General features: G+C 66.2%; 51 protein-coding genes and 2 pseudogenes (2 of these 53 running past the window's edge). 23 read left to right on the top strand and 30 right to left on the bottom strand.

Translation table 11 applies throughout. The features are described from left to right. The 3 genes in view from JX552_RS22185 to JX552_RS22175 are tightly spaced (each overlapping or abutting the next) and all read left to right on the top strand, a layout consistent with a single transcriptional unit that may run on beyond the window. Window positions 1-337 carry the end of an alpha/beta hydrolase family protein gene (locus tag JX552_RS22185; RefSeq protein WP_205874025.1) on the top strand. It extends 809 nt beyond the left edge of the window, so the window shows 337 of its 1,146 coding nt (coding positions 810-1,146); its start codon lies off the left edge, out of view; its stop codon occupies window positions 335-337. After that, window positions 337-714 (top strand): nuclear transport factor 2 family protein, encoded by a 378-nt coding sequence (locus JX552_RS22180; RefSeq protein ID WP_205874024.1) that lies wholly within the window; start codon window positions 337-339, stop codon window positions 712-714. The genes JX552_RS22185 and JX552_RS22180 overlap by 1 nt, the downstream gene beginning before the upstream one ends. Then, entirely contained in the window at window positions 711-1,748 is a 1,038-nt protein-coding gene (locus JX552_RS22175; RefSeq protein ID WP_205874023.1) for a TIGR03857 family LLM class F420-dependent oxidoreductase, read from the top strand. The genes JX552_RS22180 and JX552_RS22175 overlap by 4 nt, the downstream gene beginning before the upstream one ends. 124 nt (window positions 1,749-1,872) lie before the next feature. On the opposite strand, the gene JX552_RS22170 is transcribed toward JX552_RS22175, so the two are convergent. Beyond that, entirely contained in the window at window positions 1,873-3,369 is a 1,497-nt protein-coding gene (locus JX552_RS22170) for an acyl-CoA carboxylase subunit beta (protein WP_205874022.1), read from the bottom strand. A 104-nt stretch (window positions 3,370-3,473) separates the two neighbouring features. Here JX552_RS22170 and JX552_RS22165 point away from each other — a divergent pair, with 104 nt between their 5' ends. The 5 genes from JX552_RS22165 (at window position 3,474) to JX552_RS22145 (ending at window position 7,866) form a co-directional block, all read left to right on the top strand. Then, window positions 3,474-4,493, top strand: coding sequence for an LLM class F420-dependent oxidoreductase (locus tag JX552_RS22165; protein WP_205874021.1), 1,020 nt, complete (start codon window positions 3,474-3,476; stop codon window positions 4,491-4,493). 11 nt (window positions 4,494-4,504) lie between these two features. Beyond that, window positions 4,505-5,725, top strand: coding sequence for a cytochrome P450 (locus JX552_RS22160; RefSeq protein ID WP_205878616.1), 1,221 nt, complete (start codon window positions 4,505-4,507; stop codon window positions 5,723-5,725). A gap of 12 nt (window positions 5,726-5,737) precedes the next feature. Continuing rightward, on the top strand, window positions 5,738-6,574 hold the full coding sequence (locus JX552_RS22155; protein ID WP_205874020.1) for an SDR family NAD(P)-dependent oxidoreductase: 837 nt from the start codon (window positions 5,738-5,740) through the stop codon (window positions 6,572-6,574). Window positions 6,575-6,637: 63 nt separating this feature from the next. Next, complete coding sequence (locus JX552_RS22150) at window positions 6,638-7,078, top strand: VOC family protein (protein ID WP_205874019.1); 441 nt, start codon at window positions 6,638-6,640, stop codon at window positions 7,076-7,078. Next, a complete protein-coding gene (locus tag JX552_RS22145; RefSeq protein ID WP_205874018.1) occupies window positions 7,075-7,866 on the top strand; it encodes an SDR family NAD(P)-dependent oxidoreductase in 792 nt (263 codons plus the stop codon). The genes JX552_RS22150 and JX552_RS22145 overlap by 4 nt, the downstream gene beginning before the upstream one ends. 71 nt (window positions 7,867-7,937) lie before the next feature. Here JX552_RS22145 and JX552_RS22140 read toward each other — a convergent pair whose 3' ends face one another. Then, window positions 7,938-9,092 (bottom strand): Zn-dependent alcohol dehydrogenase, encoded by a 1,155-nt coding sequence (locus JX552_RS22140; RefSeq protein ID WP_205874017.1) that lies wholly within the window; start codon window positions 9,090-9,092, stop codon window positions 7,938-7,940. Then, on the bottom strand, window positions 9,089-10,324 hold the full coding sequence (locus tag JX552_RS22135) for a cytochrome P450 (protein WP_205874016.1): 1,236 nt from the start codon (window positions 10,322-10,324) through the stop codon (window positions 9,089-9,091). Before JX552_RS22135 ends, JX552_RS22140 begins: the two co-directional genes overlap by 4 nt. Window positions 10,325-10,458: 134 nt before the next feature. On the opposite strand from JX552_RS22135, the gene JX552_RS22130 reads away from it, so the two are divergent. Genes JX552_RS22130 through JX552_RS22115 form a run of 4 tightly spaced genes read left to right on the top strand, consistent with a single transcriptional unit; the run spans window position 10,459 to window position 14,032 of the window. After that, window positions 10,459-10,818: a Rieske (2Fe-2S) protein gene (locus JX552_RS22130; protein ID WP_205874015.1), complete on the top strand. Its 360-nt coding sequence runs from the start codon at window positions 10,459-10,461 to the stop codon at window positions 10,816-10,818. Beyond that, window positions 10,815-11,864 (top strand): amidohydrolase family protein, encoded by a 1,050-nt coding sequence (locus JX552_RS22125; RefSeq protein WP_205874014.1) that lies wholly within the window; start codon window positions 10,815-10,817, stop codon window positions 11,862-11,864. The genes JX552_RS22130 and JX552_RS22125 overlap by 4 nt, the downstream gene beginning before the upstream one ends. Then, window positions 11,861-13,027, top strand: coding sequence for an amidohydrolase family protein (locus tag JX552_RS22120; protein WP_241010679.1), 1,167 nt, complete (start codon window positions 11,861-11,863; stop codon window positions 13,025-13,027). The genes JX552_RS22125 and JX552_RS22120 overlap by 4 nt, the downstream gene beginning before the upstream one ends. A gap of 27 nt (window positions 13,028-13,054) precedes the next feature. After that, window positions 13,055-14,032: an alpha/beta hydrolase gene (locus JX552_RS22115; protein WP_205874013.1), complete on the top strand. Its 978-nt coding sequence runs from the start codon at window positions 13,055-13,057 to the stop codon at window positions 14,030-14,032. 83 nt (window positions 14,033-14,115) lie between these two features. Here JX552_RS22115 and JX552_RS22110 read toward each other — a convergent pair whose 3' ends face one another. Both JX552_RS22110 and JX552_RS22105 read right to left on the bottom strand, forming a co-directional pair. After that, the gene (locus tag JX552_RS22110) at window positions 14,116-14,739 is read right to left on the bottom strand and encodes a hypothetical protein (RefSeq protein WP_431196005.1); all 624 of its coding nucleotides are present in this window, start codon (window positions 14,737-14,739) and stop codon (window positions 14,116-14,118) included. Between the two features lie 155 nt (window positions 14,740-14,894). Then, window positions 14,895-15,749, bottom strand: a complete 855-nt coding sequence (locus JX552_RS22105) for a hypothetical protein (RefSeq protein ID WP_205874012.1) — start codon at window positions 15,747-15,749, stop codon at window positions 14,895-14,897. Window positions 15,750-15,933: 184 nt separating this feature from the next. On the opposite strand from JX552_RS22105, the gene JX552_RS22100 reads away from it, so the two are divergent. Further along, window positions 15,934-17,055 (top strand): acyl-CoA dehydrogenase family protein, encoded by a 1,122-nt coding sequence (locus tag JX552_RS22100; RefSeq protein WP_205874011.1) that lies wholly within the window; start codon window positions 15,934-15,936, stop codon window positions 17,053-17,055. Next, window positions 17,052-18,287 (top strand): acyl-CoA dehydrogenase family protein, encoded by a 1,236-nt coding sequence (locus JX552_RS22095; RefSeq protein ID WP_205874010.1) that lies wholly within the window; start codon window positions 17,052-17,054, stop codon window positions 18,285-18,287. Before JX552_RS22100 ends, JX552_RS22095 begins: the two co-directional genes overlap by 4 nt. 8 nt (window positions 18,288-18,295) lie before the next feature. Here JX552_RS22095 and JX552_RS22090 read toward each other — a convergent pair whose 3' ends face one another. The 4 genes from JX552_RS22090 to JX552_RS22075 all read right to left on the bottom strand — a co-directional run bounded on the left by JX552_RS22090 (window position 18,296) and on the right by JX552_RS22075 (window position 23,324). Then, window positions 18,296-20,260, bottom strand: a complete 1,965-nt coding sequence (locus JX552_RS22090) for a SpoIIE family protein phosphatase (RefSeq protein WP_205874009.1) — start codon at window positions 20,258-20,260, stop codon at window positions 18,296-18,298. A 140-nt stretch (window positions 20,261-20,400) separates the two neighbouring features. Beyond that, complete coding sequence (locus JX552_RS22085; protein WP_205874008.1) at window positions 20,401-20,826, bottom strand: anti-sigma factor antagonist; 426 nt, start codon at window positions 20,824-20,826, stop codon at window positions 20,401-20,403. Window positions 20,827-21,007: 181 nt separating this feature from the next. Further along, window positions 21,008-22,213 carry an amidohydrolase family protein gene (locus tag JX552_RS22080; RefSeq protein WP_205878614.1) on the bottom strand — a complete coding sequence of 402 codons (1,206 nt, stop codon included), beginning with the start codon at window positions 22,211-22,213 and terminating at the stop codon, window positions 21,008-21,010. Between the two features lie 70 nt (window positions 22,214-22,283). Further along, window positions 22,284-23,324: a hotdog fold thioesterase gene (locus JX552_RS22075; RefSeq protein ID WP_205874007.1), complete on the bottom strand. Its 1,041-nt coding sequence runs from the start codon at window positions 23,322-23,324 to the stop codon at window positions 22,284-22,286. Between the two features lie 713 nt (window positions 23,325-24,037). Here JX552_RS22075 and JX552_RS22070 point away from each other — a divergent pair. The 3 genes from JX552_RS22070 (at window position 24,038) to JX552_RS22060 (ending at window position 26,942) form a co-directional block, all read left to right on the top strand. After that, window positions 24,038-24,877: a hypothetical protein gene (locus JX552_RS22070; protein WP_205874006.1), complete on the top strand. Its 840-nt coding sequence runs from the start codon at window positions 24,038-24,040 to the stop codon at window positions 24,875-24,877. Between the two features lie 108 nt (window positions 24,878-24,985). Next, entirely contained in the window at window positions 24,986-25,423 is a 438-nt protein-coding gene (locus JX552_RS22065; protein ID WP_205874005.1) for a hypothetical protein, read from the top strand. 34 nt (window positions 25,424-25,457) lie between these two features. Next, complete coding sequence (locus JX552_RS22060; RefSeq protein ID WP_205874004.1) at window positions 25,458-26,942, top strand: hypothetical protein; 1,485 nt, start codon at window positions 25,458-25,460, stop codon at window positions 26,940-26,942. A gap of 3 nt (window positions 26,943-26,945) precedes the next feature. On the opposite strand, the gene JX552_RS22055 is transcribed toward JX552_RS22060, so the two are convergent. From JX552_RS22055 to JX552_RS22010, 12 genes and pseudogenes are all read right to left on the bottom strand, one after another. Then, complete coding sequence (locus JX552_RS22055) at window positions 26,946-27,713, bottom strand: ESX secretion-associated protein EspG (RefSeq protein WP_205874003.1); 768 nt, start codon at window positions 27,711-27,713, stop codon at window positions 26,946-26,948. Further along, on the bottom strand, window positions 27,710-29,134 hold the full coding sequence (locus JX552_RS22050; RefSeq protein ID WP_205874002.1) for a hypothetical protein: 1,425 nt from the start codon (window positions 29,132-29,134) through the stop codon (window positions 27,710-27,712). The genes JX552_RS22055 and JX552_RS22050 overlap by 4 nt, the downstream gene beginning before the upstream one ends. A gap of 39 nt (window positions 29,135-29,173) precedes the next feature. Next, window positions 29,174-29,536 carry a hypothetical protein gene (locus JX552_RS22045; RefSeq protein ID WP_205874001.1) on the bottom strand — a complete coding sequence of 121 codons (363 nt, stop codon included), beginning with the start codon at window positions 29,534-29,536 and terminating at the stop codon, window positions 29,174-29,176. Window positions 29,537-29,708: 172 nt separating this feature from the next. Continuing rightward, entirely contained in the window at window positions 29,709-30,167 is a 459-nt protein-coding gene (locus JX552_RS22040) for a hypothetical protein (RefSeq protein WP_205874000.1), read from the bottom strand. Beyond that, complete coding sequence (locus tag JX552_RS32660; protein WP_241010678.1) at window positions 30,164-31,732, bottom strand: hypothetical protein; 1,569 nt, start codon at window positions 31,730-31,732, stop codon at window positions 30,164-30,166. Before JX552_RS32660 ends, JX552_RS22040 begins: the two co-directional genes overlap by 4 nt. A gap of 17 nt (window positions 31,733-31,749) precedes the next feature. After that, complete coding sequence (locus tag JX552_RS22030; protein ID WP_205873999.1) at window positions 31,750-32,013, bottom strand: hypothetical protein; 264 nt, start codon at window positions 32,011-32,013, stop codon at window positions 31,750-31,752. Then, window positions 32,010-33,929, bottom strand: a pseudogene (locus tag JX552_RS34420) (alpha/beta hydrolase); the annotation flags it as partial. The gene JX552_RS22030 and the pseudogene JX552_RS34420, both read right to left, overlap by 4 nt. Window positions 33,930-34,489: 560 nt before the next feature. Further along, a complete protein-coding gene (locus JX552_RS34415; RefSeq protein ID WP_488663606.1) occupies window positions 34,490-34,924 on the bottom strand; it encodes a hypothetical protein in 435 nt (144 codons plus the stop codon). A gap of 211 nt (window positions 34,925-35,135) precedes the next feature. Beyond that, window positions 35,136-37,667: pseudogene (locus JX552_RS34410) on the bottom strand (toxin glutamine deamidase domain-containing protein); the annotation flags it as partial. 75 nt (window positions 37,668-37,742) lie between these two features. Further along, on the bottom strand, window positions 37,743-38,036 hold the full coding sequence (locus tag JX552_RS22020; RefSeq protein WP_205873997.1) for a hypothetical protein: 294 nt from the start codon (window positions 38,034-38,036) through the stop codon (window positions 37,743-37,745). Between the two features lie 42 nt (window positions 38,037-38,078). Continuing rightward, on the bottom strand, window positions 38,079-38,600 hold the full coding sequence (locus tag JX552_RS22015; protein WP_205873996.1) for a YbaB/EbfC family nucleoid-associated protein: 522 nt from the start codon (window positions 38,598-38,600) through the stop codon (window positions 38,079-38,081). A gap of 83 nt (window positions 38,601-38,683) precedes the next feature. Then, window positions 38,684-39,001, bottom strand: a complete 318-nt coding sequence (locus tag JX552_RS22010; protein WP_205873995.1) for a WhiB family transcriptional regulator — start codon at window positions 38,999-39,001, stop codon at window positions 38,684-38,686. Window positions 39,002-39,346: 345 nt separating this feature from the next. On the opposite strand from JX552_RS22010, the gene JX552_RS22005 reads away from it, so the two are divergent. Continuing rightward, window positions 39,347-40,474 (top strand): FHA domain-containing protein, encoded by a 1,128-nt coding sequence (locus JX552_RS22005; RefSeq protein ID WP_205873994.1) that lies wholly within the window; start codon window positions 39,347-39,349, stop codon window positions 40,472-40,474. Here the strand turns inward: JX552_RS22005 and JX552_RS22000 are convergent. Together JX552_RS22000 and eccE are read right to left on the bottom strand one after the other, a co-directional pair. Further along, a complete protein-coding gene (locus JX552_RS22000; protein ID WP_205873993.1) occupies window positions 40,467-41,252 on the bottom strand; it encodes a DUF5336 domain-containing protein in 786 nt (261 codons plus the stop codon). The genes JX552_RS22005 and JX552_RS22000 overlap by 8 nt on opposite strands. Window positions 41,253-41,267: 15 nt before the next feature. Continuing rightward, a complete protein-coding gene (eccE, locus tag JX552_RS21995; RefSeq protein ID WP_205873992.1) occupies window positions 41,268-42,938 on the bottom strand; it encodes a type VII secretion protein EccE in 1,671 nt (556 codons plus the stop codon). Between the two features lie 174 nt (window positions 42,939-43,112). Here eccE and eccB point away from each other — a divergent pair, with 174 nt between their 5' ends. Further along, the gene (eccB, locus tag JX552_RS21990) at window positions 43,113-44,609 is read left to right on the top strand and encodes a type VII secretion protein EccB (protein WP_241010677.1); all 1,497 of its coding nucleotides are present in this window, start codon (window positions 43,113-43,115) and stop codon (window positions 44,607-44,609) included. A gap of 5 nt (window positions 44,610-44,614) precedes the next feature. Here the strand turns inward: eccB and JX552_RS33470 are convergent, their stop codons facing one another. From JX552_RS33470 to eccD (JX552_RS21965), 7 genes are all read right to left on the bottom strand, one after another. Continuing rightward, window positions 44,615-44,749 (bottom strand): hypothetical protein, encoded by a 135-nt coding sequence (locus tag JX552_RS33470; protein ID WP_277396004.1) that lies wholly within the window; start codon window positions 44,747-44,749, stop codon window positions 44,615-44,617. A gap of 2 nt (window positions 44,750-44,751) precedes the next feature. After that, on the bottom strand, window positions 44,752-45,237 hold the full coding sequence (locus tag JX552_RS21985) for a hypothetical protein (RefSeq protein ID WP_205873990.1): 486 nt from the start codon (window positions 45,235-45,237) through the stop codon (window positions 44,752-44,754). Next, the gene (locus JX552_RS21980; protein ID WP_205873989.1) at window positions 45,237-45,842 is read right to left on the bottom strand and encodes a hypothetical protein; all 606 of its coding nucleotides are present in this window, start codon (window positions 45,840-45,842) and stop codon (window positions 45,237-45,239) included. The genes JX552_RS21985 and JX552_RS21980 overlap by 1 nt, the downstream gene beginning before the upstream one ends. Window positions 45,843-46,031: 189 nt before the next feature. After that, the gene (locus JX552_RS21975) at window positions 46,032-46,421 is read right to left on the bottom strand and encodes a hypothetical protein (RefSeq protein WP_205873988.1); all 390 of its coding nucleotides are present in this window, start codon (window positions 46,419-46,421) and stop codon (window positions 46,032-46,034) included. A gap of 331 nt (window positions 46,422-46,752) precedes the next feature. Beyond that, window positions 46,753-47,439, bottom strand: a complete 687-nt coding sequence (locus JX552_RS21970; protein ID WP_205873987.1) for a hypothetical protein — start codon at window positions 47,437-47,439, stop codon at window positions 46,753-46,755. Between the two features lie 18 nt (window positions 47,440-47,457). After that, the gene (locus tag JX552_RS33465) at window positions 47,458-47,589 is read right to left on the bottom strand and encodes a hypothetical protein (RefSeq protein ID WP_277396003.1); all 132 of its coding nucleotides are present in this window, start codon (window positions 47,587-47,589) and stop codon (window positions 47,458-47,460) included. Window positions 47,590-47,696: 107 nt separating this feature from the next. Further along, complete coding sequence (eccD, locus tag JX552_RS21965; RefSeq protein ID WP_205873986.1) at window positions 47,697-49,184, bottom strand: type VII secretion integral membrane protein EccD; 1,488 nt, start codon at window positions 49,182-49,184, stop codon at window positions 47,697-47,699. Between the two features lie 102 nt (window positions 49,185-49,286). Here eccD (JX552_RS21965) and eccCa point away from each other — a divergent pair, with 102 nt between their 5' ends. The 4 genes from eccCa to JX552_RS33460 form a co-directional block, all read left to right on the top strand. Further along, window positions 49,287-53,300, top strand: a complete 4,014-nt coding sequence (eccCa, locus tag JX552_RS21960; RefSeq protein WP_205873985.1) for a type VII secretion protein EccCa — start codon at window positions 49,287-49,289, stop codon at window positions 53,298-53,300. After that, the gene (eccD, locus tag JX552_RS21955) at window positions 53,297-54,763 is read left to right on the top strand and encodes a type VII secretion integral membrane protein EccD (RefSeq protein WP_241010676.1); all 1,467 of its coding nucleotides are present in this window, start codon (window positions 53,297-53,299) and stop codon (window positions 54,761-54,763) included. The genes eccCa and eccD (JX552_RS21955) overlap by 4 nt, the downstream gene beginning before the upstream one ends. After that, complete coding sequence (gene mycP, locus JX552_RS21950; RefSeq protein WP_241010675.1) at window positions 54,763-56,148, top strand: type VII secretion-associated serine protease mycosin; 1,386 nt, start codon at window positions 54,763-54,765, stop codon at window positions 56,146-56,148. The genes eccD (JX552_RS21955) and mycP overlap by 1 nt, the downstream gene beginning before the upstream one ends. An 88-nt stretch (window positions 56,149-56,236) precedes the next feature. Next, a protein-coding gene (locus JX552_RS33460; RefSeq protein WP_277396002.1) for a nucleotide-binding protein crosses the window boundary here: on the top strand, window positions 56,237-57,671 show its 5' end (the start). It continues 1,658 nt past the right edge of the window; only the first 1,435 of its 3,093 coding nucleotides appear in the window; it begins with the start codon at window positions 56,237-56,239; its stop codon lies off the right edge, out of view.

Here is a 57,671-nt window from a genome sequence, read left to right as displayed (position 1 = left end):
CACGATGATCGCGCGGCACCTCGGACGCGCCGGCTCGTCACACCGCGAGTACCGGCGGCTTCTGCAGTCCGAAGTGGTCGCTGCGCTCACCACCGTGATCGATCCGCTGATGGCCGACCCCGCACCCCCGCCGCCGCGGCGGCTGATCGTCGCCGCGCGGCACGACAGGATGGCGATGCTGGAACCGGCGCTGGTGTTGCAGGAGAAGTGGGGCGGGCAGCTGCACTGGTACGGCGGCGGCCATGTTAGCCATGTGTTCTCCCGCCGCGTGCAGATGATCTCCGAGCGGTTCCTACGCGAGGTCAGAGACGACTTGTCGACGCGGACGGCCGATTGATGGGCGTGGTGCGTACCGCACGCGAGGTGGTGGAGCTCTACAACCTGGTGGTGTGGAACAAACGCGATCTGCAGCTCGCCGACGAGTTGTTCGCTGACAACGTCATTCGACATGGTGTCGGCGCGGCTCATACGTTGACCCACGATCAGGCGGTGCAACGTGTCGCCGACATGTGGCAGGTGTGTGAATCGCTGCGCTTCGACCTGAATATCGTCATTGCGGGCGATGACGGCGAGCACGTCGCCATCGTCTACGACTCGACCATCCTGGCCGATGGCGCCGAAACCAGTGTCGCCAGCATCGAGGTGTTCCGCGTGGTGCACGGCCGGATCACCGAGGTCTGGAATTGCGGATACCAACAAGGGGTTTGGAAGTGACGGAACGGGTGCTCGACGAACTGGGCTACTACCTGCTGGCGGGGGCGGGCGGTGAGGGGCCGGCTACGCTGATGGTCGAGGCGCGTCGCGGTGAGGAACTCGGTTTCGGCACGGCGTTTATCTCGGAACGCTGGAACGTCAAGGAGGCGTCGTCACTGGTGGGAGCGGCCTGCGCCGTCACCACCCGCATGCAGATCGCCACTGCGGCAACCAATCACAACACCCGTCATCCGCTGATCACCGGATCGTGGGCGACCACGATGCACCGGCTCTCCGGTGGCCGGTTCACGTTGGGCATCGGTCGGGGCATCGCCGCAATCTATGGTGCGTTCGGGATCCCGGCCGTGACGACCGCGCAGATGGAGGACTGGGCCCAAGTGATGCGCCGGTTGTGGCACGGCGAAGTGATCTTCAATCACGACGGGCCGATGGGGAAGTACCCCATCCTGTTTCTGGACCGGGACTTCGACGAAGACATCCGACTGGCGCTGGTGGCCTTCGGTCCCAAGACGCTGGCGCTGGGCGGGCGCGCATTCGACGACGTCATCCTGCACACCTACTTCACGCCGGAAACGTTGCAGCGCTGCGTGGCAACGGTGAAGACGGCGGCGGAAAAGGCGGGCCGCGACCCGGACAGTGTGCGGGTGTGGTCGTGCTTCGCGACCGTGGGTGACCACCTGCCCGAGCCGTTGCGCTTGAAAAAGACGGTCGCCCGGCTGGCCACCTACCTGCAGGGCTACGGCGACCTGATGGTGCAGACGAACAACTGGGACCCCGGGGTACTGCGACGGTTTCGGACGGACTCGGTGGTCACGTCCATCGCCGGGGGAATCGATCACAAAGCCACGCCGGACCAGATCGAGCACATCGCGACGCTGATCCCCGAGGAATGGCTGGAGCCGTCGGCGACGGGTTCGGCCCAACAGTGCGTCCAGCGGATACGCCGCGAGTTCGACTACGGGGCCGATGCGGTGATCTTGCACGGCGCCACACCCGACGAGCTCGAGCCGGTGGTCGCGGCTTACCGCGGCTAGTCGCCCCCTCGGGGCGGCGCGAGCGTGCACAAAATGCCGGGCCCGCCGGCGTGTCGCTGTACTTAGGTGCACGTTCGCGGCAGGCGGCAGGCGGCAGGCGGCAGGCGGCAGGCGGCAGGCGGCGCTAGGGGAGGATGACGGTGCGGGTCACCGGCTCCGCGGTCACCTGTCGGGCGGACAGTGCGCGCTGCAGCGAAGCCAGCAACGCATCCCGCGTCTCCCGCGGGTCGATGAGTTCGTCGAAGCCGAAGCCTTCGGCCGAGCGGAAGGACGCCTGCAACTCGGCGTCACGCAGCTTGGCCGTCAGGTCGTCGTCGGCATGCGAGGAGCGGCTGAGCGCGGCCGCGCTCATGGCGCCCATTGTGGCGCCCGGATAGGCGAAGGTGGCCGACTGATGGTCGAAGCCGAGCAACGACATCACCATGGAGCCGAAGCCGTAGGCCTTGCGCAGCGTCAGATGCAGCTTGATGGTGGTCGCTGCCGTCTGCGCGGCGAACATCCTCCCGCCGCTTCGTAATACGCCGCTGCGCTCGGAGCGGCTGCCGGGCAGCATCCCCGGGTTGTCGGCCAGAAACAGGATGGGCAGGTGGAAGGAGTCGGCGACCAGGATGAAGTGCGCGGCCTTGTCGGCGGCGTCGGCGTCGATCGACCCGGCCAGTACCTGCGGCTGGTTGGCGACGACGGCGATGGGGTGCCCGCCCAGGTGCGCCAGGGCGCAGATGATCGCCTTGCCGAACGACGGTTGAACTTCGAACCAGTCGGGGTGATCGAATACCACGTCGAGCACCGCGCGCATGTCGTACACGCGACGATTGTCGCGGGAGACAATGTTCAGCAACTCCGGCGTCGGCCGCGGTGCTGCCGCGTCGTCGGCGGGCAGACTGGCCGGGTATGACCAGGCGCTCGACGGGAAATACGACAGGTAGCGGCGGATCTCGTCGAGCACGGTTTCGTCGTCATCAGCGACGTTGTGGATCACCCCGCTCGGCAACGCGATGTCCGGGCCGCCCAGATTCTCCTTCGAAATATCTTCTCCGGTCGACTCTTTCACCACCGGCGGTCCAGCCGTGAAGATGGTGCCGTGCCGGCTCATGATGCGGAAGTCGCAGACCGGGGCAACCAGGGCGCCGTGTCCGGCCGAGGGCCCCAATACTGCGGCGACCGTCGGCACCCGACCTGAGCATTGCGTCTGGGCCAGCAGGTCAGTAGGCGTGCGCCCGTAGTGCCCACCGGTGGGCCGAAAACCCGCGCCGTCGAGCAGCATCACCAGCGGAACCCGATCACGCACAGCCAGTTCGGCGATCCGGTAACGCTTGGAATTGCCGCCCGGCCCGATGCTTCCGGCCAGCGTCGTGAAATCCTCGGCGCCCACCAGCACCGGCTTTCCTCGCACCAGACCCGAACCGGTGATAATCGCGTCCGCGGCGACGTCACCGCCGACGAGGGTGCCGATCTCCCGGAATGTGCCCGGGTCGAGCAGTCGCCCGATACGGGCCCGTGCGTCCAGTTTGCCTTTGCCGCGGTGCTTCTCGAGGCGCTCCGGCCCGCCCATGCCGCGCGAGTGCCGACGGCGACGGTCAAGATCGTCGAGGGTCTCCTGCCAGTCCTGGGAGTTGGCCATGCGTGGTCCTCACTCGCTGCCGGGCGGTCGGTGGCTGCTGAAGTGCTCACTGTAGCGCCGCGTTGACGTTGACCCTACCGAATCGCTTACTGTAGCTTTCCCCTATGGTGAGCGGGGGCCTCAAGATCGACGGTGGCATACCCAACCGGCTGGATCAGGTGGTCGAGGCGGCCGTCGAACTGGAACAGTCCGATTGCGACGGCGGGTGGACCGCCGAGACCAGCCACGATCCGTTCCTGCCGCTGCTGCTGGCCGCCGAACACACCACCCGCATCGAGCTAGGCACCAACATCGCGGTGGCCTTCGCCCGCAACCCGATGATCGTCGCCAACCTGGGCTGGGACCTGCAGGCATACTCCCAGGGCCGGTTCATCCTCGGCCTGGGCACCCAGATCCAGGCCCACATCGAGAAGCGGTTCAGCATGCCGTGGAGCCATCCGGCACGAAGGATGCGCGAGTTCGTGACCGCCCTGCAGGCGATCTGGTCGGCCTGGCGAGACGGCACCAAGCTGCGGTTCGAGGGTGAGTTCTACACCCACAAGATCATGACCCCCATGTTCACTCCGGAGCCCCATCCCTACCCACCGCCGAAGATCTTTCTGGCCGCAGTCGGTGAGGCGATGACCGAGATGTGCGGGGAGGTCGCCGACGGGCATCTCGGCCACCCGATGGTGTCGAAGCGCTACCTCACCGAAGTGACCATGCCGATCCTGCTGCGCGGCATCGCGCGTTCCGGCCGCGCCCGCGGCGACTTCGAGGTGTCGGCCGAGGTGATGGTCGCCACCGGCAGCACGGAAAACGAATTGGCCACCGCCGTGGCGGCCACTCGAAAGCAGATCGCGTTCTACGGGTCCACCCCTGCGTACCGCAAGGTGCTCGAACTGCACGGCTGGGGCGATCTGCACGAGGAACTGCACCGCCTTTCCAAGGAGGGTGAGTGGAACACCATGGGCTCGCTTATCGATGACGAGATCCTGGGTACCTTCGCGGTGGTCGGCCCGGTCGAGCACGTCGGCGCCGCCCTGCGTGCCCGGTGTGACGGGGTCACCGACCGGGTGCTGCCGATTTTCTATGCCGCCTCACCGGACTGTGTTCGGCTGGCGTTGAAGGACTTTCGCCGGTGAGCGCGCCGACGATGGATGAGGCCGCCAGACTGCTGGCAGACCCGCAGGCCTACACCGACGAGCAACGGCTACACGCCGGTCTCACCCACCTGCGCGCCAATGCGCCGGTGTGCCGGGTGGACGTGCCCGGCTACCGGCCGTTCTGGGCGATCACCAAGTACGCCGACGTCATGGACATCGAGCGCAACAACGCGGTGTTCACCAACTGGCCCCGGCCGGTGCTGGCGACCATCGAGGGCGACGAGCTGCAGGCCGCCTCCGGCGTGCGCACCCTGATCCACCTCGACGATCCGCAACACCGGGTGGTGCGAGCCATCGGTTCGGACTGGTTCCGCCCGAAAGCCATGCGCGCGCTCAAGATTCGCGTCGATGAGCTGGCCAGGATCTACGTCGACAAGATGATGGCGGTCGGCCCGGAATGCGACTTCGTCCAAGAGGTCGCGGTGAATTTCCCGCTCTACGTGATCATGTCGCTGCTCGGCATACCGGAGGCGGACTTCCCCCGGATGCTCAAGCTGACCCAGGAACTGTTCGGCAGCGACGACAGCGAGTACAAGCGCGGCACCACGACCGAAGACCAGTTGCCGGCCCTGCTGGATATGTTCAGCTACTTCAACGGCGTCACAGCCGCGCGCCGCGAGAACCCGACGGACGATCTGTCGTCCGCGATCGCCAATGCCCGCATCGACGGCGAACCACTGTCGGATATCGAAACCGTCTCGTACTACCTGATCGTCGCCACCGCCGGACACGACACCACCAGTGCCACGATTTCCGGCGGCCTGCACGCGCTGGTGGAAAACCCGGATCAGCTGCGGCGTCTGCGGGACAGTCTCGACCTGATGCCGCGCGCCACCGAGGAGATGATCCGCTGGGTCACTCCCGTCCGGCATTTCATGCGCACCGCCGCCCGCGACACCGTGGTGCGCGGCGTACCTGTCGCAGCCGGCGAATCGGTGTTGCTTTCGTATGTGTCGGCCAATCGCGACGAGGACGTGTTCGACGACTCGTTCCGCTTCGACGTCGGGCGTGAGCCCAACAAACATCTCGCCTTCGGATATGGTGTGCACTTCTGCATGGGAGCGGCGCTGGCCCGGATGGAAGTCGGCAGCTTCTTCAGCGAGTTGTTGCCTCGACTGGAGTCCATCGAGTTGGCCGGTGATCCGCAACTCGTCGCCGCGACGTTCGTGGGGGGTCTCAAGCATCTGCCCGTTCGGTACTCACTGTCATAGGATGCCTCCGATATGACGCGCAGGACGATTGTCATCACGGGTGCCAGTGACGGCATCGGCGCTGCGGCCGCTCGGCAGTTGAGCCGGAGCGGCCAGAACAACGTTGTCGTGGTGGGACGCTCACAGAGCAAGACGACCGCGGTGGCGCAGGAACTGGGCGCGGATTATTTCGTCGCCGACTTCGCCGACCTGTCGCAGGTGCGTGCGCTGGCGGACAAGATCCGCTGTGAGTACGCACGCATCGACGTACTGGCCAACAACGCCGGCGGCATGTGCCGCGAGCTCGAGATGACGTCGGACGGCCTGGAGAAGACGTACCAGGTCAACTACCTGGCGCCGTTCCTGCTCACCACGCAGCTGCTGGACATGCTCGTGGACTCCCGCGCGACCGTCGTCAACACCACCAGCTCCTCGCAGCGGCTACTGCCGAAAGTCACGATCACCGACCTGGAGCGCACCGCCGCGCGCCGCCCCGGCATCGCGTACGCGCTTACCAAACTGGCAATCGTTTTGTTCACCAAGGAATTACACCGCCGCTACCATGACAGCGGCGTGTCGGCGGCGACCTTTCATCCCGGTTACGTCAACTCCAACTTCGGCGACGCCTCTGGCTCGCGGTTCCTGCGGTTCATGAAGAACTATGTTCCGGTGACGGCGCGATTCACCGCCACCGTGGACCAGGGGGCCGAACAGCTGGTCTGGCTGGCCTCAAGCGCTCCCGGTGTCGACTGGCAGCCAGGGGAGTACTACTCCAAGCACAAGGTCGCCAAGGCCAACCGCGCGGCGTACAACCCCGTCCTGGCCGGCGAACTGTGGGATCGCACGCTGGCCGCGCTGTCCCGGACTTAGGGTCGCTGTCCGGGTGTCGCCGCGGGGGCGGTAATACTGGTTGCGCTACCGGAAGGGGAATTCGTGCTGGGTGTTCATCACGCCGCGATCTGTACCGCCGACGTGGGGCGTTCGCTGCGCTTCTGGCGGGACGGGCTGGGGCTGACCGAGTTGTTCGACCACACCTTCACCGGCGACTGGCCAGAGTTGTTCGGGGCCAAGACGGATCAGTTGAGATCGATCTTCCTGGGGGACCCCCAGGCGCCCGACGGCGGCATCGTCGAGTTGGTGGAGTTGTCCGGTGCCGATGAGGCGTCGCATGAGTACTCGGGGCCCCGGCACGGGTTCTTCCTGCTCTCCCTGCAGCGCGAGGTGGCGCCCACCCTGTCCACGTTGGCCGACCTGGGATTCACCGACGGCGTTCGGCAGATCACCATGCCCGCCCCGGCGGGCAAGACCGTTCCCATGGCGGTGATCAACGCGCCGGACGGCGTGCTGGTCGAGTTGATCGGACCCGCCGCATGAGTGCCTCCGGCGCATCGGTGGCCCTGGTGACCGGCGGCGGGTCAGGCATCGGCCGGGAAGCCGCCGCGATGCTGCGCGATGCCGGCCACGACGTCGTGGTCTGGGACGTCACCGGCGGCGACATCGATTGCGACATCAGCGATCTCGATGCGGTAACGGCGGCGATGGAGCAGACCGTCCGCCAGCACGGGGTACCGACCCGGGTGGTGGCCTCGGCAGGGATCGGCTCGTCCGGGCTGCTGCTGGCCATCGATCCGGCCGAATGGCAACGGGTACTTTCGGTGAATCTGACGGGCACCTTCTACACCATCCGGGCGGCCGCGCAGGCCATGGTCGACGCCGAAGTCCAGGGCTCGATCGTGGTCGTCTCCAGCATCAGCGGCACCGTCGCGGACCGGGACATGGGGGCCTACTGCGTATCGAAGGCCGGCCTGGACATGCTGGTAAAGGTCGCGGCGGTGGAGTGGGGTGTGCACGGCATCCGCGTCAACGCCGTCGGGCCCGGCGTCACCCGCACCCCGATGCTGCCCGACGCCGAAAAGTGGCCCGCCTGGGTCGAGGGCATGTCCAAGCGGACCGCGCTGCGCCGGCTAGGGGAGCCCGGTGACGTGGCGCAGGCCATCGTGGGCGTTCTCGAAATGTCATGGGTGACAGGGCAAGTGCTGCACGCCGACGGTGGACTGTCGCTGCACAGCCCGATCGACGCCTACGGTCAGGTCGAGAAGCTGATGCGGCTCAAGAAGCTGCAAGAGCTGCATAAGGCAAAACAGCAGGGAAACGAAGCGTAACGCCGTCCGCGACTCTGACGACACCTGCGTGTCGCGTAGCGACATCGACACTCGGCGGCAACGGACGCCGACTAGAGCCCGTAATCGATGACGCCCCGGACAATTTCGCCGTTCAGCAGGTCCGCGTAGGCCTGGTTGATGTCGTCCAGCCGGTAGCGCCTGGTGATCATCTCATCGAGTTGCAGCTGCCCGGTCTGGTAAAGCCGGGCCAACCTGGCGATGTCGGCCTTGCCGTTGCACGAGCCGAAGATGGTGCCTGCCAACGTCTTGTTCATCAGGATGAAGTCCTGCAGGTTGATGTTGACCGAATGCGTCAATTGCGATGTCATGCCGGTGAGCACACAGGTGCCGCCCTTTCGGGTCAGGGCTACTGCGTCTCGCACGTCATCGGGCGTGATCAGCGACGGCGATACCACCACCGAGTCGGCCATCACCCCGTGGGTGAGGCCGCGCACCAGGTCGGCGGCCTCAGTCACCGATGCGACGCTGTGCGTCGCGCCGAACTGCAAGGCGGACTTCTGTTTGAACTCGACCGGATCGACAGCGATGATCTGCGCGGCGCCGTTGATGCGGGCACCCTGGATCGCGCCGGTGCCGATGCCGCCGGCCCCGATGACGACGACGGTGTCGCCGCCGCGCACCCCAGCCCGGTTGGCGGCCGAGCCGTAGCCCGTCGGAATCGCGCACGACAGCAGTGCGCTGGGCACCAGCGGCAGGTCACGCTCGATCTTGATCAACGAGTTCACCGACACCACAGTGTGTTTGGCGAACGCACCGACCTTCGCCAGGTGGCCGAGGGGTTTGCCGTCGGCGGTGTGATGACGGAAGGTGCCGTCGGTCGGCATGCCCGGGATCATGGTGCCGATGCCGGTGTCGCACAGATACTCCATGCCGGTGGCGCACCAGCGGCACTGGCCGCAGACAGCGACGAACGACATCACCACGTGGTCGCCCACCTCGAAATCGGTGACGCCGGGCCCGACTTCACGCACGATGCCCGAGCCCTCGTGGCCGCCGATCATCGGGAACATGGTCGGCAACCCCATGGCCTTCATCACCTCGTTGGGCGCCGACATGTCGCCCTTGAGGATGTGATCGTCGGAGTGGCACAGCCCCGCCGCGGCCATTTCGACCAGCGCCTCGCCGGCCCGCGGTGGGTCGAGTTCGAAGTCTTCGACCGACCACGGGCCGCCGATGCCATGCAGGATCGCCGCGCGGCTTTTCATGCTCGACTGTTCATGGGGCTAAAGGAGACGGGAAGCTTGTTGGGAGAGCGGAAGACGAGTCCGACGATCTTGGACTCGACGCCGGTGCCGTCGTCGGGGACGAACCGCAACTCGTCGACTCTGTCGAACAGGCTGTTGAGCATCACCCGCGTCTCCAGGCGGGCCAGGTGCATGCCCAGGCACATGTGGATGCCGCCGGCGAAGGCGATGTGTGCCTGGCGCGGGCGGCTGAGGTCGAAGATATTCGGTTCGGTCCAACGGGTTTCGTCGCGGTTAGCTGAGCCCATACACATGTCGATCTGCGCACCGGCCGGAATCGTCTTGCCGCCCAGCTCGATTTCGCGGGTGGTGGTCCTCATGACCATCGTCAGCGGGGTTTCATAACGCAGGCCTTCTTCCATCGCCACCGGTATCAGCGACCGGTCCCGGTATACCATCTCCAACTGCTCGGGATTGGTCAGCAGCGCGTACAGCAGATTTCCCGACGAACGATAAGTGGTTTCCAGCCCGGCCGGCAACAGCAGCCGCAAGAACGCGATGATGGCCTCGTCGGTCAGCTTCTCGCCATCGATCTCGGCGGCCACCAGGTCGCCGATGATGTCGTCGGTGAGCTTGCGCCGACGCTGTTCCACCTGATTCAGGAAGTAGCCGTGCAACTCACCGGCCGCGGTCAGCCCAGCCATGATGTCGCTGGAGATCGAGATCAGGTCCATCGACAGCCGGCGGAACATGTCGAGGTCTTCCCTTGGCAGTCCGAGCAATTCGGAGATTATGCGGGTGGGGAACTCGAAGGTCAGCGCCTTCACCAGGTCGGCGTGGCCATCCTGTTTGATCTCGTCGATCAGCTGGTCACACACCGGCCCGATGACCGAGGGCTCCCAGCGCTCCAGGGCAGTGGCACGGAACGCCTTAGCCACCAGGCTGCGATGGTCATGGTGCTCCTTGCCGCCCATCGCCAGGATGGTGTGGCCCATCACCAATCCGATGGTCTCGTCATATTTGGCCGAGGTGAACGTCGCGTCGTCGCGGAAGCCCCGGAATACGTCGTCGTAGCCGAACAACACCCACTCGTCGCTGGGCCGCAGTTCCTCCGGCACCTGCTCAGTGTCCATCAGTCCGCCGTGCCACACCGGGTCGGTCTGGCGCATGTGCTCGAAGAACGGGTAGGGACTGTTCTCACCGGTGAAGTCGAGCGCGACCGGCGCGCCCTCTTGGTTGGTGCTGAGCGTCATCAGTGCTCCTCCCTGAGCAACCGAGTTTGCCCGTGCACGTGGCCGGACAGTGGAATGTCGCTATCATAGTATAAATAGCAACCTAGACAATGGTGGAGTCACAACGTCGGGTCGGAAGGCGGTGACATTCGGGGATGCCGCAACGCCGGTTGGTGTGCACCGTAGACGAACTGCCGCCCGGTGCGATGAAGCTGGTCGACATCGGCAGGTTCGGGGTAGGCGTCTACAACGTGCGCGGGGCGCTGTACGCGATCCTGAATTACTGCTCGCACGAGGGCGCGCCGTTGTGTCTGGGCCTGGTCGGTGGCACCAACGAGCCCGCACCCGATGAACCCGACGGGGTACGCCGCGTGCGCGACGGTCAGATCGTGCGATGCCCCTGGCACAACTGGGAATTCGACATCACCACCGGACGCAACGTGGCCGATCCGTCCCGGCGCGTCCGCACTTACCAGGTCGATGTTTCTGACGGACAGGTGTATGTGAACGCATGATCATCGACACGAACGTGCAACCGTATTTCCGTTACAACGCCGAGATCCGGCGATACCTCCCCGCCGCCCACAAGCTGCGCTCGATCCCCGACGTCGAAAAGCAGTGGTACCAGGCGCCCGGCGGCGACTACCGGGCCGATCTCTACGGTGGGGGATACCCGGGGTCGGATCCCGAGATCGTCAGCCGGCACCTTTTCGACGAGGGGGGCGCCAGCTACGCCATCCTCAACCCGCTGACCCGTGGCAACATCGCCGACTACCTGCTGAACAGCCGTATCTGCGCCGCGGTCAACGACTGGCTGCTGGACCGGTGGCTCGAGCCGGACAAGGCGAACCGGTTCCGGGGCACCATCCGGGTCAACCCGGAAGACCCGAGAGGCGCGGTCGCCGAGATCGAGCGCCTGGCCGGCCATCCCAAGCTGCTGCAGGTCGGGGTTCCGATGCAGTCGCGTGAGCCCTTCGGCAAGCCGATGTTCGAACCCATCTGGGAGGCCGCGGCCGCTCACGGCCTGCCGGTGGCGGTGCATATCAACGGCGGCAACGGCGTGGACTATCCGCCTACTTTCGCCGGGCATGCGCACACCTATCCGGGCTATGCGGCCTTCATGCCGTTGAACTACTTCGTGCACCTGGCCACGTTGATCGTCGAGGGTGTGTTCGGACGCCATCCCGGGTTGAAGTTCGTGTTCGCCGACGGCGGCTACGACATCCTCACCCCGCTGATGTGGCGGCTGGACACCTTCTGGCTGTCGATGCGAGACCAGACGCCGTGGGTGGACCGCTATCCGAGTGAATACCTGCCGGGCCATGTCCGGTTCTGCTCCTCGGCGTTCGACGGGCCGGCCGAGACCACGCATGCGGGCCGGTGGATCGACTACTCCGACAAGGCCGACCTCGTGATGTACGGGTCGAGCTACCCGCACTGGTCCACCACGCAAGCGGGGGCGGTGACCGACGGGCTGGCTGCCGAACAGCGGGAAAAAGTGTTGTGGCGCAACGCCGGTGAGCTGTACGGATTGACGGTGAATGAAGGAAGCACGTTGTGACGATCGTGGAACGCTCCGAGCCGGACGCAGCGCAGCAGGTGGCGGTCACCGTCGTCGACACCGATGTGCACCCGCTGCCCGTCTCGACCGACGTCCTGAAGTCCTACGCCCCCGCCGACTGGGTGGACAAGATCTGGCCGACCCGCAACGCGGTGACACCGGTGCCGCATTTCTACGACACCCCGGACTCGTACAAGACGATGTCGATGCGGTTGGACGCCGCCCCGCCGGGCGGCGGATTCGCCGGCAGCGACCCCGACCACGCCGCCAAGCAGTTGCTGCTCGACGCCGGCGTGAGCATCGCGTCCTTGGAGCCGATGTGCGACGCGCAGTTGCCGCAGGCCGAGCACGTGCTGAAGTCGACCTACAACGACTGGCTGGCCGACGTGTGGCTGGACAAGCACAACGGGCACGGCCGCTGGCGCGGGTCGATAAGTGTCAGCGCGCAGACGCCCGAGCAGGCGGCCCGCGAGGTCGAGCGGTGGGCAGGTCATCCGTATATGCATCAGGTGCTGATGACGCCGCAGACGCGTGGAATCCCCTTCGGCAACCCGCATTTCGACCCGCTGTATGCGGCGGCGGCGCGCAACGGCCTGCCCGTGGCCACCCACCTGATGGGTCAGACGCCGTTCGAGCTGATCCCGCTGTACCCGGTGGGCAATCCCGCGCACTGGCATGACTTCTTCGCCTCCTGGCCGCTGCTGTATGTCTCGCATCTGATGAGCCTGGTGTTCGACGGCGCGTTCGACCGCCATCCCGAACTGCGGGTGGTGTTCATCGAGGGTGGCTTCACCTGGGCCATGCCGGTGATGTCCCGGATGGACCGGATCTGGGCGGCGCGCCGCAGCGACCTTCCGCACGTGCGTCGGCGCCCGTCGGATTATGTGCGTGAGCACGTGCGGTTCACCACCCAACCGCTCGAAGACGTCGACACCGTGCAGTTCCGCGAGTACCTCGAGATGATGGACCTCGGCGACAACCTGATGTTCTCCACGGACTACCCGCACTGGAGCTACGACTCCCCGGGGTATGCGATCAACCGGTTCCCACGCGACCAGCGGGAGCGGATCATGCGCGGCAATGCCACCGCGCTCTACGGCCTGCCCGCCACCGTCAAGGCCCTGCCCGGAGAGCGCGTCGACGGCGGTACCGTTCTCGATTAGCCGTACAAGTCCGGAAGATCAGAGGGCATGACACAAACGAATCTCACCCGGCCGCAGGGCCTTGGCCGTATCGATCCCGAGCTCAGAGACGCCGCCACCAAGCTGGAGATGGTCGAGTTCAGCGCCGACACCCTGCCGGGCGAGCGGGAGCGTGCTGATACCGCCGCCGCCGAGCGGGCCGCCGCGGTCGACACCACCGGAGTCACTGTGGAGTCGCGATCGATTCCCGGACCGGACGGCGGCGAATTGAAGCTACGGCTCTACCGAGGTGCCGCCGGCGCCGGCGCGCCGCTGGTGATCTACGCCCATGGCGGCGCCTTCGTCACCGGCAACCTGGACACCGACCATGCGCACTGCGTCGAATTGGCCCGCGACGCCGGCTGCCTGTTGGTGTCGGTCGACTACCGGCTTGCGCCCGAAAACCCGTGCCCGGCCGCACTCGACGATGTCGAAGCGGCGCTGTGGTACGCCATCGAGCACGCGTCCGACCTGGACATCGACGCCGCTCACCTGGCCGTGATGGGCCGCGATGCCGGTGGTGCGCTGGTCGCCGGAGTGGCCCAGCGCGTGTTCGACGCGGAGGGGCCGCGCATCGCCGTGCAGATCCTGCATCAGCCCATGCTCGATTCCGACGCGACGCCCTCGCGCCGGGAGTTCCAGCGCACGCCGGGGCTCACCGGGCCGGCCGTCAGCCGGGGATGGGGGCACTACCTCGGGCACGCCACCGCCACCGGGCAACTGGTGCCCGCGCACCGCGCGAACCTGGAGGGATTGCCGCCGGCGTTCGTCAGCTGCTCGGACGTCGACCCGTGCCGCGACGAGGCCATCGACTACGCGAACCGGCTACTGCACGCTTACGTGCCCGCCAGCCTGCACGTCATCGCCGCAACGTTCCACGGCTTCGACTCCGTGGTGCCGGATTGGATTGTCTCGCAGGAGAACCGGGCATTGCACGCCCAGACGCTGCGGCGCGCGTTCGCCGTCCGACCCACGCGCCGAGCGTGACGACAGGGTGAAATACGGCCCAACTTATCGCCGTGAGTTCACACTCGGCGTCGTCCGGGAGCCTGTAGCGCGGGGCCGCCCGGCTATACCGGGGTGAACTTGGTGATCAGCCACTTCCCGTCGACCAGGGCCAGGTTCACCAGCGCGCTGCTGGCCGCCATCGACGGTTCGGGGTTGTCCTTGCTGGTGGTGCTCTGGTCCACGAAGACCAGCACGACCGCCGAGTCCGGATGCAACTCCTGCACCGCGGCCCGCATGACGTGAGCCGAGGTCTTCAACGACTTCTGCTTGGCCGCCGGAGCGACGATCTGCTGGGTGAACTGGTCGTAATACGACAGGAAATCCCCGGTCAGGTGTGAGCGGGCGGAGGCGAAGTCTTTATCGAGGCTGTCGGGCGAGTAGGACAACAATGCGACAGTTCCGTCCGAGGCCGCGCTGACCGCCGCGCGCGCCACGCTCGGGCTGGTCCGCTGATCCGGCCTGTAGTAGTGGGCGTACAGCCACGCCGTCACACCACCGGAGATCAGGACGAGCACGATCAGGATCACCGGGATGGGCCGCACCGTGATCTGTCGGCGCCAGATATCGCGCCGCCAGTTCCGCTTGGGCTCGGCGGGCGAGGCGTCTTCCGAGGCGTGAACCGCCGTTTCGTCCTCGACGTCGGCAGCGAGGTCCTCGTCGGCGTCCTCGGTTACGTCCCTGCCCAGATAGGGGTCGGCGTCCTCGTCGGTGTAGTTGTCGGGATGGTCGTCGGCGTAGACGTCGCGTTCGTCGTCCCGCTCCTCGCCGACGGTGTCGACCACCGTGGTTTCCGTGTCGTCGGCTGGGTCCCTGGTCGCGTTGGGGTCGCGCACGTCGTCGCTCACGGCACGAACTCAACTTTCGACATCTTGTACTGCCCGTCCTCTTCGGTCACGGTCACCCGCAGGCGCCACGCGCGGGGCTCGTCCTTGGCGCCCGCGGAATTGGTGACGCGGGAAGTCGCCGACACCAGGACCTGGGCGGTACGCCCGTCCATGGATTCGACCGCTGCCGCGTTGACCGTTCCCTCGGTGACCACCTTGGACTGTTCGACCACCTTGGTGAAGTCGGCGGCGCGCTGCTGGAAGTCGTCGCGGAACTCCCCGGTGGAACTGTCGATGACTCGCTGGACGTCCTCCTTGGCCTTCTTGAAGTCCAGCGAGGTCATATTGACCACGCCCTTCTTGGCGCCCGCGATGAATGCCGCTGCCTTCTGCTCCCGGTCGGTGGCCTGGTGGTGCTGCCACATGAAGTAGGTGCTGACGCCGCCGAAGCCGAGGATGAGCAGCACCGCGACCACTTTGGCGATCGTCGACAGCTTGGGGAATCGCACGGCGCCGCGCATGCGGTCCCGGCGGGACGGCGTGGCCGCGGCCTCGGGTTCGGCCTCGCTGTAGTTCTTGGACTCGTCGTAGTCTTCTGGCTCGTCGTATTCGTCGGCGTCGTCGTATTCGTCCGCCTCGTCGTAGTCTTCGTAGTCCTCCGACTCGTCGTACTCGTACTCGTACTCGTCGTCGTCATCGTCGTTGTCGTCGGCGGCGGCGGCCAGAGCCTCACGGCGAAGCCGGGCGGCGCGGGCCTTGGCGCGTGCGGCAGCTGCCAGCGCTTCGGCCTCGGCTGCTTCGGCCTCGGCCTCTTCGGCCAATGCCAGCACGTCGGCCTTTGACGGGACCGCGTCGTCGTCTGTGTCAGCCATTACGGCCACCGTTCGTCATTATCGACTGAACTCCGGTATCTCTTACGGTATCGCCCATTGGTAACATCGGAGTCGCCAGCGAACTCCGACAAGGACCGATCAGGCGGATGATCAATCACCCAATCATTTCCCCCAGCTTCCTTCGCGACGGCGAAGGAATGCCGTGGAAAGTCCGGTCGGCATCATGACCGCTGTCGACTCTCCCGAAAAGATACTCTTCACCACCACCAGCCAAGCCTTCCTGTCCAAAGAAGCGTCGCTGCGTCATGTCCGGGAATTACACGCCGCGGGCGCATCCTGGGATCCGGCGTGGTGGCGCCGAGCCGCTGAACTGGGCTGGGCGGGCCTGCTAGTTCCCGAGGAACTCGGCGGCGGCAGCGTGTCGGGCGACGGGGTAGCGGATCTGGCCGTGATCGCCGAATTGCTGGGCAAGACCGTGGCGCCTGGACCGCTGTATCCGGTCAGCACCGTGCTCGCCGCCTTGGTGGACAGTGCGGAGCGGGACACGCACGGGGCCTTGATCGAATCCCTCATCTCCGGCGAGACGGTGGGTTCGTGGGCCGTGTCAGAGCCGCGGCGGGGCTGGGCTCCCCGGGACCCGACGGTGACCGCGACCGCCGTCGGCTCCGGGTACCGCATCGACGGCATCAAGGACCGGGTCGAGGCCGGCGCCCAGAGCGCGGTCTTGTTGGTGGTGGCGCGCAGCGCCGAGGGTGTGCGCCAGTTCTTGGTGCCGACGGATGCGCCCGGCGTACGGATCACACCGCTGCAATCGGTCGACCTGGTCAAGCAATACGCGCGGGTGGAGTTTGACGGCGCCGTGGCCGCGGCGGCGGTGGGAACGGCCGCCGAGACCGCTGCCCTGATCGAGCGGCAGAGCCAGATCGCGCAGGTGCTGCAGTGTGCCGAATCGGTCGGCATTCTGCAGACCGTTTTCGACTTCACCGTGCAGTGGGCGCTGGACCGGCACAGCTTCGGCCGGCCACTAGCGTCCTACCAGGCGCTCAAACACGGGTTCGCCGACATGAAGCTGTGGCTGGAGGCCGCCCGCGCGACGACAGCCGCGGCGGTTGCCGACGTCGCCGCCCGCGCGCCGGACGCCGGCCTGTCGGCCAGTATCGCCAAATCCTATCTAGGCGAGGTGGGCGTCGAGATCGTGCAGCGGTGCGTGCAGATGCACGGCGGTATCGGCGTCACCTGGGAGCATGACCTGCATCTTTATCTGCGGCGGATCACGTTGTACCGCTCCATGTTCGGCACGCCCGAAGAACACAACGTCAGCGTGTACCGGGCGGGTGTGAAATGAGCTCCACCGAGACCGTCGCCGAATTCGCCGCACGGGCCAGAAGCTGGCTGGCCGAGAACATGCCGCGCATCGATCCGGAATCGCCGCCGGCCGTGCCCCGCGACGCCGAGCAGTCGTGGCGGCGGGCGCGTGAGTTGCAAAAGCGTTTGTACTCAGGAGGATTCGCGGGCATCTGCTTCCCGCGCGAGTACGGCGGCCTCGGGTTGGACTACGAATACCAGCGGGCTTTCGACGTCGAATCCCTCAACTACGAAATGCCGTTGATCCTCAACATCCCCACCTTCACCATCTGCTGCGCCACGCTGCTCGACACCGGCAGCGAGGAGCAGAAGAAGCAGCACATCGCCGCCTCGTTGCGTGGCGACGAGGTCCTGGTGCAGTTGCTGTCCGAGCCGAGCGGCGGGTCGGATCTGGCCGGGGTGATCACGCGCGCCGAACGCCAGGGCGACCGGTGGGTCATCAACGGCGCCAAGACCTGGAGCACCAGCGCGTTCGCCGCCGATTATGGGCTGTGCCTCGCCCGCACAAACTGGGACGTGCCCAAGCATGACGGGCTGACCATGTTCCTGGTGCCGATCAACCACCCCGGGATCACGTTGCGGCGCATCACCCAGGTGAGTGGTGGTGCGGAGTTCTGCGAGGAGTTCCTCGACGGAGTGGACGTCGGCGACGACGCGGTGGTCGGTGAGGTGAACAAAGGTTGGGCGGTGGCGTCACGCCAGCTCTATCACGAACGCCGCGCCGTCGGACAGGGCTCGGAGTTCGCCAGCGGCTCGGGCAGCGAGGGCGGACACAATACGCCGGTGGACTATGTCGATCTGCTGGCTCGGACCGGACAGGGCGACAGCGAGCGGGGGCAGGAGCTGGCTGGCCGGGCGCTGGTGCACCGCGCGGTCGCCGAGCAACTGATTAATCATGTCTACCGCAGTGTCCAAGACGGCTCACTGCCGCCGGCCGGCGGAACGCTGATCAGGCTTTTCCACGCCGAGACGGTGATGCTGGAGATGGATACCGCGCTGGCCCTCGCCGGGGCCGCCGGCGTGGTGGGAGAGGTCGGCGAAGGGCTGCAATCCGGACTCCGGTACCTCTCGCGCCAGTCGGTCGCGATCGGCGGCGGCACCACCGAGATGGCCCGCAATGTCATCGGCGAGCGAGTGCTGAACTTCCCGCGGGAGTACGCCGCCGACCGTGGCGTGCCGTTCAACCAGGTGCGGCACGGCAAGACCCGGTAGTCGCGCGGTCAGTCTTCGACGAGGATGTCCTCGGAGTCTCCGCTGACGACCGGAATCTGAACCAGCGACAACACATGGTGCGCGGGGCTTCCCGGCGGCGCCACCAGCACGCACTCGCCGCCCTGTTTGCGGGCGCGCTCCCGCGCGGCGGCCAGGGCGCTGACCCCCGCCGAGCCGAGGTGGGTGACAGCGCTCAGGTCGATCATCAAAGAGGCTATGCCGGAACGGCTCTCGACCGCTATCTGACGATCGAGGGTGGAGGCGGTATTGGAGTCGACCTCGCCGCGTACCACGATGCGACCGCTCTCGGTCACCAGCGAGACGAACTCGCTGTCTATCTCCCGCGGGTGGGCGATCCGGTTGGCCACCGGGTCGATGACGAAGTTCACCGGTCGCGTGAGCCGGTGGCTGAGCGTGGCGGTAGTGCCGTCCAGGCTGTGTGTGACATGCGATTCGGTCACCAGCGCCTCGGCCATCGCCAGGCCGCGCCCGCGGCCTTTCTCGCCATCGCGATGGTCCTTCCATTCCCCACGGTCGATCACCGAGGCACGCAGCAGGCCGTCGCCACCCAACGACGCCTCAACGATGAGCCCGTCGGTGACCTCGGTGCCGTAACCGTGCTCGACCGCGTTCTCGACGAATTCGGAGATCGCGTGCACCACATCGGAGACGTCGGCCGAATCCGCGCCGATCTCGGAAAGCCATTCACGCAATTTGGCCCGGATCCCCCGGGCGGCATGGATCGTCGCGTCCGTCATGATGTACAACGGTGGCGTCGGGGTCCGGCGCTGCACCGCCAGTAAGGTCACGTCGTCGCTGTAACCCGTTGAGCGCAAGAGTAATTCGAGTGTCTCCGAACAAAGCCGGTCGATGGGACGCGCGGGTGAATCGAGTACGAAGCCCCTGGTGCCGGCGGCGATACTGCCCGCCAGGTCCGCGAACTCGGCGGTGCTGGCCATCAGCGGCCGGCCCGGACGCTCGATCAGGCCGTCGCTGTACAGCAGAACGGCGTCCCCGACGTCGAGGGTCTTGGAGCGAACCGGGAACCCGGCGCCGCTGCCCAACGGGCCGCCGCCCGACGGTTGCACATACCGCGCGCTGGCATCGGCGGTGACGATCAGCGGCGGCGGGTGTCCGGCGGTGATGTACTGGAATTCACCTGTGGTCAGGTCCAGCGAGGCGAGACAGATGGTGGCGGATTTCGATCCGGGCACATGCTCGTGAAAATCGTCGAGCGCCTCGAGCGCTGCGACGATGCTCTGGCCTGCGGTGAGCTGCATCCGCAGCGCGGTGCGCAGCTGCGACATCACCGCCGCGGCTTCGACACCATGGCCGACGACGTCGCCGACGACGAGCACCAGGCGGTCGCCGAGCGGCAGCGCGTCGAACCAGTCGCCGCCGGCGGCGGTGTCCTCTGCCGCGACCAAGTATTCAGCGGCAATGTCGGCGCCGGGAACCAGCGGAACCGACGGCGCCAACAAAGTCTTCTGCATAAGAATCGCCGAGTCGCGTACGTCGCGGTACCGCTTGGAAAGTTCTTCGACGCGGGCTTCGGCGGCGAGCCGTGCCTGCACCCGGGCGGTCACTTCTTCGAAGAGCACCTGCACACCCTCGATGGATCCGTCCGAGGCGCGTCGGGGCGTGACAAGAAAGTCGAAATACCGCTCCTCGAGACCGGAACCCTGCAGGTCGACCTGAAGGCGCCACTCAGATCCCGACTGTGACTCACCGGTGTGATACACCCGGTCGAACATGTCGTAGATCTGTTGGCCTTCCAGCTCCGGATAGATTTCTTTGGCCGTCTTGCCTACAGTGTTCAACGCTGGATTGAAGGCGCGGAAGGCGGCGTTGACCGCTATGAAGCGGTGATCTGGCCCGTCCAGGCCGACCACCATGGCAGGGATGTTCTCGAAGATGCGCCGCACGTCATCTGCCGTGCCCACCGCGTCATCCCAGTCCATCTCGGCCGACATATGGCCGTACCTCCCGCGGACCGATGAAGCAAACAAGTCGGGTGCGTTGACGTCAACGTCAAGCAACAACAACCAGACTAGCAATGTGCGGCACAGGCACCAGGCACCAAAATTATTGAGTCGCGGGACAACCGCCCGAGCTATGCCGCGGACAGCGCCGATTCGGTCGTGGGGTGAACGGGTAGCACCTGGCCGAAACCACAAGCGGACACGATGCGGGCGATGGCGGGGTCGCTGCTGACCAATCGCAGCGTGATGCCGCGGCGGCGGCACTGTTCCGCTTCGTCGGCCAGCACGGCGAACGCGCAGCAGCCCATGAAATCCAGTCCGGTGACATCGACGACCAGCGGTCCGGGCCGGGCGGCCATCGCCGAAGCCTCGGCGAGCAGGCCCTGCCAGGTGTGTTCATTGGCTGCGTCGACTTCGCCGCCGGCACGGATGACCACCGCCGGGCCGCTGCGCACCGTGCTGGCCCGCAACGTGCTGCTCGGTTCACCCAGCTCCAGGGACAACCGGTCGCTCAACGGCACCGGGATAGAGAATGAGTCGGACGGACCCAGGTTCATCGTGCACCCCCAAAAAAGAGCCGCGCCGGCAAAATCCCCCCGATGGAATGTCCACTGCGCGCCCGAAGACAAAGTGATGCCTTGTGTATAGCAGAAACTGTTGCCGGATTAGGCCAAACTGCGGAATCGGTAAAGCGCCGGCGGGCGGTGTCCGTCATTGCCGACGCCCCGACGCCGAAAGTCAGGCCGACACCGGCTTTCTGGCCGATGCCGAAACTTTCATCAGCTTCATCAGGTTGCCGCCCATGATCTTGGCGATGTCGGCCTCGTCGAAGTCGGTGAGTTCGTCCACAAAGGAGATGGGGTCCTTCAGCCCCTCGGGATGCGGCCAGTCGGAGCCGAATAACACGCGGTCGGTTCCGACCATCCTGACGATCTCGGCGAACCTGTCCTCCCAGAACGGGGTGATGTAGACACAGCGTTTGAAGGCTTCCACCGGGTCTTCGCTGAAGGACTGCGGCATCTTCTTGTAGACGCCCTTGAGGCCCTTGAACAAGTCCGGCACCCAGTCGGCGCCGTTCTCGATCGACAGGATCCGCAACTCGGGGTTGCGGGACAGCGCGCCGTGGCACACCAGCGCACCCATCGCGTCCAGGATCGGCCGATGCCCCATCGCGAAGCTGCGGAAGGGGGTCGGCTTGAACGGCAGGAACTCATCGCCGGGTTCCCACACGTTCGCGAACTCCGAGTAACCGCTGTCCGAGGCGTGCATCGACACCGGCAGTTCGGCTTTGACGCAGGCCTGCCAGAACGGGTCGAACTCCTCGAGTCCGAACGACCGGCTGCCCTTGTAGCCGGGTACGGGTGCGGGCCGGACCAGCACGGTGCGGGCACCCCGTTCGAGACACCATTCGAGCTCCTCGAGCGCCCGCTCGACGATCGGCAGGGTGATCACCGGGGTGGCGAAGATGCGGTCCTGATAGTTGAACGACCACTGCTCGTACATCCACTGGTTGAGCGCGTGAATGACGTCGTGGGTCATCTCCGGGTCGTCCTTCATCCGCTCCTCGACCAGGCTGGCCAGGGTCGGGAACATCAGGGCGTAGTCGATGCCCAGCTCGTCCATGACCTCCAGGCGCGCTCCCGGTTCGCGGAAGGCGGGGATGGCCTTCATCGGCTCGCCGAGGATCTCGCGGTAGCTCTTGCCCTGTGCGCCGTTGCGGAAGTAGTCCTCTTGCGCTCCGGGGCGTGCCACCACCTCGAAGGTCGGGTTCGGGATGTACTCGCTGATGTGTCCGCGCACCACGATCTTGGTACGGCCGCGGACTTGCACGTAGTCGATGACCCTCTTGCGGTTGTCCGGCAGGAATTTCGTCAGCGCTTCCTGCGGCTCGTACATGTGGTTGTCGGCGTCGAACACAGGGAAGGAAAGTTCGCGAGACGGCATAGCGATCTCCTGTAAAGTCATGATCTCATCGTGTGGTAATGACGTTACCACCCTGGGCAAGGGGTGGGCGTCAAGGTTCGGTGGGGCCGTCGGGGTCCGGGTTGCCGATGATGGCGAAATTCACTGTCGCGGTGGCCGCCAGCTCGGTGCCGCTGTCGCCGTAGATATCGATCTGCATGACCAGCGACCGGCGGCCGGCCCGCAAGACTTTCGGGACGGCCAGCGCCGAGCCCTGCCTGATCGGCCTTAGATACCGGATGACGAGATCGGAGGTCGTCATGGCGGTGCCCGGTTGGAGGTACTGCAGACCGAGTTGTCCGCCCGCCACGTCGGCCAGGGTGGCGATCAGCCCGCCCTGCAGTGCACCCGAGGTGTTCACCACTTGCGGGCTGACGGGCATCGTCATCGCGAAGCCGTCTTGGAATCGATCATCCTGGAAGCTGGCCGGGCGCAGACCGATCTGTGCGAACAGTTCAGCCAGCGTGGGATCCGGTGTCTGATCGTCGCGCTCGCGGATGCCCAGCGCGCGGCTGCAGAAATCGTACAGTTGGCCCGAATCGATCGGCGTTCCGTTCAATTCGGTTCCTAGCCAATGCAACCGGAGCGCGCCGACCATCGTCTGCATGACGATCGCCGCGGCGGTACCGACGTCGAGCCCGGGGTTGAAGACACCCTCGGTGATGCCCTGCCCGATGATGTCACGCATCAGTCGATGCAGCGGCGAAAGGACCCGGGCGTACTCGCGGGGCCGGGTCTCGGCCAGGTTCTGGTTGTACAGGCTCAGCGCACGGTTGAGGCTGTCCTGGGTCGTGGACTCCGGTTGGGCCCCAACCCGATCGATGATCAGCTTGAGGGCCGCGGTGCTGTCCAGGCCAACGGTTTCGGCGCGCCAGGTCTGCGCCGCCTGGGCCATGGTGCGCTCGAACAGTGCCAGGAGCAGTTCATCCTTGCTGCCGAAATGTTGGTAGAAGGCACGCAGCGAGGTCTTGGAGCGGGCGACGACTTCCTGGACGGTGAAGTCGGTGCGCCCGGTCTCGCCGAGGATGTCGACCGCCGTCTTGATGAAGCGGTCGGCCCGGGTAGCTTCGGCTTCATCGGTGGGGCCGGCCATGGGCGGTCTCCTGTTCCTGGACGTGGCACACGCTGTGAGAATGAGATTACCGTGCGGCTCGACCAGCATCGTCACCCGCGTAGACAGCCCTCTCGTGGGATCTCCTCGGGGGTGAGCAGGTGACGCATGGGCTGCAACCGCTCAGGGGTGCCGAAGCTGTGGCGAATCGGCGGTGCCCGGCCTCGGGACCCTTCTGGTCGTTCATGCGGACGGGAGCGGGGGCGATCACCGTGGCGCCGGCGTGGATCGCTGCTGGGCGCCGTGCGCTGGTGATCTGGGGACTTGTTGCCGCGCAGGCGATTTTGGGATGTGCGGCCAAGGGGGTGGTATTCCGGTGGTCGGGGCGCTGCTGCCTCACCGCTCGACATCCCCATCGTTCATGGGTGACCGCAACGGCCTGATGTTCCGAAAGATGTTGGTGGACTGGGTCATGTGTCCCGGGTCGTGCTCGCCCTCGTGGTCCGTGCCGACCCGGTCGAGATCGGGGTACGCCCGCAGTCCGGCGTGCAGACGGGGCCGGTGGCGGCCGCGCAGCGCAGGTGCTCGGCGATCGTCCCTTCCGAACAGTGTTGCCGCACCCAAGATTCGACATCTCGAGGATGGTGTGGGTGCTCAATCAGTCCGGTCGCCGCGACATCGTGCTGCTCGAACGGACCGCCGGCGGTGCGGAAGTGCTGGGCTCGGCTGGCCCGCCAGTTCGATAGGCTTTGCCCGTGAATGTCGCCGCCGCTGACGGGGGAGCCGCAGGCGATCGGCGCCTGGTGGAGAAAGCCCTCAGCTTGTTGATCGGCGAAGCGCCGACGGGCTGGAGGCGACTGCGGGTCGAGTTCGCGGCGGCGCCGTCGGTGGTCACGGCGACGGTGACCTCGGACACCGGGACGGTGTCACTGTCCGTACCGGCCGATGCGGTCGAAGCCCTCAACGAATACCATCGCCTGGCCGTGGCCAGCGGGGCGGTGTGGCGGCGGTTGGAGATTCAATGTGGCGCCGACGGGACGATCTTCGCGCGCACCGATGCATCGGACGCAGCTGCCGCGACGCCGGTGCGCCGCTGGACTCAGCGACTGCTGGCGGTGATCACCGTTGGTTGTCTGGCCGCCGCGGCCGCGGTGTTCGCGGTCGGGTGGCGGTGGTCGGAACCCGCGCGGCTCACCGTGATCAAAGTGCCGGAGCCGTCCGCTCGGGCGCAGCAGGCGTGGCGGTCGGTGGTGCAGTGGTACGACGCAGAGAATCACGGTGACGCGGCGCGGATGCGCCGACTGGCATGCGTCCACCCGGCCAAGGCGGTGACGGACTGGATCGACACGACCTCCCACTACGGACAGGACCAGGGCCTGGTTTTCCCCGACGCGATCAGCGAATTCAGGGATAACGGCGCGACGGTGGTCGTGAAAGTGCCGGTGCGGATCCGTCCGCTGGATGAGCGGACTAAGCGTCAAGTCGAGGAGGCGCAGGCCAATGGCGGTTTCTTTCACGAAACCGTGACGCTGGCGAGCGAAGGCGATGAGCTGAAGATCTGCGATGTGGCGCTGCCGCCGAGGGACGGAGGCTAGATGGCCGTCGACGAGAACGCAACTGGCACAACGGGATTGGATCCGTTGGCGGCGAAAACTTGCGCGCCGCAACATGAAATCGCTGCGCGACCGGGTAGGCGGAGGACCGTGTGGTGGTGGGCATTGGCCGCGGCCGCTTCGGTTGCGGTGCTTGTCGTCGCGATCGTCGGTCGCGAGCGGGGTGAGCGCGCCACGTTGCGGCCGCTGCTGGTCAGCGACTCGATGACGCAGTCGGAGGCGAACGACGCCGCCGAGACGACGGTTCGAGCGTGGCTGCGTGAACGCAACAACCGTAACCTGGCCAACCTGGTGGCGCTGACCTGTCCGGACAATGTCGGCACGGTGAGCGTCGAGGTCGACGACGTGCGAAACCACCGACCGGCTCCGCCGCGGATTGAGGTCGCCACCACCGGCGCCTTCGAGCGGCATGGCGACCTGTGGACGTTGAACACCCACTACACCAACGGCGTCAGTGAGCGGTACGTGCTCGGCGTACGTGACGGTGAGTTGCGGGTATGCCGGATCGTCGCGGCTCCGGTGCCGTGATCAGCTCGGCTGCGTGGGCCGCGCGGAAAGGCTGGTGAGGGTGTCGGGTTCGTCGTTGCCGCCGGGTGGGTTTCGTTGGGTCGAGCCGGGTCCGCAGGCAGCAGAGCACGCGCGTCGATCACGGCGGTGGCGGATCGGCGCGGCGATCGCGGCGGTAATGGCCGTATCGGCCGGCGGGGTGTCCGCCGTCTTGTGGGGACCGTTCCGGGATGGTGGGCGAAGCGCACCTCCCGCGCCACCGACCATCGGCACACCGAAAGACCTTCTGGTGTCGTTCCCGTTGAATCGGCAACCGGTTGAGGGCTGGCAGGTCACCGCGGCCGGCATCGGTCTGCCGCCCGGAGTTCAACTGGGAAAGTTGTTCGCCAGCAACGGCAATAAGGCCTACTTCATCACCGCCCAAGGCTGCGACCGCAAGTGCCTCGACCCCGTTGGCTGGTTGTATGGGATCGACACCAGCTCCGGCACGCGGTTGTTTCCCCCGCTGTCACTGCCCGGGTTCTACTCATCGGGTGACAACTGTTACGGCAACGGGCCCTCGGTCGCTGTCTGCACCACCCGCGCCCCGGACGAGACGATCGAGCAGGACTTTCCGCCGCCCACCGCGTGGGTGATCGACCTCGACCATGGCACGGTGTCCTTCAGCGGAGCCAACACACTGAATCCGAAAAGGGGTGGCGGCACACAGTTGTCGGCGGTGGGCAACGACCTCGGCCAGACCTATCTGCTGGCAGCAACCCCGGGCAAGGGGGTTTACGGAGTCGGCAAACGAGCCGAGCTGACCTGGTTTGTTCCGGGTAGTGGCCAGGTGGCCACCCCCGTCACCAGAGGATCTGACATCCCGCCGCTGACGCTGGCGGTGCAAGCGCCGACCGCTCCCGGTGACGAGCGCGGGTCCCGTGTGTTCTCGGTCATCGACGGCACAGACCTGACGCCCGGTGTGCCCGCCGGCACCAGGTTGGAAGAGGCTGAGGTTTACCACGGCGGTTTCGTCTACCAATTCGACTCGGGAGCCGTTACCGGCACCCTGATGTACGACACCGCGGGGCGGCAGGTGGCACGGCAGGACTCCGAACGCAGCTTCCCGCGATCGAATCCGGCAATGCCGACGCTGCTGGTCGGATCCACATTTCAGTTCTACACAGCTGCGGGCAAGCTACTCATCGACGTCCCGGCGCGGGGCTTGGCCGAGGAATTCAGAACCATCGGCACCAAGGTCTATGTCAGAAAGGCAGCAACCCACGGTAGTGACGAGACCTGGCAGTCATGGGATTTGTTGACCGGAGCACCGGGGCCGGCCTGTGCCATGCAACTGGGTGTGTCGTACGTCGGCTCTGACGGGAACGTGGTCGTTGCCCTGCGTGGCGGCGCCGACGAGGCTTTCGCGGCGGTGGACGTCGCGACGTGCCAAACCTTATGGGAGATAACGGGCAAGGTGCTGATCTCGAAGATCGGCAGTGGGCTGGTGGAAATCGACTACGACCACCAGACGATCATGTCGCTGCGCGCGCCGAATTAGGCACTAGGGTTTCCGCTGCGCGCGCAGCCGTGCAATGTCGTCGGCGATCAATTGATCGATGCGCTCGCTGAGGTTCCCGGCAGTCATCGGAGTCAGGTAAACGAATTTCGGCGAGTAGATGTAGTCGCCGTCGTCGCCGATGGCGACGTACACGAGGACGTCTTTGGAGCGGTCGAACCCCCAATCTCGCGCCGGCTGCCATCGACTCTGAATCCTGGTGTACCGCAGCACCTTTGACCGCGGTACCGAAAGTGCATCACTGCTGGCTTCCGTCGAGCGGACAGAGACTTCCCGGCTGTCGTCGCCTCGTGACTTCGTGCGGACGAACTCGGGGATCACGATCTTGGGGTGTCGCCCGGGACCGGTCAGCGCAAGCGCACTTGTGATCGCGGGCCCCAGATCGAAGGGAGGCACCGCGTAAATGTCGATTACGTGGTCCTCGGATCGTTGTGCGGCAATGAATCCCGATTGGCCGCAGCGGTGTGCCAGTATCCGTCCTCTAGGTGCTCCCACGATGCTGACGACAGACTCGACCCGGATGTCGGCATTCAGGTACGTGGTGAACCACAGGTGGAAATCACGAAGGTCACCGTGCCGGAGCCGCTCGGGCGCCGCCGCTGCGTGCGACGCGTACTCCTGGAAGGAGGCGAATCGGGTCGGGCGCAGTTGGGCGAACGGGAAGGGCAGAAAGTCGCGGCCCGTGCTGTCGCTGATCGCCTGCAGATCGACCAGGTCGATGCTGCCTACGCGGTTCAGGGCCACGTGCTTCATTCCGGTGATTCCCGTCGGCGCTGCGAGGAAGGCGTCGCGGCGCCGCTCTCGTGGCCTTCGCCGCCGACCACGGGGACGACGGCCTCGACGTCGCCGATCACTTCTTCGCCGTGCTTGGCGTGACGCAGTGCTCTGTTGGCCTTGTGCTCTTTGTCGGCGCCGGCGCCACGTTGCCCGGCGACGGGTGCCCCGGCACCGGGTGTCCCGGCACCAGCGCCTACCCCCGCCCGGGATGCTTGCGCGGCCGTGACCGCCCTCGTCCCCTGTGTGACCTGGGCGGACGGTTTGCTTGCTGAGGGCGAATGCGCGCCCGTGCCGCCGCCCCCGCCGCCTCCGCGGCCGGATCCCGCTCCGGTTGTGACTCCTTTGAGACCGTGGGGTCCCAGACCGAGAACGCCCTCGGGAAGATCGGCGGCCCCGTTGCGGGCACCTTTGGACAGGTCACCCAATGCCTGGTTGGCGGCGTTGCCCGCTTGGCCGGCAGCATTCTGGGCCTGTTGGCCGGCCCCTTGCGCGGCATCACCGGCGCCCTCCGCGGCCGCGTCGAGGCCGGGGAGCGCGTTCGTCGGCGTGGTGGCGGCGGGCGCGTCCGGTTGCCCCGGAGGCGGGTCGGACGCGTGTAGGCCGGACAGGGACGGAATGCCGGGTGCACCCGATCCGCCCGGCGATGGGCCACCGGGTGACCACCCACCCAATGCGGGCGAGCGGGGTCCGGCCGCCGGACCGCCAACCTGGGGGGCGCTCGCCGACATGTCCGGGTGGCTCTGGCTGATCCATTCAATAGGTGGGTTGTAAAAAGTCTGAATCACGCGCTGCGCTTGTGCGTTGACGAAGGAGTACATCTCGTCCTGAGCCGCCGGATTATTGCTGTAGACGCCGCCATTCCCGAGTGCTTTCTCGATGCTGTTGTGCATGGAGATGAACCAGTCTCTGGTTTCTGATATGTCGCGCGAAAAAGCGTCGACGAGCGGGTCCATACGATGTGCCGCATCGGCCAGCGATCCGAGATATCCCAGGGAATCAGCGGCGTGCTGGAATAAGGCTGTAGCAGTCGCACCCGTGAATTTCTGACTGTTCTTCAAACGATCGATCGTGGCCTGAAACGCATCTCTGGCCTGTTGCAGTGATTGGCCGATGCGTGACCAGATTTCGTGGTGCTGCACCGCGACGTCTGGTGCCGCGGCGACGATCTTGTGGTAGCCGTCGAAGAAGTCCGCGATGTACTCCAGCGGGACACCCTTGGTGGTCAGGCCGGCCGTGGGGGTGCTTTCCCGATCGCTGAGCCTGGCGAACAGAGTCTTCCCGATCGCTGAATCGTTGAGGTGCGGAATCGTCACGTCTTCGTTGCCGATGGGATCACCGTGATAAGGGTCCTGGTGCGGGTCTATATCCCAGTCGAGCGGCGGTGGATCAGGTGACATCGAGGGTTCTCCGCGTTCCCCACGGCGGCTGCATCGTCGTTATTGGCCGTCTGTCGCGACGAGCGCGTGGTGTGCGGCCAGAGAGAACTCTTTGAGCGCATTCGCGAACTGCTGGTATTCGGCCAGTCGTTGTCGAATAGCATCGCCAGAGCTGTTCAGCGCGCTCGCAGTGGCCGTCGCGGAGACGAATTTTCCGACGACGCCCTCGTTGATGCGCAAGTTGCCGGCGGCGGCCACCTGGGCGTCTATGGCGAGCACCAACGAATTGATGCCGCCCAACCATTCGTTGAGGAACGACGGATCGATCTTGAGGAAGTCCTCGGGGACGTTCTGCGCCCACTGACGGAGTTGCTGCCGCGGACCGCTCAACTCATCGGGCGGCGGTGGTGTCTCGATTGACATGACGTCTCCTCCGGTGGCGTCTGTTGATCGTCAGCGGATCCGACCGACAGCGGATCGGCTGGCTCCCCCTAACCACTCCAAGTGGCCTGTAGTTCGTGTTTGCCAGGATAAGGCACCCCAGTGGCAGTAATCAGCGGAAACCGGGCCGACGGCGCTACCGGCGAGCGGCCCGTCATTCGTCACCACGATTCACCGCATCGCCCGCCTGATCCTCGCCGGTGGGCGCCGCGCGGGAACGCCGCCGTTGTTCGGCGTCGCGCCGCTGCTCGAACAGCACGTCCTGCGCGGTCGGCTTGCCTGCGCGGGTGCGGCGCACCTGTGCGCTCAGGGTGCGTAGGGCGAGATTTGAAGTGGCAAGGCCGGCGACCACCGCGGTCAGCGGGAAATAGAACGTCGGTCCGGAGGCGCGGGCGGTCAGCAAGACCGCGGCGAGGTACGGCCCGGCCAGCAAGAGCGGCGGCAGCACTTGCCCGGCCACGATCAGCACTCGGTCGAGCCGCCACGGTTGCGCCGGGGCGGGTTCCACTTCCACCCCGAACGCGACGAAGCCGGTGACACCGAAGAACGCGATGATCGGCGCGGCGATGACGAACAAGGCGATGGTGAGGGCGGTGTCGAGCGTGCCGTTCATCGAGTCAGGCCGGCCTGGCGGAGCTGGTCGAATCCGTTGCCCAGATCAGGGTCTGGGAAGTGAGTGAAAACCGCCGCGAGGTCAGCCGGAGTCACGGTGCGGCGGGCTGCGGCTGCCAGCAGGTGGTGGCAGGCATCCTCGAGGCCCGGACCTAACACAGTGGTCATCGCGGCAACGGTTTCCTCGGGTGTCCAGATCGCCGGCAGCGGGTCGTCGAGTTCGTCGAACGTGTCCGTGGCGCCGCGGCACCATCGCTTGCCATCCCACCAGTAGCAGAAGCTGAGCAGGCCGTTCTGGTTGCGGGTGTTCAATGCCGAGTCATTGACCCAGGCCGGCGCGCCGCAGTACAGATCGGGCAGTCCCGCGCGCTGGTGGTAGGCCGCGATGAGCAGGGGTGAGTTCCAACGCCCTCCGGACAGCACCGCTCGGTTCCCCGGCAGCACGAACAGGCTTGACCCGCTCCGGGCGTCGGATTCGTAGGACGCCAGCCCCGGGGAGATCCGCGGACCCCATACCGAGTGCGCCCCGATGTAGATCGCAGCCAAGGTCGCCCAGCGGGACCACGTCTCGGGCAAGGGCTCGATGTCATCGGTCTCCGTGGGATGACGGCCGATGCTGGCGTCGGCTGCCGCGGCGGCGGAAGCCTGCGCCGGTGTTCGGCCCTGTGCGGCGGGTCCGGCCAGATAGCCGGCCAGCCAGACCGGCACCAGTGGACGGGGGAAGGCGGCGATGTCGTCGCGGTAGTTCTGTGCGGGCTGTAATTGGCCTGCGGGGAAAGGTTGCTCACCATAGTCGTAATCGGCGCGAAGCTGGCCCTGGTTGTTGACCGTGAGCATCAACCGCCACCAGGGTCCCGCCGACATCTGGGCGCTGACCTCGCGTTGAGTGCGCACCAAGTCCATCACCGAGCGTGGAACATGGACCGGTTGCCAGCCGGCGCGGGTTGCGAACGCGCAGTCGGCGGATCCGGCCCGGATCGTCAAGGCGAAGACCGCACTGAACTCTTGCCAACCGGGGGGACCCAGGAGGGCGACTTCCCGGGCGATCGGATCGAGCATTGCGGATGCCCGCTCGCTGATCTGCTCGTCGTGGCGGGCCAAATCCGCATCGGGTGCGGGACCGTCGAGCACGGTGTACCCGGTGGCGACCTGTCGACCTTTCGAAGCCCGGTCGAAAGAGTCGGCGAGTTCGGCGAGCAGCGGACCGGAGTCCACTTCTGCCGCAGCCGAATGCGCTACGCGTTCGTGTTCGGCGAATTGTTGCTGCGCGATCCGTGGTGGCGTCGACGTCGACGCCTCCTCGATCCGGCCGCTGTCGCCGATCAGGAACACCGCCCGGCCCACCGGCATATCGAGAAAAGCCGCCGGATCACCGGTGTCGACGTTAACCGGCGCATAGACCGACCAGCCGGCCTCGAAGCGGTCAGCCGTCAAACCCGTTGTCGGATAGTCGATTCCCGCACGACGGATGTGCTCGGTAACCGCGGCCACGGCCTCGGCGGCGTTCATGGGCACCAGGATGCTGCTGCGGTGAGCCGGGCTGACCGGGCTCGTCCGGACGGACATACCATCAGCGCGTCCTCCTAGGTCGGTGTTCCGCGGTCGGCCCCGGGTGGCATAAACAGCCGGTCGTCCTGCTCGCGCCGTCGGCAGGATTCGACGAACTCCAGCGCCGCCGCCTCGTCGTGCAGAAACGCCTCATACTCAGCCGGGGTGATTCTGTAGGACTCGATGTAGTCCACCATCTGGTTGCTCACCGGAATAGCAGCGAAATGGCTGCCGGAGTCGGACTCGGTACCCAACCAATAGCGGTGCTCTTTGGATAGATATGTATTGATGAATTTCATTCGCGCCTTTCTGCTCGCCCTGAAACTCTCGTGACAGTGTAGTCATCCGGAGATACTGCTCCGCCATCAATTACCGCCTCCGGCATGCCTTTAGGCAGAAACCCACCGGGCAGCCACTGGTTGTTGGCTCCCGCTTCGTTTCCGGACGGCATGCGTAAGCCGTAGGTCGCAGGTTCGGAGATGTCTACCCGAACTATTTCGTACGCGTCGAAATAATTGGCCGGCAGACCCAGCGCTTGCTCTAGTAATCGGAGGTCGTTTTCGGTCGTGGCGGTCAGGGAATCCAATTCACTTGATGGGAATACGAACGTGGTGCCGTCTCGCTGTCCTATTCCGAAGGCATTGAGATTGTCCAGCACCATGTAGCGGCTCGCGCCGTCGTCGAACCTCGCCAGATGCTGCTCGATGAATTCGGCTGGCAGATACTGCGCCGGATCGGGACGCTCACCCTTGGGGATACTCAAGATGGCATCGCGCTGTTCATCGGTCAACGGACTGCCGTGCGGGAGTTCACCCGCGACGTCGCCCACGGCATCGGCCGCCTCGAGTTGGCCGGGCCGGCCGTCGAGCGGATCGAGCGCGTTTCCCTTCCGGTCGAGGTAGCCCACCGCGGTGGCCTGGACCGCTCGCTCGCCCCACAGCGGTGGCCAACCCAACGGCTCGTAGCGGTCACCGACCCGCTCGTAGAGATGCACCGTGCCGCCTTCGTTTACCGCGACATACGCGTGCCCACCTTGTCGGGGACCGGCCGCCCACTGCGATGCCAGGACCGCGGAAGCCCCGTCCCCGTGGCGCAGCAGCGTGTCGTGCACTTCTGCGTAGCTGGCGAAGCGCGACTCCGCACCCCAGGTCTGAAACAGCTTGCGGGCGGGCACCCCCGACGGTCCCGGCTCGCCGAGAGCCGGGACGTCACGGCCGTAGCGATGGGCCAGGAATTCGTTGACGCCATGCGCACAGCGCCGGTCGTCGGTGGTGCCACCGTCACCTTCAGGTTGCGGAACCCGGTGATCGCCGCCCTCGGAATGCCATGGCGGATCCCACATTCGGCGGCGCAGCTGTGCCGGGTCGTCGGGGTGATTCTCCAACGGGCGGCTCAGTGCAGGTTCGGTGGGACGCAGGCCACTCCCTTCGAAACGATTGCCCTCGATGTGCACCCGGTCGAACCCACCGGCGCCGATACGGCCGAAGTTGGCCAGCGATTCCGTCGGTGTTTCCGGCAGCCGCGGATCGAACCAGTAGTACGCGGTGTGCGTCGCTGTGGTGCCGTCAGCGCCCAAGAGGTCCAGATAGTGTGGGAATTCAGCCGTGACCCGGGTGGCGCCGAATGCCTGCATCGCGGGGTCCATACCTAGGCGGCCGAACAACCAGCCGCCGCCCGGGTGGAACGTGCGCCCGCCGAACGTGGTGACGAAATCACGCGACGACGACGCCACGAAAACCTGGTCGCCAACCCCGAATTCCGAGGCGTGCCGCAGCGGTCCGGCGCCCGGCGAACCCAGCAGCGTCACGCTGCGCACATGGGTCGTCAAACCACCGCCTCTCGCTGCGAAGCTGGTTGTGGTCGACCCGTAGGAGTGCCCGAAAACATCGTTGCTGCAGAACGCGCTGCCGTCACCGGCGAAGGCGTCCCGGCCGGCGTTGAACGCGGCGAGGTCACCATGCAGAATCTCGCCGCCGGTGCTGGCTAACTTCGTGTGCATGACGTCCCAGACGCCTTTGAACATGCCTTGTGGTGAGTCGTAGCCGATCCACGCGATGGACGCGACCCGCGCCGCGGGATCCTGCCTGAGAACCGACTCGAGATGATTCAGCGCATTGTCGAGGTTCAGTCCGATCTTGTCGATGGTCGTCGTGTAGCCCGGTACATGCCACGAGACAGCGTCGGCGTGCGAGGGGTCGTGGCCGACGCTGACAACCATCCGGCCATCGCCACCGAACGCGCGCGGGTCGAAAGCCAGCACGTGGACGTCGCCCCCCAGCCGTGCCGCTTTAACCCTGGCATCTTTCAGCGCCGCGCGAAGTCCGTCGTATCGTCTGAGTTCTTTGGCTTCTCGTCGGCTCAGGCGCTCGCCGGCGTCTGCGCGGGAACGCAACTCGTCGCGCAACCGCGAAAGCTCGTGCTGGTTGGCCTCGCTGCGTGCCCACGCCGGAATGCCTTCGGCGTTGCCGATCTCACGAGGATAGGAATCGATCAGCGCGCGCTGCTGCTCACCGCTGAGTTGGCGCCACCACGTTGCGTTATCCCTAGCCCGTTGTTCCCCGAAGAGTTTGTCCGCCAGGTGATGCCGCAGCTCGTCCGGACTGACCGGCGGAATCCGTTTCCATAAACTGTCATTCGCTACTCCTCGGGAGTGATCAGGGTCGGGGTGGGACGCCACCGCACGTCCCCGATCGCCGGGATCACTGTGATCGAATACCGAATCGCGACGTGAATCCGCTTGGCTGTCTCCGTATTCGGGTGTGACACCGTCGTCCGCTAGCGCACCGCCGTCGCTTCGTCGGGCCAGGCTCCCTGGTTCTGCTGACTCATCCATGCGGCGCGGGACATAGCCACCCTGGACAGTACGTCCCTCGGCTCGTGCATGTAGGTCTGCTTGTTGATGGTCAGCAGGTGCTCCTGCGTGGGTTCGGGCGGCTGCCTCAGCGATACCGCAGTCATCTGGTAGTCGATGGTCTCGGAGTCTTCCCGGGTGCGCCGCAGGGTGATCTTCCACTGGTGTGGGTAGATCTGATTTCCCACCGGCCGGCCGGATCGCTTGGCCATCGTGTAGGTCTCGGCCACCACGTTGGTCGGCAGGCTCGAGTGCGTGGTCACGATCCCGGTCTCCGAGTCGATCACCAGCTTCGCCTGGCCCACCGCCCGGCTCCCGGCGCCGTCCTCCGTCAGGATCGGCGAACCGACCCAACCCATTTCGAACTGGATCACCCGAAAGGTGCGGTCGGGGAAGATCTGAGCCAGGTATGCCAGTGCTTGTTCCTCGGTCGCGAGCTGCACCATCTCGGCCTCCTTGGTGGGGTGTGGGTCCGAAGTGACCGGCGGCGATCGGCGTGGACCACAGGTACGCGGATTCGTTGACGAGCATGGCGGGCGGATGATCGCTGGTGAGGCTGTGCTGCGGGTCCCACCAGACCGGGCCGGAGGCCCCGTGCGGGTAGACGATCACGGTGGCGTGCGCTCCGTCGAGCACCGGAGCCCCGTCAGGGTGGTACATCAGATTTCCGGCGGCATCGCGTGCCTGCCAGTCGTTGACCACCAGTGCCGACGCGCCCGGTCCCAGCTGCGCGATCTGCTGGTGCAGATCGGCGAACTGCTGGCGCACGGAAAGGTTTTGATCGGACAGGTGCAGATCGTCGCCGAACCAGGCCCGGGCGCGGGCCAGTCCACTGGCTTCTCCGCTCGTCAGGTCGATCGTTCCGTCGGGGAGCTGGTCGAGGAATCGGGGAACCGATACCGTCGGCTCCCCGTAGAACGACGCCAGCGCGGCCAGCGAGGAATCCACACAATTGTTGGCGCGCCCGTCGACGGTCGGGCCGCCGTCATTGACCAAGCCGCCGTAGGCATTGGTGCGCGGGTCAGCGCCCGACTCGTAGCCGCCGCTCGGATCCCGCAGCGCCCGTTCGAGAACGGCCTGGTGCATCGGGTCTTCCAACGGTGCGAGCTCGTGCGGCCCGAAGTTGCGGTGGTCGGCCGGGTTGTCGAAGCCCGTCGGGTCGAAGGGACCGGGTCCGGGTGGCGGGAGGTCGTCGTGTCCTGTGTCGGGGTCGGGACGGCCGGGCGGCGGGTCTGTTGCTGGATCCTGTGGTCCGCTGCGGTGATTTGGCGCCCGGACGGTGTCGGCCGCCGTCGGACGAGGCTGGCTGCCGTCGGGAAGAACGGGGCTCGGGACGGCCGCCAAAGTGACGTCGCCAGGCTGCGGCGGGACGGGTTCGAGCTGGTTATGGAGCTGTCCGGCTTCGTCTTTGCGGCTACCGGCCGCGGATTTCGCCCGCCGGACGTTGTCGGCTTGCGCCTCCCGCGCATGGCGGCTTTCCGGTACGGATGAACGCGGCCTCTCGCCCGGATCGGCGGCGGCTTCGCGGGAACGCTGTGGTGGTGTTGACGATCGGGCATCGCGGGGCGCTTGCCCGTCTCCGAGGGGCGCAGCGTCGCGTCGCGGCAGCGCCTCCCGGCCCGGTTGCGCCTCGCGTGCTGGCTGGGCGTCGTGCGGCGGGGGCAGGTCACGTGGCTGCGGTGTGTCACGCGACGCCGGTACTTCGCGCAGAGATGTTGTCGCTCTGGCTAATTCGTGACTCGGCGCGGCGACACTGGCACCAGCCGGCGCCTCTGCGCCGCGCACCGGTGCGTCGGCGACCTCTCTGAGCCCCGCAGCGTCGTGTCCGCGCGCAGCAGGTGCGACGTCGGAAACGCCGGCGCGAGCGGCTGGAACGAGGGGGCCGCCTGCCGATGGGTCGGCGTGGCCGGCCGCATGCGCCGCGGGTGAGCTCGGCGGCACGGACGCGGCGTGACCGCCCGGAGCGACGGTGGACGGTGAGGCCGTGGCAGCTGCATCGCTGAATCCGTTGTGGCTCAGAGGGACTGGGTCGTGATGGGGTGGACCGAGATTCAACGGCACGTCGACATCGCCAAGCCGCACGCCGCCACCCTGGCCGGAGTGATCGGCGCCGGTCGCCGACGACTCGAGCGGCGTCTGCTGATGTTGGGTCGCGGGCAGCGGTTCGACTACCGGTGTCCCCGGTCGCTCACCGGTCAATGCGGTCAGCTCTGGGCCGGCGCTGTGGACGCCCGGAATTCGCGCCCCGTCCACCGCGCCGAAGACGGCACCCGCACCGAGGGCATCGGCGAGGTTGACGTGCCCGGTCAAGGCCTGCTGGGCGGCCGCAGCGCCACCGGCATTGCCGACGAACGACGCGCCGAAATTCCTGGCACGATTACCTAGCGCGGAGCCCGCATCGAAATCGTGTGCACCCTTCAGGACCGGGCCCATGACAGCGCCCGAGATGGCACCGGACGCCACGTCGTTTCGCCATGATTCCCAGTCGAAGTCGTGCCGATTACCCTGCACCATCTGCTGGCCCTGAATTCCCGCGTTGAGTCCCGCTGAGATGCCGGCGTTGACTGCCGCACTGCCGAGCGCGCGGGTGACGAGCTGCGCGATGACTCGGGACAAGGCCTCGGTGGCCACTTTCGCCGCTGCGGCCCGAATGGCTTGGCTGATCACAAGTTCGATGCCGGCAATGGCGGCGGCGGCCTCGACGGGAGCGCCCCAGTTGATCCACGCCGACGCCGCGAGAGCCACGAGAGTTGCCGCCAGCGCAACCAGGTTCGCGATGAACATCTCCTTGGCGAACTCGATCTCGGTAGCCACGTTGTCGACCGCGTCGGCCAACTGACGCAGTTGATCGGCAATCTGGTCGATGGAGTTCCCGTAGGGTTTGAGCAACTGGTCCAGAGTGTTATGGACGTCGCCCGCCGCGAACCCGGCCAACGTCGTTTGGGTGGCGGCAGCGAGTCCGTCTTTGTGTGCGTCCAGTTGCGTTGCGTAGTGCCGCCAGCGGTCAGCCTGGCGTCTGCAGGCGGTCTCATCTCCTTCGGGAAACGGCTCGCCGATCAGGTCGCCTACCCACCGCAACCAGCCGGGAATCTCAATGCCCACGGATCACCCGCCCTCAAGGCAGGAGGCTAGCCAAAAGCATTTCACAGCAACGACTTCGGTGGGTCAGAGTGGCGGTTATTCGGCCCCGCCGCCGTCCTGAGCGACGATGCTCTCGGCCGCCTCGGTGAGCGATGGTGCGACGCTCTGTATCGCCTTGCGCAGATCGCCCGCATTGGCGATCACTTTCGATCGATCCGGATCGAACTTTCCGGCAAAGCTCGAACCGATCTTGTCGTGGGACCACGGTGAGTCGCCGGACAATTCGCCGCTCAAGTTGTCGATCAACGAACCCAGAGAAGCTCCCAGCTGGTCGAACTGGCTGATCCCGGCCCGGGCTGTCCCGTTGTCGTATTCGAATTGTTCTGCCATGTGCGTCTCCTCTTGCCGCTCGACGAGCAGTGCTGCGGGGAATCAGTCCGTGTCGCGAATGGTCGGTTGCCAGTCGTGCGGGTCAGCCTCCATGTGGCCGGTGGGGAGGTCGCCGCGCGGTCTCTCGACGGCCACGCGCCGCTCCGGCGAACCGGGCCCCGACAGCGGCACCTGCGGTTGCATGGCCTTTAACTCGTCGATCTGGTTGATCGGTGGCCCTCCGAACTGAGCTACCCGCTGCCACAGTCCGGCCTGGAATTCGTCGGTCTTCACCCGCATCTCGGCCGCCGCTGCCTGGGCGGCCTGCACGACGGCAGCACCGGCTTCGGCGCCGGTGGCTCCGGCGAATAGTCGGTCGTCGAACTCGACCTGGATGACGACACCCTGGGCATTGACCCAGACATGCGCCAGGTCGTCCTTCGACCAGGCGTCCGCGGTCTCGATGGCCATTTGCTGCGCCGAATGCGCGGCCGCGCCGGTGAACTCCTGCAAATGCGACAGCAACTGCTCGACGTCGCGTCCTTCGGAATTCACCCCGCCGAACAGGTCACCGATACCGCTCACTGATTCCCCCATAACGATCTGAGCTGTGCCGATAGCTTACGGTGCCGCGGTCGGACAAGTACGCAGAAGTTTTGTCCGGGGAGTCAGTTGCGCGAACCGCGGGGCCGGCCGCGACGACGCGGACGGACGTGGTAGCCACCACGCTCGGCCAGGGCGCGTAGGCGTCGCAGCGCGAAATCGCGTGCACGTCCCGATTCGGGGACCACCACCCCTGCCCACAGCCCCTCTACGCCGGTGACCTGATAAGCCTCGCTGGCGCACAGCCACCGCCGGGGGCACGCGAGGCAGAGCGCCTTGGCATCCTCGTCAGGCTCAGTGGTTGTCCACCGCTCTGGCTCGCTGGTGCACGCCGGAACGTATTCGTTGAGCGGCGTGGACAACGGAATTGCCGCAGCAGTCATCGCTTTCCTCCCAGTTCGGGCGCATATGCGCCGTCGTTGCGACGACATAACCACAAATCCACCGTTAGTGCAACATATAAAACGTAGCTGCTACGACTTGTAGTCTGTCTTGCCTCTGTTGGGCATGTGTACTACAACAGAACCGTGGCACATGCCTAGTTCGGATTATCGCCGGGCAACGCCGCGTCTCGCTCGAAAACCGCAGATGAACCGGTAAAAATATGTACACGAACTCATGTCGCGTGCGGGCCTGTAGCGGGAAAGATGTAGCATCTGCAAGCGAGTGGCGGAGGAGCGGTGGCGACGTGCCCGAAACTTCGGGATCCGAGCCGGGGGAGAAGCGCAGTGACATCTGACCAGGCGGTGTACAAGTGGCCACCTTCGCTGGTGGTGCGACTCGGCGATGAGGTCCATACGCTGGACCCACGAGCGGGTATCGCGATCATCGGCCGGGACAACTCCGCCACGGTCCGGCTTTCCGACGACCGGATATCGCGCTGGCATGTGCGTCTGGAACCGCACCGTGAAGGTTGGCAGGCGATCGACACCAGTACCAACGGCATGTATCTGGACGGCGTGCGGCGCAGCTCGGTACTGGTCTCGGGCACGACCACCCTGCACTTGGCCAATCCCGAAGGCTTCCCGGTAACCCTGACCCCCGAGGCCGACGACGTCACCGGAGTCATCGACCTGCCTGAGCCGGACGAGGACGAGTGGTGGGATGCCGACGTCGACCCCGGCGTGGCGCGTGCCGGACAGGCCGTGGCCGCGCGTCGCAACGAACTGGAGATCACCCAGCGGGGGCTGGCCAAAGACAAGATCATCAACGCCGGCACGTTGATCGCGTTCGAAAAGGGGCGGAGCTGGCCGCGTCGCGGCACGCTGGCCAAGCTCGAGAAAGCCCTGCAGTGGTCACCGGGCACCATCGCCCGCATCCGCAGCGGATCCGCGGTGATACCCATCTCGGGGCCGGCGACCGCGCTCGCGGAAATGCCAGGTGCCACCGAAGAGGCGACCGAGTCGATCACCGACACCGTCCGGGCGCCGCTGATGGCCGAGGCCGTCGAACTGGCGATGCACTCCATCAGCACCGCCACCGCCGAACTGCCGGAACCGTCGGACCCCGCGTTCACCCCGAAGGTGACCAAGATCCTGGCCGACTTGCGCAAACTCGAGAACGTCGCGGCCAGCGCGGCCCGCAACGCCAAGGGCACCCCCTCGGTGGTGTTGGCGTTGAGCACCGTGCGCCGCACCTACAACGAGGTGATGGCCAAGGCCGCCCAATCGCCGAATGCGACTCTGGGACAACGGCTTTACCAGGCCCGCCATCGCGCCGAACTCAGCATCGACGAGGCCGCCGCCGCCGCTGGTCTGCCCGCTGACTTCCTCGCCGACGCCGAGGCCGAACGCCCGATACCTGCTGACGTCGCGGGCGCGATCACGACGGTGATCGGGCAGCTCTCGGTCAGTTAGACGTCCGGTACTCCGGCTCGCCGACGATCTGCTGGGCGGGCGCCACTGAATGCCCCACATTGGGCAGGACCGCCTGTGGTGCCGCCTGCGGGGCGGACGGCTGCCCGGGCGTTGCGTGATCGCCGACGAATTCGTCGTAGCTCGCCTCCTGGGCCGCCTCGACCGGCCGCGGTTGCGGGGCTGACACCTGTTGCACCTGCTCGGCATGCGCGGACCCGCTTTCGTCCGCGGCATCGGCCTGCTCACCGTCGGCGTATTGGCCGTAATACTGCGCCGCGGCCTGCGCATATTGCTCGGCATAGGCCGCGTACCAGGCCTGCTGCTCTTCGGACGCGCTCGGCTGCGTTAGCAGGGCGCCGACGGCGGCGCCGGCTTGGATAGCGTTGAGCACCACTACGACCCACATGGCCCAACCGGGCTGGACTCCTTCGGGAAGCACGACGACCCGGGACAGCGCGTCGAGGAACCCGACGGCGGCCAGCGCGGCGACGATCTTGCCCGCCTGCCCGGAAGCTGACGCTTGCCGGGGCATCAACCCGAACGCGGCGAGCAGACCGGCCAGAACGGCGAACCGCACATCCCAGTCGATTCCGAAGCCGTTGAGCATCGGCCCGAAACTCACCAGATAGGAGCACAGGCCCAGCAGTACGACAACCAAGGTCAATTGGCGGTGAGAGACCCTGCCGCCAGTCTGCGGCGCGGGAGACCACGGCGAATAGCCGCCGTAGTAGTTGCCCTGTTCGGCCTGGTAGTAGCCCTGGCTACCGGGGTAGGCCATGCTCACTCCTTTGACTCAGTCTTCCGCGGCGAACGACGCCTTGAGGTAGCGCATTTCTTCATCGGTGGCGACCATGGTGACCACTGACGAGCCGGTGCGGGTGCTCACCCTGACGGTATCGCTGTCGATGTTGAGCGATTCCAGTGCAACGTCGGCGTTGGCGGTGACCGGCGTCTTGGGCGGGACCACAACGATCGCGGTCACCCCCACCCGCACGGATTGCTCGGCGACTCCGTCGAACATCTCCACCGAGTAGTTCCTATCGGCGCCGGCCTGCATGGATCCGCGGTTGAAATCCGAGACCCACAACAGGTCGTGATCATCCACTTCGTCGACCATGGTGCGCCACCTTGTCGGACGCCGACTGTGCACCAGCACATGCGCCCCCAGTGCCAGCGAACGTAACACCACCTGCTGCGCCAGGTGCAACGTGCCGGCGATCTCCACCCGCCGGATCTGCGGGCCAAAGAGCGACAGCGCCACCGCACGCCCGTGATCGTCGGCACCGATCACCTGTCCGCAGCCGGAGGCCGGCACATAAAGGTCGTGGAAATCCCGGTTTGGCGCACCGTCGCGGATCGCGGAAAGGCTTGAGTAAGAGTATTTTTCGACTGACCGGGGAGGTGGAGGCACCGGCAGGCTGGCGGCCAGGGCGGAGTACTGCTGCCCACGCAGGTGGGTCAGGCCGCGCAGTTGGATGCGGGCGCGCCCGTGGGTGTCAAACCGGGCCAACCCGCGGACCTGGATCGGCCCGCGCGGATCGTCGCGGCGCAACGACAGCGACATGGTCGTCGAATAGCTGGGGATCGTCCACAACAGGCCGAGCCCCGCGGTGGTGAGCATGCGAGGCTTGATCGCGAAGCTGCGCAGCCGGAAGCGGCCTTCCCGGCAGGTGCGCCAGGTCTCCTCGACGGTGGTCAGGTCCACGCCATCGGTCAGTTGGTGCGTGGCCTGGCCGATCTCGCTGGCCGTCAACACCCGGGTGCGCAGCCCGCCTTCGGTCAGCCTGTTGGCTACCCGGCGGGTGGCGGTGGTGGCCGTACGCAGGATGCCGTTGCGGCCACCGCCGCGCCGGCGCACCGCCGCCGCGCACCGCGACGGGTCGATCCGGATGGCGATCCACACCTTGCGCTGCGCGATGGCCGGCAGCGGCCCCAGCACCGCGTCGTACACCGCGGCCACCTGGCTGTGGCCCTGCGACCGGGCGCCCTGACTGATCACGTCGATCGAATCCAAGGTGATGTCGAACTGCTGCAGGCAGTCCACCAGAGCCTGCACCGGCACGGTCTCTCCGGACACCGTCATGCCCGGCTCCATGATCGTCATCGCCTGGGGATTCTCTTCGATCTGCAGTAGCGACATCAAAGTGCTTCCGTCCCAACGGAAACCGATCAGGGTGCCGTCGGCCATCGGCACGTCGAAAGGTTCGGCGGGTGCTGTCTTCCGGGTTCGTCTACGTCGCTGCCACCAGAATCCGGTCCGCAGCGCGACCAACCGCGGCAGCGTCGTACCACGTAACCGGACCACCAGGATCAGGGCCAGTGCCAGCCCGGCGAGACTGCCCTGCCACCCGGAGAAGCCCAGCAGTGGCGCCGTCACCGTCCCGGTAGCAACGATCAGTTGCAGGACCAGCAGGTCGGGCAGGGGGAGCAGGCGCGAAGCGCCGATGTCGGTCGTCGACCGCAATTCGTTCTGCTCTGGAGGCGCGCCCCGTGCAGGCGACTCAGGACGACGCGGCACCAAGCGATCCTATCCAGAGCGGCGGGCGAAAACTTGCGCGCATTTGGTCGCTGACGTTGTTATACGCTACCGAGGCTCGGTGCTTGCCCGACGCTGATGGGGGTGTGTATGCCCGCGCAAGTGACCACGCGCGCGCAGGTCAATGGCTATCGGTTCTTGATTCGCCGGCTAGAGCACGCGCTGATTCGCGCCGACTCCCGGATGATCCACGACCCGATGCGCGGCCAGATTCGCTCGCTGCTGGTGGGCCTGGTGATCGCCGTGCTGATCACCGGGGCGGCCGGGGTGCTGGCGTTCTTCAAGCCGTCGCCCAACATCGGCGATGCGCAGATTCTGCTCAGTACGTCCAACGGCGGCCTGTACGTCCGCATCGGAGATCGTCTGCATCCGGTGCTCAACCTGGCGTCGGCGCGCCTGATCACCGGGAAGCCGGATGCCCCGAAGTCGGTCAGCGACAAATGGCTCAACCAGCTCCCGCGCGGTCCCATGGTTGGAATCGTCGGCGCTCCCAACAGCATTCGCGCCGGTGCCGACATGCGAATGTCGGAGTGGACGGCGTGCGACTCGGTGGCGACCCCGGATGTGGCCAAGAGCGTCGGCGTGGCCAGCGTGCAGACCACCGTGATCGCGGGCGACCTCACGCTCAGTGAGGACATCGGCCGGGCATCCGCGGCACAGATGCTGCTGGTCCGCTCGGGCGACACCGTCTATCTGGTTTTCGACGGTGTGCGCGCGGTGATCGATCCCAACGACTCAGTCGTGCTGAATGCGCTGCACCTGCGGAACGCTCCGACCCGCCCGATCTCCGGAGCGCTGCTCAACGCCTTTCCACTGGTGCCGCCCATCCGGCCGGTGATGATTCCCGGTGCCGGCGGCGCGCTTCCCGGCCTGCCCGGCGGATACCCGGTGGGTTCGGTCGTCAAGACCGTCGATTCGCGCGGTGAGCAGCTTTACGTCGTGCTAGCCGATGGACTGCAACCGGTGTCGTCGGCCGCCGCCGACATCATCCGCTACAGCAACCCCGGCGAAGCGGCCTCGCAGGGCGCGCGCGACGTGCCGCCGTCCCTAGTCAGCCGCGTCCCGATCGTGCACACGCTGGCGGTCGATCACTACCCGAGCGTGTCGCCGCAGATTGTCAACGTTGAGCCGGACCGGGTGGTGTGCATGGCGTGGGAACGCGCGAACTCCGCCGCGCAAGCCACCGTCCGACTGCTGGTCGGTCACTCGCTGCCCATTCCCGACGGGGCCCAGCCTGTGGGGTTGGCCACCGGCGACGGCAACGGGCCCGGCATCGACGCGGTGTATGTGAAGCCCGGGACCGGGGAGTACATCCAGGCGACTGGCGGTGAAGCGGACAGCCGTGCCCTGGGGCAACTGTTCTACGTCTCCGACGCCGGGGTGCGCTACCACATCAAGGATCTGCCCACTGCTGACGCGCTCGGGGTCACCGGCGTGCACGACCCGAGGGTCGACGCCGACGTCCCGCAGCTGGCTCCGTGGCCGGTCGTGTCCCTGTTGCCGGCTGGGCCGGATTTGTCGCAGGAGGCGGCACTGGTCGCGCATGACGGGATGGGCGCCGACCCGCGTGGCTCGAAGGTCGAACCGCCGAAGTCGTGAGCTGCCTACAACCGCAGCGCATCGTTGCGGTCGTCGACGTTGTCGGCGGGTTTCTGGCTGGGCAGCCGCCCGCCCGGCGGCAAGGTTCCGGTGCGGAGCGCGTGAAGGACGTCGGGGTGCAGATCGGAGGTGTCGGCCATGGCTACAGGCTTTTCTTGGACGGCCAGCCCGGTGTTGAGATCGGGCTTTTGTCGAGAGGGGGCTGGCTGGGATAGCACGGGGTGGGGTCGAGGCGGTCTCCGGGGTAGCTGTAGAAGGTGGCATACCACTCGCCGAAGACCGACACCGCTGGCGCGGGTGCGGGGCCTTTTTGGTTCACCGGCGGTGGGGCACCGGTCCGCACGTACCTCAACTCGGTAAGCAGAACGTTGAGCGATTCTTTGCCGTCTGGGGAGAGCGATCCAGCGGCGCAGACGTCTGCGACGACGGAATTGTCGGGTTGGACGGCGAAGCTGAGGACCCAGAAGTTGGTGTAGCCGTAGACGTCGTGGGCGCTGCCGTCGTTGTTCCGGTCGGTGTGGTTGGCGTGCAGGAATCCCGGGTAGGCGCCTTTGCTGGCGTCGACGTTGAAGATCCGTAGGTCGTCGGCTTCGGCGTAGGCGCGGATGAAGGTGCCGTCGGCGCTCATCAGATCGACGGCAGGGGTCGCGACCCAGTGGTTGGAGTTGGGCCAGCAATGAATACGGCTATCAGAGCGGGCTCAGAGACCTCACCATCAATTCGGTGAATCTGCCTCCACCCAGCGACGGCAGCCGGCCCCGTCATGAACTCGTCACTGGCGTGCACCGCTGACTCAGGAAAAGAAAGTCGACCGTAAATAATGTTGAAGTCTTTCTGATGGAGGGTGATGGTGTCCCAGTCGAGTCGTCCGTGTCGGTCGACAAAATCGACGATCGGACCCTCCACTGTCCGGACATTCTGGAATTGTGCGATCTCTGACGGGTGCCCGTCCAGATAACCCTGCGCGATGCTGAACTGCCGGAGGTACCCGTCGACGAGCTCGCTGAAGTGGGTGCTGGTGCCCGTCAGTGCTCTTTCCCACGCGGTGTCCGAAAGCTTGGCGGGATCGCCCGGGATGCCCAATACGTCGTCTTTGCCGTAAATGGCGGCAATATTGCCCAGGTCTTTTGCCAGGGCTGCCCCTGGGATGAATCCGGCAGCGTCGTTCAGGATCTGTTTGACGGCGTCATAATGGGCGGAACGGTCGTGGTAGGCGCGGATCTCGCGTCCCAATTACTGTTCGCCCTGAATGCCTCCGGCTCCGCCCTGTCGGCCATTTCGACCGCATGGGTCAGCTGGCCCGCGTGGCGGCCAAGTTCAGAATCGCCTGTTCGCCCGAAGTCGTAGGCGAAATGCTGTTCCCAGGCAGCGGCGGCCCGGTTGATGGACTCCGCAGCGGCCGGGTCGAAGTGAGCACCTGAATCATGTTGCTGAGATCGTTGACGTTGGTGAACCCGCGGATTGCGTCGCCCTGGATCCCAGGGACCTGGGTACCGTCCAGATTACCCAGAAACGGGATGAGATCCTTGTCGCTGTTTGGACAAAGCTCGGGTTTAGCTGGCCCAGGCCCTCGTATCCGCCATGCCCGTTGGGGATGTGGGCGGCGAGCAAGTCTTTGTTGTTCGCCAAAAGATGCGCGGTTGCGTCGGCGGCCGCGGCGGCATTGTGGCCCTCCAGCCCAGCTGCGTGGGCGCTGGCGCCCATCCAGTCGATCAAAGCAGTCGCGCCATTCTGGTTGGCGTCGAAATGGTGGGTTGCCAAGTTCAGAAAGGCTTCATTGCCGTCGAAATGGCCCAACGTCGCAGCACCCATTCGGCCAGTACCCTCAGCCCCTGCGGCTCCGTCGAATCGCGCGGGCCCCATCATGGAGCCCCGAGGACTGCGCGGCTGCGGCCAGAAAATCTGTCACCGCTTGATGATCACCGCACGCATTGCTCAGCATTGCATTCACGGTGCTGTTGACTGCCGAGAGATTGATCGCGTCCAAACCCCGGTGATCATTGTGGGGGTCACAAAGTTGCGTGTAATGCCCTCGGTCGACGGCGGCCGCGATCTTCGACCCCTGATTCAGCAAAGCGCGAGGTAGTCGTATTGCCCTTGCGGCATCTCAGCGGGCTTGCCTTGCTGCATCGCGGCGATCTGCTCAGGGGTCCACGTGGTGGTGCGGCCCGCAGCCGGGCCAGTTCGTCGGAATCTGCTTTGCCCACCCTGGCATCGGCAAGATCCTTCGCTGCTTGTGCGCCACCGGCGAGACCGCCGACCGTCGGTGCGGCCGCCTCGATGTTGGCCTTGGCGTTAACGATGTCAGTCGCGGTGTCCTGGTCTGCGACGCCGAGCTCATCAGCCAGTCGCTGCAACGTCGAAGTCGCGTGGCCGCTTCGTTTCCGCGGTCTGACGCGAGCTGCTTCATGCGGTCCGTTGCAGCCTGCTCAGAAGCCCCATGGTGGATCATCGTTGCTTTGCCGGCTTGATAGTCGTATTTGTCCGTGACCTTCCAGTCCTCGGACACATCGAACCGGTCGGCCTCCAAACCCTGTCCCTGCTCCCGCAAGCTATCGATCATGGGTTGCATTGTGGTGCTGCCGTTTTCGTAGGCGTCGGCCAGCGCGTCATGGCCGGCCTGCACCTTGCGGTCTTGGACCAGCTCGCGGTCTGCGCGCCTCTGAGCGCCGATCTTGCCTTGCCCCTGCCAGTCCAACCCGCAAACGGTGTTGTGCACCTGGCCCGCGGCATTCAGTATCTTGGCGCCGATCGCGCGCGTCGCCTTCGCCACATCGCTCAACGCGGCGGCGTTCGCCTTATACACATTGCTTTTTTGCGGCCTAGCCACCTATGCACCCCGCCTGGTTCAGGTCGCCGAGTTCAGGTCACCCATCGACAACAATTGGGTGCCCACCCTGTCCGACAACGACGGGCCACCGGGCGTTGTGTTGTCCGAGTGCTCATAGGCGTCAGCAGCACAACGAATTGACTGTGCCATCTCGTCAAAGCGACCCCGAACAACTCTGACGGAGCTAATCACCGGCCAGGCCAAAGCTATCCCGAAGGCAAACAGAAAAGGCGAGATCTGACCCGCCGCGTCGGCGATCACAACCGCAGCTCGCGGAACACCGCGTAGAGGCGAACGATCCAGAAACACAGCGGGAATACCATGACGATCGCGAGGTATTCCAGGATCTCCACCTGGCGGCGCATCACCGGTGAGAACTCCAGCCGCGGCGCGATGACACCGCAGGCGATCATCAACACCATCAGCACTACCAGCGCCAGTGTGGCGTAGAGCTGCCAGCCGTCGAGGTCAGCCGCCGTCTTGACGATGGAGAGCACCGCGATCGTCACCCCGGCGGCGATGAGCGTCGCGGACTGCACCAGATCGTGGTGGCTGCGTCCGCGCAGACACAGCACCGTGGCCACCGCGGCTGCGAAAACCGTTCCTTGCCAATAGAATCCGCTGCGCAGATCAAGGGCCAGGTAGCAGCCGGCGATCGCGGTGATCGCGGTCGCGGCCAGGATGCCGGTCAGGTACTGGCTGGCCCGCCGGACCCGTACGATCATCCCCTCCTCGGTAGGGATGACCTGTTTGCCGACGGCTTTGACACCCTCGACGGTGGTCCCACCCTGGGTCTCGATGTCATCCAGCGGCTCGCCGGCCGTGGGCACCCGCGGTACCGGCAGCTTGGCCAACACGATGGTCACCCGGGGCGACAGGTAGACGACGATCACCGACACCGTCGCCAGCACCGCTCCGACGGCGCGCGGCGCCGGGTCCCACAAGAGGTCGGCCACGCCGGCGGTACCGCCGATCACCGCCAGCGAGATCACCGCGCTGTGCAGAGCCCGACCGCGGCCGGTGATCAGCAGCACCAGCAGCGAAGCGAGCCCGGTCAGGCCGAACGCCATCGGTAGCGCCTTCACACCGAAGCCGTCGGGAACCACGTACAGCGCGCCGCCGAACAGCAGCGGGGTGGCCGCCGCGGCCATCCACTCCGAGCGCCGCGCGCCCGCCGAACGGTGTGCGATCACGCAGGCGGCTAGCACGGCCGCGACGCCGACACCGAGCGCTGTCGCGGGCACGTAGAACTCGCCGGCGTGGCTCGGCAGCAGGAAAGCGGCGGTAAGGGTGGCGGCCAGTCCGACCCCGAAACAGGTGACCAGGCGTGCGTCCTGGGAGAGCCAGCCGAGCGTCGGGCGGCCGGGCTCGTCCACCGGCGCTTCCTCGATGTCGTCGAACAGCATCGGGCGCGCGGGCTGATCGATCTCCCGGATCACCAGCAAGTCGCCGTCGTAAATGTTGGCTTCGCTCAGTGAGCGGCCAGGGTCGATCGCGTCGTCACCGAGACGGGCCAAGGTCCACTTCCCCTCGGTGGAGTCGAACATCAGGTCGTCACCGCCCGGGTGTGCCGCGAGCTGCTCGTTGGCGATATCGATCACGTCTTCGATGAACGCGGCAATGCTGGTGTTGGCCGGTAGTCCCACGTCAAGCCGCAGATTGCCGACCACCAAGGTGACCCGGCTGAGCGTGGGCTCGGCCTCAGCTTCTGCGTCTAATTCAGACAGCGACGGCGGTAGAGTCATCGCTGTCGGCCTCCTGCGGGTTGTGTCATTTGCTGGTGACATTACCTAGGCGCCGAGGGGCAAATCTGAGCCAATTGTTCGGGGAGTTCAGGGGAGGTGGCGTTGAGCACGCAGGGCTTCGTGCGTCGCCTGCGGGTTTCGCCGCCGCGAATGCCTGGCGGTGAAGTCAACCTGCAACCGCCACCCGAGGTGCCGCGGGTCATCCCCGGCAACCTGCTGATGAAACTCCTGCCATTCGTGATGATCGTCGCCGTCGTCGGGATGATCGCGCTCATGGTGACCGTCGGGGGCCGGGATCTGATGAAGAACCCGATGTTCTTGATCTTCCCCATGATGATGGTCATGTCGATGGCCGGCATGTTCCTCGGCGGTGGTGGCCGCTCCGGCAAGGCCGCCGCCGAACTCGACGAGGAACGCAAGGACTACTTCAGCTACCTGGCCAATCTGCGCGACGACGCCGATATGACCGGCGCGGACCAGCGCACTGCGCTGGAGTGGAGCCACCCGGATCCACGCGCGCTGGCCGACGTAGTGGGCACCCGCCGCATGTGGGAGCGACGCACCACCGACAACGACTTCTGCCATGTCCGGGTGGGTATCGGCACCCACCGCCTGGCGACCCGGCTGTTGGCGCCGGAAACCGGCCCGCCCGAGGATTTGGAACCTGTGTCTACGGTGGCCCTGCGCCGGTTCGTCAAGACCCACTCGGTGGTGCACGCCTTGCCCACCGCGGTATCGCTGCGCGCCTTCCCGGCGATCACCTTCGAGGGTGACCGGAAGTTGGCGCGGCAGCTGGTGCGCTCGATGATCTTGGAGCTGTGCGCATTTCACGGACCCGACCATGTGCAGGTCGCGGTGGTGACGGTCAACCCGGACGGCGAGAACTGGAGCTGGGTCAAGTGGTTGCCGCACGCCCAGCACACGACGGCCCGGGACGGCATGGGTTCGATGCGACTGTTGTTCCCCGGACTGGAACTGCTGGAACGGGCGCTGGCAACGGATCTGGGGGAGCGTGGCCGGTTCAGCCGAAACGCGGCGCCCACCAAGGGCCTCAAACACCTCGTGGTGGTGATCGACGACGGTTACATCACCGGAACTGAGCGTCTGGTCACCGACGCCGGCCTAGACAGCGTCACGCTGCTCGACCTCAACGGCGCCGACGCTCCGGCCAACCGACGCGGACTGCAACTCGTGGTGGAAGGCGACGACGTCGGTGCGCGGACCGCGGTCGGCGTCGAACGCTTCGCCACGCCGGATACGATCACCGTCGCCGAAGCCGAGGCGACGGCCCGCCGCATCGGCCGTTACCGGCTGGCCAGTGCCGCCCACATCGTGAACCTGGAGGCCGACGCACGCGCCACCGACCCGGGCCTGATGGCCCTGCTGAAGATTCCCGACGCCGCCGAGATCGTTCCCGAGCAGGTCTGGCGGAAACGTTCGCCCCGCGAACGGTTACGCGTGCCGATCGGATACACCCCCAACGGCCAGCCGCTGGAGCTGGACATCAAGGAGTCCGCCGAGTCCGGCATGGGACCGCACGGGCTGTGCATTGGCGCCACCGGTTCGGGCAAGTCAGAGTTTCTGCGCACGCTGGTGTTGTCGATGGTCACCTCGCACTCACCCGAGGTGCTGAACATGGTGCTGGTCGACTTCAAAGGTGGCGCGACGTTTCTCGGGCTGGAAGGGGTGCCGCACATCGCGGCGATCATCACCAACCTCGAGGACGAGCTGATCCTGGTCGACCGCATGCGCGACGCGCTGGCCGGTGAGCTGAACCGCCGCCAGGAGCTGTTGCGATCGGCCGGCAATTTTCCCAACGTCAACGAATACGAGCGAGCCCGGGCCAACGGCGCGGAACTCGATCCGCTGCCGGCGCTGTTCGTGATCGTCGACGAGTTCTCCGAACTGCTCTCGCAGAAACCGGATTTCGCGGAGTTGTTCGTGATGATCGGCCGGCTGGGCCGGTCGCTGCATGTGCATTTGCTGCTGGCCTCCCAGCGGCTCGAGGAAGGCAAGCTGCGCGGGTTGGATTCCCACCTGTCCTACCGGATCGCGCTCAAGACGTTTTCGGCCGGGGAGTCGCGCAGCGTGCTCGGTGCGCCGGATGCCTACCACCTGCCCAGCGTTCCGGGCTCGGCGTTCTTGAAATGCGATGCCTCCGAACCGGTTCGGTTCAACACCTGCTACGTTTCCGGCGAGTACGTCCGGCCGCGCCGCGCGCAAACCGGCCGCGGCAGGCAACTCGGCGCGCTGGCGCCGAAACTATTCACGGCGACACCGGTCAAGAAGGATGCGACGCCGGCAGCCCCGGCGATCGAACACGACGCTCCCAGCGTTTCGACCTCTCCGGTTCGGACCACTCTGCTCGACGTCGTGGTGTCGCGGCTACGGGGTCACGGGCGCCCGGCCCACGAGGTGTGGTTACCGCCGCTGGACGAGAGTCCCGCGGTGAATCAGCTTCTGGCGGATGCGGATTGGTCTGCACCGGAGAATCTTGACGGGCGGTTGTGGCTACCGATGGGTGTGGTGGACCGGCCCTACGATCAGCGTCGCGACGTGTTGATGGTGGACCTGTCCGGCGCGCAGGGCAACGTGGCGGTGGTGGGCGGGCCGCAGTCGGGCAAGTCGACCGCGTTGCGCACCCTGATCATGTCGGCCGCGGCCACCCACACTCCCGAGCAGGTGCAGTTCTTCTGCTTGGATTTCGGTGGCGGCACGCTGGCGAGCCTGGTCAACCTGCCGCACGTCGGCGGCGTCGCCGGCCGGATGGACGCCGACGGGATCCGGCGCACCGTGGCGGAGGTGGCCGGGGTGCTGCGGGCCCGGGAGGTGCGCTTCCGCGATCTGGGCATCGAATCGATGCGCGACTTCCGGCAGCGCAAAGCGCACCTGGCGACCCTGCCACCAGAGGTGGCCGCGCGGGATCCGCTGAGTCAGGACAAATTCGGCGACCTCTTCCTGGTGATCGACGGCTGGGCCTCGATCCGCAGCGACTTCGAGATCCTGGAGCCGACCCTCAACTCGCTTGCTGTCCAAGGGCTTTCGTACGGCATACATCTGGTGATCTCGGCGACGCGGTGGATGGAGATGCGCGCCGCGGTCAAGGACATGCTCGGCACCCGCATCGAGCTGAAGTTAGGTGACGCGCTGGACAGCGATGTGGGACGCAGGTTCAACGAACTGATCCCGGTCGGCCGGCCCGGCCGCGGCATGAGTCACGAACGGCTGCACATCCTGATCGCGCTGCCGCGCTTGGATTCCAGTTCGGGGGTCGAGGACCTGCCGGACGGGGTGGCCGCCGCGGTCAAGGCGATGCGCGCGCACTACGGCAAACGCCAAGCGCCGCGGGTGCGGATGCTGCCACACAAAGTCGACCGCGCGGCGGTGGTCCGAGTGGCGCGTTCGGCCGGAATGCTGGGCAAGGCCCGTTTAGCCATCGGCATCAACGAGGCCGAATTGATGCCTGTCGTGCTGGATTTCGACGCACAGCCGCATCTTGTGGTGTTCGGTGAAGCGGAGTGCGGGAAGACCGGCCTGTTGCGCAACATCGCCACCGGCCTGATGGAGAACGCGACCCCCGAACAGTGCAAGATCGTGCTGGTCGACTACCGTCGCTCCATGCTGGGTGTGGTCGCCAACGACTATCTGGGTGGGTACGCCACGGCATCCCAGTCCTGTACGGAGTTGATGAGCGCTCTCGCCGAGACGTTGCGGAAGCGGATCCCGCCCAGCGACATCACCCAGCAGCAGCTCAAAGAGCGTTCGTGGTGGTCCGGTCCGGACATCTTCGTCATGGTCGACGATTACGACCTCGTGGCGACCGGATCCATGAGCAGCCCGTTGAGCCCGCTGGTCGAATTCCTGCCGCAGGCGCGTGATATCGGCCTGCGCGTCGTGGTCGCCCGACGGATCGGGGGCGCCGGGCGCGCGATGATGGACCCGTTCGTCGGCCGGATGAAGGATCTGTCCTGCAATGCGTTGGTAATGAGCGGAACCAAAGACGAAGGGTCGCTGTTCGGGTACAAGGCCACCGAAATGCCTCCGGGCCGCGGAATGCTGATCTCCCGCACCGCCAGAAGCGGCGTGATCCAGCTGTCCAGAATGGCGGACTTGTGACCGGCGTCAGTGAGCTGAGACGGGTCCGCGTGGTCTCGGCCGCACCCGACCACATCCGGGTGTCGGTTTTCGGAGGCCGGACGCAGCTGGACATCGCTCTGCCCCTTGACGTTCCGGTGTCAAGCTTCGTCCCGGAAGTGGCCCGTCTGGTCAGTTCCCGCGACACCGACGAGGAGACGAAAGACGAACGACGCACATTCTGGGTGCTCAGCCGAGTTGACGGGGATGCCGAGCTACGACCCGATCAGACGTTGCGCGACGCCGGGGTGGCCGGCGGGGAACTGCTGCGTCTTTCGCCGCGACAGGCGCTGACGCCGCCCACCCTCTACGACGACGTGGTGGACGCGGTCGGCCGATTGAACAAGGCGGCCTACGCCGCCTGGGATTCGGTGTCCGCGCGCTGGATGGCCTTCGTCGGAGTTCATCTTGCCGCCGTCGCGATCGTGTACTGCCTGATCGGCCGGACCGGCGTGGTGAACTTCTCTGTGATCGTCGGGGTGGCCGGCGCGGCGGTGCTGGCGCTGGTCGGAGGTGCCACGATGGCGCACCGCTCGTACCGGTTGGACGACGTGGCCGCCGCGTTGGGGTGGGCGGCCATCCCGGTCACGGCCGGGATCACCTTCGCTTTGCTGGGCCGGTACGGGTATTTCGGCCTGGCTGGTGCCTGCGGAGCGGTGATGGTGCTGTGTGTCCTGTACGACCGGGTGATCGGGACCGGGCACTGGGCGTATCTGGCCGGTGCGTTGACGTTCGGTCTGGTCGGCGTCGCGTTGGTGAGCCGAGGTCTGCATGCACGTGCCGACATCGTCTTCGGGACTGCGTCGGTGGTGGTGATCCTGGGCTGCCTGTCGGTGAGACGGTTGACATTGCGGTTGGGACGATTCGAGACGCCGACCGTCACCGTCGAAACCAAGCGTGAGGACTGGGATTTCGAGAATCCATTCGAACCTACCGCCGCGAGCGACAACGGCCACTCGGGTACGGCGATGCCGACAGCGGAGGCGGTGTGGAACAGGGCTGCATCGGCTGCCATCACGCGGTCCGGGCTGCTCACCGGATTGGCTGCGGCTGCAGCGGTTTTCGTGACCGCGCTGCTGCGCGAACGCATTGTTGTGGACTGGGCCGCGTTCGCCTTCGCGCTGACGGTCGCCGCGGTGCTGGCGTTGCGCGGTCGCACGTTCGGCACCTGGTTCGAGCGTGGCGCGGTGGCGCTGCCTGCCATCGTCATCCTGGTCACTACCTGCGTGATGGCGCAGAGCGGACCTGATCCCGTGGCGCTGGCAGCGCTCGGCGTACTCTTGGCCGTCGCGGTGGCTGCCGCGGTGTCCGGCGTCGTCACGCCCGCCGGCGGTGCGCCGCACCGGCTCGTCACGTTCCTCTCCTACCTTGACTATCTCGCCGTCGGATCGCTGATTCCATTGGCGCTGTGGGTGGTAGGTGTGTATCAGCGCCTGGGATTCTGATGAATCGGCTCGTAGCGCTGTTGGCTGCCGCGATGATTGCGGGTTTGTCCATCCCGGTGCCGGCCTGGGCGATCCGACCGCCGGTGGTGGAACCCGGGCCGCCGCCCAACGGGCCGCTCGGACCCATCGAGCCGACCGACCTCAAAGCGATCTGCGGCATACCGACCGGGGTGCTGCCGCAGACCGACTTCACCCTGCAGACCAGTGCCGAAGTCATGCTCAACTACACCGACGCCTGGCGCTTCTCCCGCGGCGCCGGGCAGAAGGTCGCGGTGATCGACACCGGCGTCAACCGGCACCCGCGGCTGCCGCTGTTGGAGGGCGGCGGCGACTACGTGTCCAGCACCGACGGGCTGCAGGACTGCGACGCCCACGGAACCCTGGTGGCCGGACTCATCGCCGGTGCGCCCAGTCCCGCCGATGGCTTCGCGGGGGTGGCGCCCGAGGCGACCATCCTTTCGATCCGGCAGAACAGCACCGTGTATGGAGTCAAAGAGGGCGGCTCCGGCCAGAACAACGACCCTAACGCCACCTCGCCCGGCTACGGCAACACCATTACGCTCGCGTATGCCATCACGCGGGCGGTCAGCCTGGGCGCCACCGTCATCAACCTGTCCGAGGTGGCCTGCAGTCCGGTCGGGGGCGGCCTGGACGACGCTCTGCTCGGGCGCGCGGTGCGCTTCGCCTACGAACACAATGTGGTAGTGGTGGCCGCGGCCGGCAACTTCAACAACCAGGGCCTGTGCAAGATCCAGAACGCGATGCCCGATCCCAACATGCCACTGAGGAGCGGTTGGGATTCGGTGCGCACCATCGCCAGCCCGGCCTGGTTCAGCGACTACGTGCTGACCGTCGGTGCGCTGACGACGTCGGGGGAGCCTGCCGACTTCAGTCTGCGTGGGCCCTGGGTGGGCGTCGCGGCGCCGGGTGAGCGGATCATCTCGCTGGACTCCGGCGGCCCCGGGCTGATCAACGCTGTGATGAGCCAGCAGGGTCTGGCGCCGATCAACGGCACCAGTTTCGCGGCGCCGTTCGTGTCCGGGGTGGTGGCCCTGATCCGCTCGCGCTTTCCCGAGCTGAACGCCGGTCAGGTGATCGATCTGGTCAAGCGCACCGCCCACACGCCGGGGGCCGGCCCGAACGAAGCGACCGGTTATGGCGTCGTCGACCCGGTCGCCGCATTGACCTATCGCATGCCGCCGGCGAACCAGATGCCCAACCCGGAGGCGGCGACGCCGATCGCGGGACGGCCCCACGCCGACCCGGGCAGCCAGCGCGCCCGGCTCATCGTGTTGTGGGTTACGGCTGGTGCTGTCGCGTTGGCCGCCGTGGCGTGGGCTGTCTCGGTCGCCAGACGGCGACGGGAGTCAGGTCCGGTGAACTAATTGCGCTTATCGAACCGAAAATTATGCGTTTAGTGCTACGTAGAATTGAATACGGCGAATAACCAGCTATTCAGAAGGGGGGACGAGAATGTCGAAGCAAACGCCGGACGAGGACGAACGCGGGTCGCTCGCGCGTCCTCCCTGGTTGCCGGGGGAAAAGCAGCGCCGACGAGTTCAGCTTGGCCGCGGCAATCGGCGCGAGGACGCCGACGAGCGTCGGGCTGACAAAGGCAAAAAAGTCGCGGATCGGTTGGCAGGCGGCGCCGAGGACACCCCGGGACCGGCAAAGCGGGAGCGCGTTCCGGTGGTTCGGCATCGTCCAGAAGCCGAGCCCGGATCTACCTCGACGCCGGCGGATGATTCGCCGGAGTCACGGCCCAAGCGGGTCGCCGTGCCGTTCGACCCCATCCGGCGTCTGCAGCAAATGGAGCCCGAGCCGGTTGCGCCTGTCTCCGAGCTTCCGGTGGAGCCGGAGCATCCGGCGCCTGATGTGCCGATGGCTGAGGTTGCCGACGCATCACCGGTCGAGGAACCGGAACCGCCGCCCGCCGTGGAGCCGTCGCCGGCTGCGGAGGAGCCGTTGCCCGATACAGACGAGTCGCCACCCGCTGCGGAGCTTTACTCCGATGCCGAAGCATCTCCCGAATCGGTGGAGTGGGCGCCCGAAGCGCTCACACGGCTGGAATGGCAATACGATTCGTTGCTCGCCGAGTCGCTGGTGATACCCGAGGCCGCTGTCGAGGTAGCGGGGGAACCTGAATCCGAGGCGGTTGTCGAAGCGCCGACGACGATCGATGCTGGCAATCAAGCGGATTCAGAGCCTGAGCATCCTGACATGGTGCAGGAACCAGAACCTCCCGCCGATGTTGTGGCGGGACCTGAGCGGCCGGTGCACCCGCAGTATTCAGTTGAACCTGTTGCGCCGGTTGAAGTTTCGGACTTCGATATTGAGCGAGACGTTGAGCTTCCGGAAGAGCCTGAACTGCCGGCGGAGCTCGAACCGGCCGTTGAGGATTCGACTGAGCCCGAGTGGTTTTCCGAGTTGTTGGTGGAGCCGGAGCGTGCTCCTGAGCCGGTGGAGGCGGAGTCCTTTGAACCCGTGCCGGTTTCTACCGAGCGGCTTTGGGAACCACGGGTGTCAACCGAACCCGAGCCGACCGTTGAGGTTTCAGAGGAGCCCGAGTGGGTTTGCGAGTTGGCGGAGGAGTCGGACAGCGCTGCTGAGCCCGTGGACGCCGAGCGGGTCGAGCAGCCACCCGCGGAACTCGAACCCGTGCCGGTTTCCACCGAGCGACTGTGGGAACCGCCGCCGCCGGAGCCCGAGCCACCCGTTGTGGTCGATGTCGAGTCGGAGACGCCGGCCGATGAATCCGAACCTGCCGAACTGGACGAGATTGAGTTGAGAGCCGCGGCCTTACTTGAGCAGATGGCTGTCAAGAGGGCACAGGCTACGATGGCCCCGCAAGAATCGGAGGTTCAACCCATCACCGACGATCCAGCGGATGCGGCAGCTTCGGACCGGC

The organism is Mycobacterium gordonae, from assembly GCF_017086405.1.
In the GTDB taxonomy this organism is placed as follows: domain Bacteria; phylum Actinomycetota; class Actinomycetes; order Mycobacteriales; family Mycobacteriaceae; genus Mycobacterium; species Mycobacterium gordonae_D.
Note: the sequence above shows the minus strand (reverse complement) of the source record. Positions and strands in the feature narration are given on the sequence as shown.

What these genes read in the sequence shown, in the direction of transcription:
- JX552_RS22180 (WP_205874024.1), top strand. Translation starts at nt 337, where the DNA reads ATGGGCGTGGTGCGTACCGCACGCGAGGTGGTGGAGCTCTACAACCTG.
- JX552_RS22170 (WP_205874022.1), bottom strand. Translation starts at nt 3,369, where the DNA reads ATGGCCAACTCCCAGGACTGGCAGGAGACCCTCGACGATCTTGACCGT.
- JX552_RS22165 (WP_205874021.1), top strand. Translation starts at nt 3,474, where the DNA reads ATGGTGAGCGGGGGCCTCAAGATCGACGGTGGCATACCCAACCGGCTG.
- JX552_RS22160 (WP_205878616.1), top strand. Translation starts at nt 4,505, where the DNA reads ATGGATGAGGCCGCCAGACTGCTGGCAGACCCGCAGGCCTACACCGAC.
- JX552_RS22155 (WP_205874020.1), top strand. Translation starts at nt 5,738, where the DNA reads ATGACGCGCAGGACGATTGTCATCACGGGTGCCAGTGACGGCATCGGC.
- JX552_RS22145 (WP_205874018.1), top strand. Translation starts at nt 7,075, where the DNA reads ATGAGTGCCTCCGGCGCATCGGTGGCCCTGGTGACCGGCGGCGGGTCA.
- JX552_RS22140 (WP_205874017.1), bottom strand. Translation starts at nt 9,092, where the DNA reads ATGAAAAGCCGCGCGGCGATCCTGCATGGCATCGGCGGCCCGTGGTCG.
- JX552_RS22135 (WP_205874016.1), bottom strand. Translation starts at nt 10,324, where the DNA reads ATGACGCTCAGCACCAACCAAGAGGGCGCGCCGGTCGCGCTCGACTTC.
- JX552_RS22130 (WP_205874015.1), top strand. Translation starts at nt 10,459, where the DNA reads ATGCCGCAACGCCGGTTGGTGTGCACCGTAGACGAACTGCCGCCCGGT.
- JX552_RS22125 (WP_205874014.1), top strand. Translation starts at nt 10,815, where the DNA reads ATGATCATCGACACGAACGTGCAACCGTATTTCCGTTACAACGCCGAG.
- JX552_RS22115 (WP_205874013.1), top strand. Translation starts at nt 13,055, where the DNA reads ATGACACAAACGAATCTCACCCGGCCGCAGGGCCTTGGCCGTATCGAT.
- JX552_RS22105 (WP_205874012.1), bottom strand. Translation starts at nt 15,749, where the DNA reads ATGGCTGACACAGACGACGACGCGGTCCCGTCAAAGGCCGACGTGCTG.
- JX552_RS22100 (WP_205874011.1), top strand. Translation starts at nt 15,934, where the DNA reads ATGACCGCTGTCGACTCTCCCGAAAAGATACTCTTCACCACCACCAGC.
- JX552_RS22095 (WP_205874010.1), top strand. Translation starts at nt 17,052, where the DNA reads ATGAGCTCCACCGAGACCGTCGCCGAATTCGCCGCACGGGCCAGAAGC.
- JX552_RS22090 (WP_205874009.1), bottom strand. Translation starts at nt 20,260, where the DNA reads ATGTCGGCCGAGATGGACTGGGATGACGCGGTGGGCACGGCAGATGAC.
- JX552_RS22085 (WP_205874008.1), bottom strand. Translation starts at nt 20,826, where the DNA reads ATGAACCTGGGTCCGTCCGACTCATTCTCTATCCCGGTGCCGTTGAGC.
- JX552_RS22080 (WP_205878614.1), bottom strand. Translation starts at nt 22,213, where the DNA reads ATGCCGTCTCGCGAACTTTCCTTCCCTGTGTTCGACGCCGACAACCAC.
- JX552_RS22075 (WP_205874007.1), bottom strand. Translation starts at nt 23,324, where the DNA reads ATGGCCGGCCCCACCGATGAAGCCGAAGCTACCCGGGCCGACCGCTTC.
- JX552_RS22055 (WP_205874003.1), bottom strand. Translation starts at nt 27,713, where the DNA reads ATGAAGCACGTGGCCCTGAACCGCGTAGGCAGCATCGACCTGGTCGAT.
- JX552_RS22050 (WP_205874002.1), bottom strand. Translation starts at nt 29,134, where the DNA reads ATGTCACCTGATCCACCGCCGCTCGACTGGGATATAGACCCGCACCAG.
- JX552_RS22045 (WP_205874001.1), bottom strand. Translation starts at nt 29,536, where the DNA reads ATGTCAATCGAGACACCACCGCCGCCCGATGAGTTGAGCGGTCCGCGG.
- JX552_RS22040 (WP_205874000.1), bottom strand. Translation starts at nt 30,167, where the DNA reads ATGAACGGCACGCTCGACACCGCCCTCACCATCGCCTTGTTCGTCATC.
- JX552_RS32660 (WP_241010678.1), bottom strand. Translation starts at nt 31,732, where the DNA reads ATGTCCGTCCGGACGAGCCCGGTCAGCCCGGCTCACCGCAGCAGCATC.
- JX552_RS22030 (WP_205873999.1), bottom strand. Translation starts at nt 32,013, where the DNA reads ATGAAATTCATCAATACATATCTATCCAAAGAGCACCGCTATTGGTTG.
- JX552_RS34415 (WP_488663606.1), bottom strand. Translation starts at nt 34,924, where the DNA reads ATGGGTTGGGTCGGTTCGCCGATCCTGACGGAGGACGGCGCCGGGAGC.
- JX552_RS22020 (WP_205873997.1), bottom strand. Translation starts at nt 38,036, where the DNA reads ATGGCAGAACAATTCGAATACGACAACGGGACAGCCCGGGCCGGGATC.
- JX552_RS22010 (WP_205873995.1), bottom strand. Translation starts at nt 39,001, where the DNA reads ATGACTGCTGCGGCAATTCCGTTGTCCACGCCGCTCAACGAATACGTT.
- JX552_RS22000 (WP_205873993.1), bottom strand. Translation starts at nt 41,252, where the DNA reads ATGGCCTACCCCGGTAGCCAGGGCTACTACCAGGCCGAACAGGGCAAC.
- JX552_RS33470 (WP_277396004.1), bottom strand. Translation starts at nt 44,749, where the DNA reads ATGGCCGACACCTCCGATCTGCACCCCGACGTCCTTCACGCGCTCCGC.
- JX552_RS21985 (WP_205873990.1), bottom strand. Translation starts at nt 45,237, where the DNA reads ATGAGCGCCGACGGCACCTTCATCCGCGCCTACGCCGAAGCCGACGAC.
- JX552_RS21975 (WP_205873988.1), bottom strand. Translation starts at nt 46,421, where the DNA reads ATGGGTGCTGCGACGTTGGGCCATTTCGACGGCAATGAAGCCTTTCTG.
- JX552_RS33465 (WP_277396003.1), bottom strand. Translation starts at nt 47,589, where the DNA reads ATGGCACAGTCAATTCGTTGTGCTGCTGACGCCTATGAGCACTCGGAC.
- eccD (WP_205873986.1), bottom strand. Translation starts at nt 49,184, where the DNA reads ATGACTCTACCGCCGTCGCTGTCTGAATTAGACGCAGAAGCTGAGGCC.
- mycP (WP_241010675.1), top strand. Translation starts at nt 54,763, where the DNA reads ATGAATCGGCTCGTAGCGCTGTTGGCTGCCGCGATGATTGCGGGTTTG.